This window comes from Ferrovibrio sp., assembly GCF_002796975.1.
GTDB lineage: Bacteria > Pseudomonadota > Alphaproteobacteria > Ferrovibrionales > Ferrovibrionaceae > Ferrovibrio.
This window is the reverse complement of record NZ_PEKV01000005.1, coordinates 306,250-359,679: the sequence shown is the minus strand read 5'-3', so window position 1 is coordinate 359,679 and position 53,430 is coordinate 306,250. Positions and strand designations below refer to the sequence as shown.

General features: G+C 64.4%; 63 protein-coding genes, 1 other RNA gene and 2 pseudogenes (1 of these 66 only partly in view). 24 read left to right on the top strand and 42 right to left on the bottom strand.

The genetic code is table 11. The annotated features are described in order from the left end of the window. From CTR53_RS06740 to CTR53_RS06710, 7 genes are all read right to left on the bottom strand, one after another. A protein-coding gene (locus tag CTR53_RS06740; RefSeq protein WP_290810289.1) for a thioesterase family protein crosses the window boundary here: on the bottom strand, window positions 1-618 show its beginning. It extends 747 nt beyond the left edge of the window; the window shows 618 of its 1,365 coding nt (coding positions 1-618); its start codon is at window positions 616-618; its stop codon lies off the left edge, out of view. Between the two features lie 63 nt (window positions 619-681). Then, window positions 682-1,335: a TetR/AcrR family transcriptional regulator gene (locus CTR53_RS06735; RefSeq protein WP_290810286.1), complete on the bottom strand. Its 654-nt coding sequence runs from the start codon at window positions 1,333-1,335 to the stop codon at window positions 682-684. Then, the gene (locus tag CTR53_RS06730) at window positions 1,325-2,179 is read right to left on the bottom strand and encodes a crotonase/enoyl-CoA hydratase family protein (RefSeq protein ID WP_290810283.1); all 855 of its coding nucleotides are present in this window, start codon (window positions 2,177-2,179) and stop codon (window positions 1,325-1,327) included. The genes CTR53_RS06735 and CTR53_RS06730 overlap by 11 nt, the downstream gene beginning before the upstream one ends. 53 nt (window positions 2,180-2,232) lie before the next feature. After that, window positions 2,233-2,718 carry a GNAT family N-acetyltransferase gene (locus CTR53_RS06725; RefSeq protein WP_290810282.1) on the bottom strand — a complete coding sequence of 162 codons (486 nt, stop codon included), beginning with the start codon at window positions 2,716-2,718 and terminating at the stop codon, window positions 2,233-2,235. 121 nt (window positions 2,719-2,839) lie between these two features. Continuing rightward, window positions 2,840-3,646 carry a PhzF family phenazine biosynthesis protein gene (locus CTR53_RS06720; protein ID WP_290810280.1) on the bottom strand — a complete coding sequence of 269 codons (807 nt, stop codon included), beginning with the start codon at window positions 3,644-3,646 and terminating at the stop codon, window positions 2,840-2,842. A gap of 7 nt (window positions 3,647-3,653) precedes the next feature. After that, complete coding sequence (locus CTR53_RS06715) at window positions 3,654-4,274, bottom strand: LysE family translocator (RefSeq protein WP_290810277.1); 621 nt, start codon at window positions 4,272-4,274, stop codon at window positions 3,654-3,656. 91 nt (window positions 4,275-4,365) lie between these two features. Next, window positions 4,366-4,635 carry a DUF1127 domain-containing protein gene (locus tag CTR53_RS06710; RefSeq protein ID WP_290810275.1) on the bottom strand — a complete coding sequence of 90 codons (270 nt, stop codon included), beginning with the start codon at window positions 4,633-4,635 and terminating at the stop codon, window positions 4,366-4,368. Between the two features lie 106 nt (window positions 4,636-4,741). On the opposite strand from CTR53_RS06710, the gene CTR53_RS06705 reads away from it, so the two are divergent. Next, window positions 4,742-6,166 carry a PLP-dependent aminotransferase family protein gene (locus tag CTR53_RS06705; RefSeq protein ID WP_290810273.1) on the top strand — a complete coding sequence of 475 codons (1,425 nt, stop codon included), beginning with the start codon at window positions 4,742-4,744 and terminating at the stop codon, window positions 6,164-6,166. Window positions 6,167-6,173: 7 nt separating this feature from the next. Next, window positions 6,174-7,616: an L-lactate permease gene (locus CTR53_RS06700; RefSeq protein ID WP_290810271.1), complete on the top strand. Its 1,443-nt coding sequence runs from the start codon at window positions 6,174-6,176 to the stop codon at window positions 7,614-7,616. Here the strand turns inward: CTR53_RS06700 and thiD are convergent. From thiD to folP, 3 genes are all read right to left on the bottom strand, one after another. Next, the gene (gene thiD / locus CTR53_RS06695; protein ID WP_290810269.1) at window positions 7,600-8,424 is read right to left on the bottom strand and encodes a bifunctional hydroxymethylpyrimidine kinase/phosphomethylpyrimidine kinase; all 825 of its coding nucleotides are present in this window, start codon (window positions 8,422-8,424) and stop codon (window positions 7,600-7,602) included. The genes CTR53_RS06700 and thiD overlap by 17 nt on opposite strands. Further along, window positions 8,421-9,770, bottom strand: a complete 1,350-nt coding sequence (glmM, locus tag CTR53_RS06690; RefSeq protein WP_290811647.1) for a phosphoglucosamine mutase — start codon at window positions 9,768-9,770, stop codon at window positions 8,421-8,423. The genes thiD and glmM overlap by 4 nt, the downstream gene beginning before the upstream one ends. Before the next feature lie 97 nt (window positions 9,771-9,867). Then, window positions 9,868-10,794, bottom strand: coding sequence for a dihydropteroate synthase (gene folP / locus CTR53_RS06685; protein WP_290810267.1), 927 nt, complete (start codon window positions 10,792-10,794; stop codon window positions 9,868-9,870). 193 nt (window positions 10,795-10,987) lie between these two features. Between folP and CTR53_RS06680 the strand changes: the two genes are divergently transcribed. The 6 genes from CTR53_RS06680 to CTR53_RS06655 all read left to right on the top strand — a co-directional run bounded on the left by CTR53_RS06680 (window position 10,988) and on the right by CTR53_RS06655 (window position 14,395). Next, window positions 10,988-11,332, top strand: a complete 345-nt coding sequence (locus CTR53_RS06680; RefSeq protein ID WP_290810265.1) for a type II toxin-antitoxin system RelE/ParE family toxin — start codon at window positions 10,988-10,990, stop codon at window positions 11,330-11,332. Beyond that, complete coding sequence (locus CTR53_RS06675; protein ID WP_290810263.1) at window positions 11,329-11,622, top strand: XRE family transcriptional regulator; 294 nt, start codon at window positions 11,329-11,331, stop codon at window positions 11,620-11,622. Before CTR53_RS06680 ends, CTR53_RS06675 begins: the two co-directional genes overlap by 4 nt. A 20-nt stretch (window positions 11,623-11,642) precedes the next feature. Further along, on the top strand, window positions 11,643-12,272 hold the full coding sequence (locus CTR53_RS06670; protein WP_290810261.1) for a LysE family translocator: 630 nt from the start codon (window positions 11,643-11,645) through the stop codon (window positions 12,270-12,272). A gap of 10 nt (window positions 12,273-12,282) precedes the next feature. Beyond that, window positions 12,283-12,654: a hypothetical protein gene (locus CTR53_RS06665; protein WP_290810259.1), complete on the top strand. Its 372-nt coding sequence runs from the start codon at window positions 12,283-12,285 to the stop codon at window positions 12,652-12,654. A 65-nt stretch (window positions 12,655-12,719) separates the two neighbouring features. Continuing rightward, entirely contained in the window at window positions 12,720-13,412 is a 693-nt protein-coding gene (locus CTR53_RS06660) for a type 1 glutamine amidotransferase (protein WP_290810257.1), read from the top strand. 89 nt (window positions 13,413-13,501) lie between these two features. Beyond that, window positions 13,502-14,395, top strand: coding sequence for an alpha/beta fold hydrolase (locus CTR53_RS06655; RefSeq protein ID WP_290810255.1), 894 nt, complete (start codon window positions 13,502-13,504; stop codon window positions 14,393-14,395). A 28-nt stretch (window positions 14,396-14,423) separates the two neighbouring features. On the opposite strand, the gene CTR53_RS06650 is transcribed toward CTR53_RS06655, so the two are convergent. Then, window positions 14,424-15,059 carry a glutathione S-transferase family protein gene (locus tag CTR53_RS06650; RefSeq protein WP_290810253.1) on the bottom strand — a complete coding sequence of 212 codons (636 nt, stop codon included), beginning with the start codon at window positions 15,057-15,059 and terminating at the stop codon, window positions 14,424-14,426. Between the two features lie 176 nt (window positions 15,060-15,235). Between CTR53_RS06650 and CTR53_RS06645 the strand changes: the two genes are divergently transcribed. Next, window positions 15,236-15,505 (top strand): hypothetical protein, encoded by a 270-nt coding sequence (locus tag CTR53_RS06645; RefSeq protein ID WP_290810251.1) that lies wholly within the window; start codon window positions 15,236-15,238, stop codon window positions 15,503-15,505. 263 nt (window positions 15,506-15,768) lie between these two features. Here CTR53_RS06645 and ftsH read toward each other — a convergent pair whose 3' ends face one another. From ftsH to CTR53_RS06575, 14 genes are all read right to left on the bottom strand, one after another. Then, on the bottom strand, window positions 15,769-17,703 hold the full coding sequence (ftsH, locus tag CTR53_RS06640; protein WP_290810249.1) for an ATP-dependent zinc metalloprotease FtsH: 1,935 nt from the start codon (window positions 17,701-17,703) through the stop codon (window positions 15,769-15,771). A gap of 155 nt (window positions 17,704-17,858) precedes the next feature. Then, the gene (gene tilS, locus CTR53_RS06635) at window positions 17,859-19,151 is read right to left on the bottom strand and encodes a tRNA lysidine(34) synthetase TilS (RefSeq protein ID WP_290810247.1); all 1,293 of its coding nucleotides are present in this window, start codon (window positions 19,149-19,151) and stop codon (window positions 17,859-17,861) included. 7 nt (window positions 19,152-19,158) lie between these two features. Continuing rightward, entirely contained in the window at window positions 19,159-20,238 is a 1,080-nt protein-coding gene (gene ybgF, locus CTR53_RS06630; RefSeq protein ID WP_290810245.1) for a tol-pal system protein YbgF, read from the bottom strand. A gap of 167 nt (window positions 20,239-20,405) precedes the next feature. After that, the gene (pal, locus tag CTR53_RS06625) at window positions 20,406-20,948 is read right to left on the bottom strand and encodes a peptidoglycan-associated lipoprotein Pal (RefSeq protein ID WP_290810243.1); all 543 of its coding nucleotides are present in this window, start codon (window positions 20,946-20,948) and stop codon (window positions 20,406-20,408) included. 321 nt (window positions 20,949-21,269) lie between these two features. After that, the gene (pal, locus tag CTR53_RS06620) at window positions 21,270-21,779 is read right to left on the bottom strand and encodes a peptidoglycan-associated lipoprotein Pal (protein ID WP_290810241.1); all 510 of its coding nucleotides are present in this window, start codon (window positions 21,777-21,779) and stop codon (window positions 21,270-21,272) included. A 321-nt stretch (window positions 21,780-22,100) separates the two neighbouring features. Next, window positions 22,101-23,456: a Tol-Pal system beta propeller repeat protein TolB gene (gene tolB, locus CTR53_RS06615; protein WP_290810239.1), complete on the bottom strand. Its 1,356-nt coding sequence runs from the start codon at window positions 23,454-23,456 to the stop codon at window positions 22,101-22,103. Between the two features lie 19 nt (window positions 23,457-23,475). Continuing rightward, entirely contained in the window at window positions 23,476-24,429 is a 954-nt protein-coding gene (locus tag CTR53_RS06610; protein ID WP_290810237.1) for a hypothetical protein, read from the bottom strand. Window positions 24,430-24,474: 45 nt separating this feature from the next. Further along, on the bottom strand, window positions 24,475-24,924 hold the full coding sequence (gene tolR, locus CTR53_RS06605) for a protein TolR (RefSeq protein ID WP_290810235.1): 450 nt from the start codon (window positions 24,922-24,924) through the stop codon (window positions 24,475-24,477). A gap of 2 nt (window positions 24,925-24,926) precedes the next feature. Beyond that, complete coding sequence (gene tolQ / locus CTR53_RS06600; protein WP_290810233.1) at window positions 24,927-25,661, bottom strand: protein TolQ; 735 nt, start codon at window positions 25,659-25,661, stop codon at window positions 24,927-24,929. A 32-nt stretch (window positions 25,662-25,693) separates the two neighbouring features. After that, window positions 25,694-26,134, bottom strand: a complete 441-nt coding sequence (ybgC, locus tag CTR53_RS06595) for a tol-pal system-associated acyl-CoA thioesterase (RefSeq protein WP_290810231.1) — start codon at window positions 26,132-26,134, stop codon at window positions 25,694-25,696. Next, a complete protein-coding gene (ruvB, locus tag CTR53_RS06590) occupies window positions 26,127-27,173 on the bottom strand; it encodes a Holliday junction branch migration DNA helicase RuvB (protein ID WP_290810229.1) in 1,047 nt (348 codons plus the stop codon). Before ruvB ends, ybgC begins: the two co-directional genes overlap by 8 nt. Next, complete coding sequence (gene ruvA, locus CTR53_RS06585; protein WP_290810227.1) at window positions 27,170-27,787, bottom strand: Holliday junction branch migration protein RuvA; 618 nt, start codon at window positions 27,785-27,787, stop codon at window positions 27,170-27,172. Before ruvA ends, ruvB begins: the two co-directional genes overlap by 4 nt. Beyond that, the gene (ruvC, locus tag CTR53_RS06580; RefSeq protein WP_290810216.1) at window positions 27,784-28,302 is read right to left on the bottom strand and encodes a crossover junction endodeoxyribonuclease RuvC; all 519 of its coding nucleotides are present in this window, start codon (window positions 28,300-28,302) and stop codon (window positions 27,784-27,786) included. The genes ruvA and ruvC overlap by 4 nt, the downstream gene beginning before the upstream one ends. 32 nt (window positions 28,303-28,334) lie before the next feature. Further along, window positions 28,335-29,084 (bottom strand): YebC/PmpR family DNA-binding transcriptional regulator, encoded by a 750-nt coding sequence (locus CTR53_RS06575; protein ID WP_290810214.1) that lies wholly within the window; start codon window positions 29,082-29,084, stop codon window positions 28,335-28,337. 315 nt (window positions 29,085-29,399) lie between these two features. Between CTR53_RS06575 and CTR53_RS06570 the strand changes: the two genes are divergently transcribed. The 3 genes from CTR53_RS06570 (at window position 29,400) to CTR53_RS06560 (ending at window position 31,144) form a co-directional block, all read left to right on the top strand. Beyond that, window positions 29,400-29,948, top strand: coding sequence for a hypothetical protein (locus CTR53_RS06570; RefSeq protein ID WP_290810212.1), 549 nt, complete (start codon window positions 29,400-29,402; stop codon window positions 29,946-29,948). 97 nt (window positions 29,949-30,045) lie between these two features. Further along, window positions 30,046-30,537 (top strand): PAS domain-containing protein, encoded by a 492-nt coding sequence (locus CTR53_RS06565; RefSeq protein WP_290811644.1) that lies wholly within the window; start codon window positions 30,046-30,048, stop codon window positions 30,535-30,537. Window positions 30,538-30,667: 130 nt separating this feature from the next. Beyond that, window positions 30,668-31,144, top strand: a complete 477-nt coding sequence (locus CTR53_RS06560; protein ID WP_290810210.1) for a PAS domain-containing protein — start codon at window positions 30,668-30,670, stop codon at window positions 31,142-31,144. 11 nt (window positions 31,145-31,155) lie between these two features. Here CTR53_RS06560 and CTR53_RS06555 read toward each other — a convergent pair whose 3' ends face one another. From CTR53_RS06555 to CTR53_RS06520, 8 genes are all read right to left on the bottom strand, one after another. Next, window positions 31,156-32,046: an SRPBCC family protein gene (locus tag CTR53_RS06555; RefSeq protein ID WP_290810208.1), complete on the bottom strand. Its 891-nt coding sequence runs from the start codon at window positions 32,044-32,046 to the stop codon at window positions 31,156-31,158. After that, entirely contained in the window at window positions 32,043-32,384 is a 342-nt protein-coding gene (locus tag CTR53_RS06550; protein WP_290810206.1) for a helix-turn-helix transcriptional regulator, read from the bottom strand. The genes CTR53_RS06555 and CTR53_RS06550 overlap by 4 nt, the downstream gene beginning before the upstream one ends. A 75-nt stretch (window positions 32,385-32,459) precedes the next feature. Further along, window positions 32,460-33,050 (bottom strand): uracil-DNA glycosylase family protein, encoded by a 591-nt coding sequence (locus CTR53_RS06545; protein ID WP_290810204.1) that lies wholly within the window; start codon window positions 33,048-33,050, stop codon window positions 32,460-32,462. 8 nt (window positions 33,051-33,058) lie between these two features. Then, window positions 33,059-33,868 (bottom strand): TIGR00282 family metallophosphoesterase, encoded by an 810-nt coding sequence (locus CTR53_RS06540; RefSeq protein WP_290810202.1) that lies wholly within the window; start codon window positions 33,866-33,868, stop codon window positions 33,059-33,061. Further along, window positions 33,865-34,503, bottom strand: a complete 639-nt coding sequence (locus CTR53_RS06535) for a 5-formyltetrahydrofolate cyclo-ligase (RefSeq protein WP_290810200.1) — start codon at window positions 34,501-34,503, stop codon at window positions 33,865-33,867. Before CTR53_RS06535 ends, CTR53_RS06540 begins: the two co-directional genes overlap by 4 nt. Window positions 34,504-34,544: 41 nt before the next feature. After that, a non-coding RNA gene (ssrS, locus tag CTR53_RS06530) (6S RNA) lies at window positions 34,545-34,702 on the bottom strand. 13 nt (window positions 34,703-34,715) lie between these two features. Then, window positions 34,716-35,051, bottom strand: a complete 336-nt coding sequence (locus CTR53_RS06525) for a cell division protein ZapA (protein WP_290810198.1) — start codon at window positions 35,049-35,051, stop codon at window positions 34,716-34,718. 12 nt (window positions 35,052-35,063) lie between these two features. Next, window positions 35,064-35,597, bottom strand: coding sequence for a hypothetical protein (locus tag CTR53_RS06520; RefSeq protein WP_290810196.1), 534 nt, complete (start codon window positions 35,595-35,597; stop codon window positions 35,064-35,066). 142 nt (window positions 35,598-35,739) lie between these two features. Here CTR53_RS06520 and CTR53_RS06515 point away from each other — a divergent pair, with 142 nt between their 5' ends. After that, a complete protein-coding gene (locus tag CTR53_RS06515) occupies window positions 35,740-36,513 on the top strand; it encodes a sulfite exporter TauE/SafE family protein (protein ID WP_290810194.1) in 774 nt (257 codons plus the stop codon). Window positions 36,514-36,612: 99 nt separating this feature from the next. After that, window positions 36,613-38,197: pseudogene (locus CTR53_RS06510) on the top strand (acyl-CoA synthetase). A gap of 38 nt (window positions 38,198-38,235) precedes the next feature. On the opposite strand, the gene CTR53_RS06505 reads toward CTR53_RS06510, so the two are convergent. Then, a complete protein-coding gene (locus CTR53_RS06505) occupies window positions 38,236-38,397 on the bottom strand; it encodes a YdcH family protein (protein ID WP_144067117.1) in 162 nt (53 codons plus the stop codon). Between the two features lie 294 nt (window positions 38,398-38,691). Between CTR53_RS06505 and CTR53_RS06500 the strand changes: the two genes are divergently transcribed. After that, entirely contained in the window at window positions 38,692-39,276 is a 585-nt protein-coding gene (locus CTR53_RS06500) for a UbiX family flavin prenyltransferase (RefSeq protein WP_290810189.1), read from the top strand. Here CTR53_RS06500 and CTR53_RS06495 read toward each other — a convergent pair. After that, window positions 39,273-39,803, bottom strand: coding sequence for a TIGR02444 family protein (locus CTR53_RS06495; RefSeq protein WP_290810187.1), 531 nt, complete (start codon window positions 39,801-39,803; stop codon window positions 39,273-39,275). The genes CTR53_RS06500 and CTR53_RS06495 overlap by 4 nt on opposite strands. 53 nt (window positions 39,804-39,856) lie before the next feature. Between CTR53_RS06495 and CTR53_RS06490 the strand changes: the two genes are divergently transcribed. Beyond that, window positions 39,857-40,072 (top strand): DUF465 domain-containing protein, encoded by a 216-nt coding sequence (locus tag CTR53_RS06490; RefSeq protein ID WP_290810185.1) that lies wholly within the window; start codon window positions 39,857-39,859, stop codon window positions 40,070-40,072. A gap of 4 nt (window positions 40,073-40,076) precedes the next feature. Further along, window positions 40,077-40,673 (top strand): bifunctional 2-polyprenyl-6-hydroxyphenol methylase/3-demethylubiquinol 3-O-methyltransferase UbiG, encoded by a 597-nt coding sequence (locus CTR53_RS06485; protein WP_290810183.1) that lies wholly within the window; start codon window positions 40,077-40,079, stop codon window positions 40,671-40,673. Between the two features lie 11 nt (window positions 40,674-40,684). On the opposite strand, the gene CTR53_RS06480 is transcribed toward CTR53_RS06485, so the two are convergent. Continuing rightward, window positions 40,685-41,590, bottom strand: a complete 906-nt coding sequence (locus CTR53_RS06480) for a LysR family transcriptional regulator (RefSeq protein WP_290810181.1) — start codon at window positions 41,588-41,590, stop codon at window positions 40,685-40,687. 89 nt (window positions 41,591-41,679) lie between these two features. Between CTR53_RS06480 and CTR53_RS06475 the strand changes: the two genes are divergently transcribed. The 5 genes from CTR53_RS06475 to CTR53_RS06455 all read left to right on the top strand — a co-directional run bounded on the left by CTR53_RS06475 (window position 41,680) and on the right by CTR53_RS06455 (window position 46,838). Then, a complete protein-coding gene (locus CTR53_RS06475) occupies window positions 41,680-43,053 on the top strand; it encodes an acyclic terpene utilization AtuA family protein (protein WP_290810180.1) in 1,374 nt (457 codons plus the stop codon). Beyond that, a complete protein-coding gene (locus CTR53_RS06470; RefSeq protein WP_290810178.1) occupies window positions 43,050-43,400 on the top strand; it encodes a hypothetical protein in 351 nt (116 codons plus the stop codon). The genes CTR53_RS06475 and CTR53_RS06470 overlap by 4 nt, the downstream gene beginning before the upstream one ends. A gap of 12 nt (window positions 43,401-43,412) precedes the next feature. Next, window positions 43,413-44,369, top strand: a complete 957-nt coding sequence (locus CTR53_RS06465; RefSeq protein ID WP_290810176.1) for a tripartite tricarboxylate transporter substrate binding protein — start codon at window positions 43,413-43,415, stop codon at window positions 44,367-44,369. Window positions 44,370-44,553: 184 nt separating this feature from the next. After that, window positions 44,554-45,540 (top strand): NAD-dependent epimerase/dehydratase family protein, encoded by a 987-nt coding sequence (locus tag CTR53_RS06460; RefSeq protein ID WP_290810174.1) that lies wholly within the window; start codon window positions 44,554-44,556, stop codon window positions 45,538-45,540. Further along, a complete protein-coding gene (locus CTR53_RS06455) occupies window positions 45,537-46,838 on the top strand; it encodes an NAD(P)-binding domain-containing protein (protein WP_290810172.1) in 1,302 nt (433 codons plus the stop codon). The genes CTR53_RS06460 and CTR53_RS06455 overlap by 4 nt, the downstream gene beginning before the upstream one ends. Here CTR53_RS06455 and CTR53_RS06450 read toward each other — a convergent pair. The 6 genes and pseudogenes from CTR53_RS06450 to CTR53_RS06430 form a co-directional block, all read right to left on the bottom strand. After that, window positions 46,835-47,788: an aldo/keto reductase gene (locus CTR53_RS06450; protein WP_290810170.1), complete on the bottom strand. Its 954-nt coding sequence runs from the start codon at window positions 47,786-47,788 to the stop codon at window positions 46,835-46,837. The two genes, CTR53_RS06455 and CTR53_RS06450, sit on opposite strands and share 4 nt — an antisense overlap. Before the next feature lie 96 nt (window positions 47,789-47,884). After that, on the bottom strand, window positions 47,885-48,076 hold the full coding sequence (locus CTR53_RS21210; RefSeq protein WP_367158953.1) for a hypothetical protein: 192 nt from the start codon (window positions 48,074-48,076) through the stop codon (window positions 47,885-47,887). Window positions 48,077-48,143: 67 nt separating this feature from the next. Further along, window positions 48,144-49,145, bottom strand: a pseudogene (locus tag CTR53_RS06445) (flavin monoamine oxidase family protein); the annotation flags it as partial. 131 nt (window positions 49,146-49,276) lie between these two features. Beyond that, entirely contained in the window at window positions 49,277-49,891 is a 615-nt protein-coding gene (locus CTR53_RS06440; protein WP_290810166.1) for a LysE family translocator, read from the bottom strand. Window positions 49,892-50,044: 153 nt separating this feature from the next. Then, window positions 50,045-50,920 carry a prephenate dehydratase gene (locus tag CTR53_RS06435; RefSeq protein WP_290810164.1) on the bottom strand — a complete coding sequence of 292 codons (876 nt, stop codon included), beginning with the start codon at window positions 50,918-50,920 and terminating at the stop codon, window positions 50,045-50,047. A gap of 21 nt (window positions 50,921-50,941) precedes the next feature. Next, window positions 50,942-51,694, bottom strand: a complete 753-nt coding sequence (locus CTR53_RS06430; RefSeq protein WP_290810162.1) for a 3-deoxy-manno-octulosonate cytidylyltransferase — start codon at window positions 51,692-51,694, stop codon at window positions 50,942-50,944. Window positions 51,695-51,914: 220 nt separating this feature from the next. Here CTR53_RS06430 and CTR53_RS06425 point away from each other — a divergent pair, with 220 nt between their 5' ends. Both CTR53_RS06425 and hisN read left to right on the top strand, forming a co-directional pair. Beyond that, a complete protein-coding gene (locus tag CTR53_RS06425; protein WP_290810160.1) occupies window positions 51,915-52,457 on the top strand; it encodes a cytochrome c family protein in 543 nt (180 codons plus the stop codon). 34 nt (window positions 52,458-52,491) lie between these two features. Continuing rightward, window positions 52,492-53,292 carry a histidinol-phosphatase gene (gene hisN, locus CTR53_RS06420; protein WP_290810158.1) on the top strand — a complete coding sequence of 267 codons (801 nt, stop codon included), beginning with the start codon at window positions 52,492-52,494 and terminating at the stop codon, window positions 53,290-53,292. The last annotated feature ends 138 nt before the right edge of the window (window positions 53,293-53,430 follow it).

Sequence of the window (53,430 nt, the reverse complement as noted above, 5' to 3'; positions counted from 1 at the left end):
CTTGTCGGCCTGCCGCCGTGCCGGACCGTAGCCCAGCGCCAGCAGCAGCTGTTTCTCGGCCTCGGCAAAGCGCGAGAGATAGAACTGCACGTTCAGATGCCCCATGCGATCGCATTCCCAGGGCTGCACCGGCGAACGTCCGGTCGGCACGAAACCGTCTTCCACCGGCGGGATCGCCACCTGCGCGGCCGGCGCGGCGGGATCGACTGTCACGGCCCTGAAACCCTCTTCCAGATCGGCCGGCAGCGCGACCGATTTGCGCTGCACCAGATCGAAGCACAGCGCCAGCACCTCGGCCTGCATGCAGAGCGCGCCGGTCTCGGCATTGTAGACGCGGTGATGGAATTTGATCTTCTTGCCCTCGGCAAAGACCACGCCGCTTTCCATACGGATCAGGTCGCCGGCATGCAGCTCGGACACGAAGCGCGTCTCGGCATTCACCGCAGCAATGCCGAGTTTCAGTTCCTTGAACGCCTTCTGCCCGAAGCCGGCCGCCAGCATCACGCTGGCCGCCGCATCGCTGATGCGGGCGGTGTAGAACTGCACATTCATATGACCGTACTGGTCGCATTCCCAGGCGGCGACCGAGCCGCGGTAGGTTTCGCGAAAATTGCTCAAGGGAAGACTCTCTGACTGGAAGTTATGGCTGGATGAAGCTGTAGATAAACCTATGTTCGCGCCTCAGGGCGCGGTGCGCAACCTTTGCACCAGTTGCTCGACATGGCGACGCACCACCGCTTCGCCGGTATCGCCGAGCGCCTTCAGTCGCCCGGTGGTTTCCAGCATCAGTGCGCCGCCGGTGACTGCCGCAAGGGAAACCGTTTCCGCCCGCAGCAGCTCTGCATCCAGCAACGGGGAGGGCCGCCGCATGGCATCGCTCAGCACGGTGTAGCACTGGATCAGCCGGCCGTTGAGCAGGCGGTCCAGTTCCGGTGTCAGGCCGGCGGGCCGGAAGCCCTGCCCCAGATACAGACCGAGATAGAGGTCATCGGGGCGTTGACGGTAGAAGTCATAAAAGGCCAGCGCGCCCGCCATCAGTTCGTCGCCGGGCGATGCCTTGGCGATAGCGTCGCGCAGATGCTTCTGCAGGTCAGCGAGAGACCCTGCCAGCATTTCGGCATAGAGCGACTCCTTCGCGGGGTAATGCAGATAGACCGTGCCAACCGCAATGCCGGCTTCGGCGGCGATGGCGCGCAAGGTCGCGCCCTCCAGGCCGTCGCGCGCGAAAATCTTGCGCGCCGCCTGCAGGATGGCCTCGCGCTTGAAGGCGCGGACGGCCTCGCGCCGCCCAGTCTTGTTGGCGGCTTTCTTCTTCTCCAGAATCTCAGCGGGCATTTTTCCACGCCAGCGGATCGCCGCCGTCGCGCTCCTTCACGGCGGCCTTGAAACCGACCTGCTCGCAGCGTGCCTTAAACGCGACGCCTTCCGGCGAATGCCGGGTGATACCGTCGAACAGCGTGGCCAGCGTCTGCGTCGAGTTCAGCCCCATATTGTCATAGGCCTGATTGACCATCAGCTTCTGCATCATCAGCTGATTCTTCGGCACGCTGGCAATGCGCGCCACCAGCGCCTCGACATGCGCATCCAGCTCGGCTTCCGGCACGCAATCGATCACCAGGCCATAGTCTTTCGCCGTCCTGCCGTCGATCAGGTCGCCGGTCAGCAGCATGCGCTTGGCCTTCTCGGCGCCCAGGCGATAGACCCACATCGCCGTGGTCGGGCAGCCCCAGATGCGCGCCGGCGGATAGCCGATCCTGGCATCCTCGGCCATCACGACCAGGTCGCAGCAGAGCGCAATGTCGCTGCCGCCCGCCACCGCATAGCCATGGATCTTGGCCACCACGGGTTTCAGCGAACGCCACAGGCTGAAGAAACAGTCGGTCGAATGCCGCATCCACTGGTAATCGACCAGCGGATCCCAGGGCATGTCCTGGCTGCCCTTCACCGGCCGCGGCGCCTCGGCATATTCCTTCAGGTCGTAGCCGGCGCAGAAGGCCCGCCCGGCCCCGCTCAGCAGGATCACATGCACATCGTCATCCTGGTTGGCGCGCTCGACGGCAGCGCGCAGCAGGTCCGGCGTGGTCTCGTGGATGGCGTTGAGATGTTCAGGCCGGTTCAGCGTGATGCGGGCGACGCGGCCGTCGCGTTCATAAAGAACGAAGGGTTCTGGCTGGGACATGGCTTCCTCCTGTTTGAGGAAATCGTATCATCGTTCATTAAAATGAACAATGTTCATAGTTCAAGTTCGCGATAGCGCGCCCCGGGCAGCGGATTGTCGTAATACGCCGGAATATCGCGGAATCCCAGCGCATCATAAATCCGGTTGGCCGCCACCATCGAGGGGAAGGTATCGAGCCGGATCGCGCGGTAGCCGAAGCGGCGTGCCTCGGCCAGTACGGCATCGGTGAGCGCGCGGCCGAAATTATGGCCGCGCCCGGCCGGATCGATATAGAGCCGCTTCATCTCGGCGATCCCGTCGCCCAGATTGCGCAGGCCGACCACGCCGACCGCCTCGCCGTTGCGCTTGGCCAACAGCAGAGCGCCGCGCGAGTCAGCGGCATATTTGCCCGGCAGGCCGGCGAGTTCCTCGTCGAAACCCTGGAAGCAGAGGCTGAAATCCAGCGACTGCGCATAAGCTAGGAACAGCCGGCGCGCGGCTTCGACGTCGTCGGCCGTGCGGGCGGCGGTGATCGAGAGGGCGGGTGCGGAGTCGGTCATACCCTCATCAGAAAAGAAAAGGGCGCGGCACACAACAGGGATTGATGCCGCGCCCAGCCGGCTTGCGCCGACCTTCCGGCGGTTATCGGGGCAACCGCCGAAACGAAATTTGTCTTCGCCCTTACAGTGTTACCGTGCCTTCCATGAAGGGCTTGCAGGTACCGGCCATGAAAACGCGTTCGCTCTCCAGCCGGCAGTACAGCGTGCCGCCGCGCTTCGACGCCTGATAGGCGACGATGTCGGTCTTGCCGAGCCGCCTGGCCCAATAGGGCACGATGCTGCAATGGGCCGAACCGGTGACCGGATCTTCCGGAATGCCCTTGGCCGGCGCAAAGAAACGCGACACGCAATCAATACCCGGCCGATCACCCGGCGCGGTCACCATCACGGCGAACTTGTCGATATCCATCAACCCGTTCATGTCGGGCTTCAGTGCGCGCACCGTGGCCGCATTGTCGTAGACCAGCATGTAGTCGCGCGCGCCCAGGATCTCCGCCGGCTCGGCACCCAGCGCTTCGATCAGGCCGGCACAGGGCTGCACCGGCGCCGCAGGGCGTACCGGGAAATCGAGCGTCAGTCGGCCGCTTGCACCGTCTTGCGTCACGTTCAGCGTTCCGCTCTTGGTGAAGAAAGCGACGCGGTCGCGGCCGCGCTCCAGCTTGTTGAACAAAACCCAGGCGGAAGCCAGCGTGGCATGGCCGCACAGATCGATCTCTACCTCGGGCGTGAACCAGCGCAGACCGAAACCGTCTTCACCCAACCCGCCCTTCTGCGGCACGAAGAAGGCCGTCTCGGCGAGATTATTCTCGGCCGCCAGCGCCTGCATCGTTGCCTCCGGCAGCCAGCTTTCCAGCGGTATCACCGCGGCGGGATTGCCCTTGAACACGGCATCGGCGAAGGCATCGACCTGATAGAGCGGCAGTTGCATGTCGGCCTCAGAGATAGAGCAGCACGGCCGACAGCAGCGTCAGGCCGGCCATGGTGAAATTGAAGATCGTGCGGGCGCGTGCATCGCTTAAGTACCGCCCGATGCCGACACCGAACAGCGCCCAGAGCGACACGCAGGGCAGGTTGATGATGGTGAAGATCGCTGCAATCAGCGCGACCTCAAGACCATAATGGCCGCCCGGCGTGGTGAAGGCCGCCACCGCGCCCACCGCCATCATCCAGGCCTTCGGATTGACATACTGGAACAGTGCGGCCTCGTGAAAGCGCATCGGCCGCAGTTCGGCTCTGCTTTCGATGCCGCCGGCGCGCGCCAGTTGCCAGGCGAGCCAGACCAGATACAGCGCGCCAACGGCCTTCAGGCCCTGGTGCAGCCAGTCGCTGGCAAGAATCACCGCGCCGAGGCCGACGCCGGTGACAAGGATGAGCGACAGGAAGCCGGCACTGATGCCCAGCATATGCGGCACAGTGCGGCGGAAACCGAAATTCGCACCCGAAGCGGTGAGCAGGATGTTGTTGGGGCCGGGCGTGATCGAGGTGACCACGGCAAAGAGCGCGAGCGGCAGCAGCAGGAAGGTTTCAGCTTGCCCAATATTAAACAGACTTGGCATGTCGCGCCTTTTGGGGAGGGTATCCGGCGTCGGTGCATCTGATGCGCACGCGACGCCGGCAGCCGGGGGGCTTAAACCCTCGATGATCTATCTATCGAAGCCACACCGGCTTGCGGCTCAGCTCGGCTTCCACATCGGCGCGGGTGAGGCCGACGTCTTTCAGAATTTCCTGCGGCAGCCCGGCCAGATCAGCCCGCTCACGGGCCTGGCGCTGCCAGTCGAGCAGCGTCAGCACCATGGTCGTCGCGCCCCTGGCGCTGACAGTCACAGTGCGGTCGATAACCCGGCCGATCGTGCTGCCCGCGCGTTCGACCGGGCCAATACCATAAGGCCGGTCGATTGTATCGATACAATTCGTCATAACACCCCTCCAATATCTGGGAAGATTTTGATGATTGGACCCGCTCAATGCAGGCAATCAGATAATTGATTGACTCTTTTATGGGGTCAATGGCAATATTGTCACCATGACAATGTGGATCCCCAATCTCGAAGCATTCCCGGGCCCGCGCTATCAGGCGCTCGCCACGGCGATTGAAACCGCCATCCAGACGGGCGAACTGCCGGTCGGCGCCAAGCTGCCGCCGCAACGCAATCTCGCCTGGAAGCTCGGCGTCACCGTCGGCACCGTCAGCCGCGGCTACATGCTGGCCGAACAGAAGGGTCTGCTGTCGGGCGAAGTCGGACGCGGCACTTTCGTGAAGCCTTACGATGGCCTGAGCGGAAACACCGGCTTCCGCAGCGAGATTGTCGCGCCGCTGGGCGAGATTCCACGGCTGGGTACGCCGGGGGTGATCGAGCTGTCGCGCAACGAACCGAGCCTGCCCGATTTCGAAGACATCATGCGCAGCTCGCTGCAGCGTCTCTCCATGCGCGGCGGGTTGCAGAATCTGCTCGGCTACAGCCGTACACTGGGCGATCCGGCGCATCGTGCGGCGGCTGCCGCCTGGATCGGCCGTGTCGGGCTGTCGGTGACGCCGGAACAGGTGATTGCCACCGCCGGCGCGCAGCAGGCGCTCGCTATCGTGATGACGGCGATGACCATGCCCAATGAAGTGATGCTGGTCGAATCGCTGACCTATGGCGGCGTGCATGAAAATGCGCAGCAGCGCCCGATCCGGCTAGAAGCCGTGGCGATGGACGACGAAGGCATGCGGCCCGATGCGCTGGCCGAGGCCGCGCGTCGCACCGGCAGCCGGCTGGTGCTGATCCAGCCGACGATTCACAATCCCACCACCGTAATGATGACGGCCGAACGCCGCGCCGCGATCATTGCTGTCGCCCGCAAGCACGACCTCACCATCATCGAAGACGATGTCTACGGCTTCCTGATGCAGGACCGGCCGCTGCCGATCGCGGCCTTGGCGCCGGAGCGCACCATCTACATCACCAGCGCCTCGAAATGCATGGCGCCGGGCCTGCGCGTGGGCTGGATCGCCGCGCCGCCGGTGCTGGTGGAACGCTTCGCCGATGCGCTGCATGCGGTCGCGGTCAACAATCCGCGGCTCAACCAGGAAATCGTGCGGCAGTGGATCGAGGACGGCACGGCAGACATGCTGGTGAATCGCCTGCGCGAGGAAGCCGCGATCCGCAATGCCATCGCCGCCGAGGTCTTCGACGGCCTGACCATGCGCAGTCATCCCGCCAGCCTGCACTGCTATCTCGAACTGCCCAATCCCTGGCGACCGAACGAATTCACCAACCAGGCACTCGGCCAGGGCGTGCGGATCGCCAGTTGTACGTCCTTCCTGCTGGACAGCCGCCCCAATCCGCCGCCCTGGGTGCGGGTGTCGCTGGCGCCCTCGCCCGACCGTTCGGAAGTGGCGGATGGGTTGCGGCGCCTGCGCAGTCTGATCGAACGCGGCCCGGAAGCGCGTCACGCCGTCGTTTAGCAATCCAGTGCAGATCCTGCTTTACCTCGCCCCGATCATCCTGGTGATCGGGCTTGTCGCCACTGGCCGCGTACCGCTGGTGCGCGCCAGCTTCGCCGGCCTGATTGCGACCGTGCCCGCCGTGGTCGTCGCATTGCACGGGCAGCGCGATCTGGCCGAGTTCTTCCTGATCGAGAGCCTGAAGGGTGCCTGGCTGGCCTGGCATGCCATCGCCGTGACGCTGGCCGGCCTCACCGTGCATCATGTGATCCAGGCTGCCGCGCCCGCGCGCCAGACCGAAGCGAGCGAGGCCGCGCCGGTCTCGCCGCATCGCCGCGCCTATTTCCTCAGCTTCGTCGCGGCCGGACTGATCGAATGCGCCATCGGTTTCGGCGTCGGCTTCGCGCTCGCCATCCATGGCCTGCGCCGGCTCGGTGTCGCGCCGCTGCCGGCGATTGCCGTCGGCCTGCTGAGCCAGATGCTGGTGCCCTGGGGCGGGCTGGGCATCGGCACCACCATCGGTGCAGCGCTCGGGCATCTGCCGCTGCACGACTTCGGCCTCTACAGCGCCAGCCTGATGCCGGCTTTCGTGGCGGTGCTGCTCGGCTGGTTCTGGTGGTGGTCGCATAAACTGAAACTGGGCTTAAGCCTCGCCAATATGCCGCTCGATGCGCTGTGGACCGCGGCGATGTTCGGCCTGCTGTGGCTCGGCAATCTTTATGCCTCGGTCGATAGCGCCGGACTCATTGCGACCGCGCCCCTGGTGGCGCTCGGCTGGCTGCTGGATCGCAACCGGCCGGCGGTCAAAACCACGTTGCGCGTCGCGCTGCCCTATCTGCTGCTGATCGGCGTGCTGCTCTCGACGCGGCTGATCGCGCCGCTGTCGCAGGCATTGCAGAGCATCGCCGTGATGCAGCCCTTCGACGACATGCCAGTCTTTCCCTGGGCCTATCAGGCCGGCGTGATGCTGCTGCTGACCGCGATTGCTTACGGAGCATTGACGCTGAAACCGCGCCAGATCGGCGGTATTCTCAAACAGACCTGGGCCGCCGGACGTATCGCGATTCTCACGACGCTGATCTTCCTGATCATGGCACGGCTGATGGCAGCAAGCGGCATTCCCGCCGAACTGGCGCTGGCCTGGCAGTCGGTGGCCGGCGAACAGGCGCTGCTGGCGACGCCGCTGTTTGCCGCTGTCGCCGGCGGACTGACCGGCAGCAATACGGCGTCGAACAGCCTGATGCTGCCGCTGCAGGCGGCGCTTGCGGGCTCGGCCGGCGCCAATGTGTTGTGGGTCAGCGCGCTGCAGAACGTAACCGGCAGCCTGTTCACGCCCTTCTTCCCCGGCAAGATCGCCATGGCCTGCGCCTTTGCCGGCATCGCCGGCGCCGAGCGGCAGGTCTATCGCTTCGTCATCCTGCTGGCGCCGCTGCTGCTGGCGGCGGCCGTACTGCTTACGCTTTTCTTGTGACGGTATGGGCGTGATTGAGCGGACCATGCCCGTGGCCGAAGCCCGGCGCGGTCTCGATCGCCTTGCGCACATAGCTACGCGCCTGCGCCACCGCCTCGCGTAACTCCAGCCCGAAGGCCAGCCCCGTCGCAATCGCCGAGGCCAGCGTGCAGCCGGTGCCATGCGTCGAGGTCGTGTCAATACGGGTGTCGGAATAGCGCTGGGCGCCGCGCGAGTCGCGCAGCAGGTCGATGAGATCGTCGCCCGGCAGATGGCCGCCCTTGAGCAGCACCGCCTGCGGTCCGAGCTGCAGCAGGCGTTCGCTCGCCGGCGCCATGTCGGACTCTTCCGCGACCTTCAGTCCCGACAGCACTTCCGCCTCGGGCAGGTTCGGCGTAATGACTGCGGCGCGCGGAATCAGTTTGGTGCGCAGCGCCTCGGCGGCCGAGGACTGCAGCAAGGACGCACCGCCTTTCGCTACCATGACCGGATCGACGACCAGCGGCACATCCGGCGCATATTTTTCCAGCGCCGCGACCACGGCCTCGATGATATCGGCACGATGCAGCATGCCGGTCTTGATCGCATCGGCACCGATGTCCTGCAGCACGACACGCAGCTGTAAGGCGATGAACTCGGCCGGCACGTCGTGGATCGCATGCACCGTGCGGGTATCCTGCGCGGTCAGCGCCGTGATCGCCGTCATGGCATAGCCGCCCAGTGCGGTGACGGCCTTGATGTCGGCCTGGATGCCGGCGCCGCCGCCGGAATCCGATCCGGCGATGATGAGAACGCGGCCCTGCTTCGCCGACGACGACGCAGCGCTCACGCCGCCTGCTCCAGTGCGGTGACGATATCGGCCACGACCATCTGCACCAGCATTTCGTCCTCGCCTTCCGCCATCACGCGGATCAGCGGTTCGGTACCGCTGGGACGGATCACGATCCGGCCGGCCTTGCCGAGTTTCTTTTCGGCGGCATCGATGGCCTGCTGCACGTTCGGCGCTTCGAGCGGCTTGCCGCCGGCATGGCGCACGTTGCGCAGCAGCTGCGGATAGGGCGCGAAGCGGCGGCAGAACTGGCTGGCTTTCTGGCCCGACTCACACAGCGCCGTCAGCACCTGAAGTGCTGCGACAATGCCGTCGCCGGTGGTGGCGAAATCCGACAGGATGATATGGCCCGACTGCTCGCCGCCGAGATTGTAGCCCTGGCCGCGCATCGCCTCGAGCACATAGCGGTCGCCGACCTTGGTGCGGATCAGATCGATGCCGAGACTCTGCACGAAACGCTCAAGCCCGAGATTCGACATCACGGTGGCAACCAGGCCGTTCTTTTCCAGCCGGCCCTGACGCAGCCAGCTTTCGGCGATCACCGCCATCAGCTGGTCGCCGTCGATCACCTGGCCGCGCTCGTCCACCATCACCAGGCGGTCGGCATCGCCATCGAGCGCCACGCCGACATGCGCGCCATGCGCCACCACGGCTTCCTGCAACGCCTGCGGATGCGTCGAGCCGCACTCCCTGTTGATGTTGAAACCATCAGGTTTGATGCCGACCGGGATCACCTCGGCTTCGAGTTCCCACAGCACGGCGGGCGCCACCTTGTAGGCCGCACCGTTGGCGCAGTCGGCCACCACTTTCAGGCCGCGCAAATTCCTGCCCTTGGGCAGGGTCGCCTTGGCGAATTCGACATAACGGCCGTCGGCATCGTCGAGCCGCTTGGCGCGGCCGAGTCTGGCGGCATCGGCGAGCGCGGGCTGGCTGTCGCCGAGAATCATCGCCTCGATTTCCTTCTCGACGGCATCCGAGAGTTTGTAGCCATCGGGGCCGAACAGCTTGATGCCGTTGTCGTGGAAGGGATTGTGCGAGGCCGAGATCATCACGCCGAGATCGCAGCGCAGCGCGCGCGTCAGCATCGCCACCGCCGGCGTCGGCATCGGACCGACGAGGAACACATCCATGCCCACGGCGGTGAAGCCGGCGACCAGCGCCGGTTCGAGCATGTAACCCGAGAGCCGCGTATCCTTGCCGATCAGCACGCGATGACGATGATCGCCGCGCGTGAAATAAGCGCCGGCGGCCATGCCGACGCGCAAGGCGGTGGCGGCCGTCATCGGCTCGGTATTGGCCAGACCGCGAATGCCGTCGGTGCCGAAGAATTTGCGGGTCATGTGAATCGTCCGATTAAACAAACTGTCGCGCGGGACTATGCCACAGAAAGCCGCAAAACGGCAGAGTCTGCGTGGCGATTGATGCCGTTACGACTTGTTACATTTACACCGAATCGTTGGGCTTTTTGACTGTCAGCGATCCTGCTGTCATGGCTTGCCAGACATCCAGCGCCTGCACGGTCTCGGCCACGTCATGCACGCGCAGGATCTTGGCGCCCTGCTGCGCCGCCCATAATGCTGCGGAAATCGAACCAGGAAGACGCCGCTGCGCATCGGGCTCGCGCGCAACAGTACCGATGAAACTCTTGCGCGACACGCCGACCAGCAAAGGATAGCCGAGCGCACGCAGGGCCTGCAGCCGCTGCAGCAGTGTGAGATTGTGATCAGCCGTCTTGCCGAAGCCGATGCCCGGATCGATCAGGATGCGGTCGCGCGCCATGCCGGCGGCACGGCAGGCGGCAATGCGCTGGCCGAGAAAGTCGCGCACCTCGCGCAGCACGTCGTCATACTGCGGCGCCTGCTGCATGCTGCCGGGCTCGCCCTGCATATGCATCAGCACCACTGGCAATCCAGTGCGCAGGGCTGCATCAAGACTGCCCTCGCCGCGCAAAGCGGAAATGTCGTTGATCAGATGCGCGCCGGACACGGCGGTGGCATGCATGGTGGCGGCGTTGCGCGTATCGACCGAGATCAGCGCCTGCGGCGCCTCGCGGCGCAGCGCCTGGATCACCGGCACCAGGCGCTGGATCTCCTGCTGGAACGGCACCGGCGCCGCACCCGGCCGGGTCGATTCCGCGCCGAGGTCGATGATATCGGCGCCGGCCCCGACCTGGGCCCTGGCCTGGGCGATGGCGGCGGCTGGATCGCCGTGCAGCCCGTCGCCTGAGAAACTGTCGTCGGTGACATTGACGATGCCCATCACCAGCGGGCGGCCGTTTTCGTCGGCGGCGCGTAACAGCGTATTCAGCCGCTCGACTGCTTCGCGGCTGCTCGCTGACGTTCGTTTCGCTTCTTGGGCGTTCGTTTGCATTCGTTGGCGTTCGTTGCGCTTCGTTTGGTGCTCGTGGGTGTTCGTTTCGCTTCGTTCGTGTTCGTTGGTGTTCGCGTTAACTCATTTTTCCACCTATGCGGGAAACGACTTTACGGACCGCCATATTGTTCTTATCATGTTCTCATTGGATTTTCAAGTTTTCCCCATCCTCATATAAAATTTTGTATAATCCATGAATGCAGCCCGCCGTCGCGCCATCCGCTTCCTCGGCACCAGCTTGGACGACCTCCGGGCTTTTCCGCCGGCAGCGCGGCAGCGGGCCGGTTATCAGCTCGACCTGGTCCAGGCCGGCCGCGACCCGGATGACTGGAAGCCGATGCAGGGCATCGGGCCGGGCGTGCGGGAAATCCGTATCCGCGACACTGACGGGGCCTTTCGGGTGGTATATGTGGCGAAACTGGCTGAGGCGATTGTGGTGCTGCACTGCTTCCGCAAGACCACCGGCAGGACAGCACAGCGCGATCTCGATCTGGCGGCGCAAAGGTATCGCGCCTTGCTGAAGGAGCACAGGACATGACGGCGGCGCGACGCGACAGCGGATATGCCTCGGTCTGGGATGCCATCGAAGCGGCCCCCGGCGAGGCCGAGAATATGAAAATCAGGTCGCGGCTGATGCTGGCGCTGCGCGACCATATCGAACAGCAGGGCCTGACGCAGGCCGGCGCGGCCAGGCTGCTGGGCGTGACCCAGCCGCGCATTTCCGATCTGATGCGCGGGCGGATCGATCTGTTTGCCATCGATACGCTGGTCAACATGCTGCATGCTGCCGGAATGCAGGTGGAGCTGCGGATCGCCAAAGCCGCCTGAGTGACATACGGGAAGAGAACATGACCCTCGATTTCCTGCTGATCGCGCTGATCGTCGTCGCCACGCCGGGCACCGGCATGATCTACACGGTGGCCGCCGGACTGACGCGCGGCGGACGGGCCAGCCTCGTCGCGGCCTTTGGCTGCACGCTCGGTATCGTGCCGCATATGATCGCGGCGATCACCGGCCTGGCCGCGCTGCTGCATGCGAGCGCCGTGCTGTTCGACGGCGTGAAATATGCCGGCGTCGCCTATCTGCTGTGGATGGCCTGGCAGACCTGGAACGACCGCGGCTCGCTCAGCCTCACCGGCAAGGGGCCAAGCCAAAAAGAGAATGGCGCGCAATCGTTCATGCAGGTCACCATCGAGGCTATCGTGATCAACCTGCTCAATCCGAAACTCTCGATCTTCTTCTTCGCCTTCCTGCCGCAGTTCGTGGCGACGGACGCGCCCGACGCCCTGCCCCGCATGCTGGAAATGAGCGGCGTGTTCATGGCGATGACGTTTGGTGTGTTTGCTTTGTATGGCCTGTTTGCAGCCGCCGTGCGCGACCATGTGCTAAGCAGGCCGAAAGTGATGCTCTGGCTGCGCCGGACCTTCGCTGCGGCCTTCGTCGCGCTGGGCGCCAAGCTGGCGCTGACGGAGCGGTGAGGATCGCACTTTGACAGAGAGCCACGATACATCTGTCGAAAAATCTGAAACGGCAAATGAGACCGTCGTCGGGATTAATCACGCGATTGGACTTGCGATCGTCGTGATCGGCTTTCTCAGCTGGCCAGTCATGCTGTTCTCAGCCGGCATGACACATAACGGAGGACCCGTATTGCTGGCGGCGATTATTCAGCCGTGGATAAACCTTTTTCTAATGAAGATGATCATACGCCTAGGAAAACGAGAACCATTCACGCAACAGCTCATACTCATCGGCTATGCCTGCTTGATCTGCGGATCACTCCTTGCAGCCTTTGTAGAGCCAATATATGCCGCAGCTCCGATAGGGTGGTTGGTTGCTTTGGCGTTTCTACTGATATGATGGCAACCGAATATCTCCGTGAAAGGGATAGAATTGATCGATTATACCTGTCGGATGGCATCGCTATGAAAATCGGCATCATTGAATGCGGGCCGGTGCCCGAGTCGCTTCGCGCGCAATACGTCAGCTATCCGGCGATGTTCGCGGCGCAGCTCGGCGCGCTGCTGCCGGGTGCGACATTCACCACCATCTCTGTCGTGAATGGCGCGGCGCTACCCACGCCCGATGCCTGCGATGCATGGCTGATCCCTGGTTCGCGCTACGGCGTCTATGACGACCTGCCCTGGATCGAACCGCTGAAAGATTTCATCCGCGACGTGGCCCGCGAGAAGCGTCAGCCGATGGCGGGCATCTGCTTCGGCCACCAGATCATCGCCGAGGCGCTGGGCGGCAGGGTCGAGAAAGCCGCCATCGGATTCCGCGCCGGCATGGAGCGGTATGAGACCACACTGGGCAGCGGTACGGCGCAGACTGTGACGATGCCGGCCTCGCATCAGGACCAGGTGGTGGTGCAGCCGCCGGACAGCGAAGTGGTGGCGAAGACCGGAGCCTGCGCCGTCGCCGGCCTGCGTTATACGACGGCGCCGATTTTATCCGTGCAGTTCCATCCGGAATTCAGCCGCGCCTATCTGTCCGATCTGATCGCGCTGCGGTCGCAGCAGGATGTGAAGCCGGGGCTGGCCGATGCGCCGGACGAGACGGATGGCATCGGCATGCGCTGGATCGCGGATTTCTTCGCCGAACAGAAGCCGACCTGACAGACGCCCACCCTCACCCCAGCCGCACTTCATGCCCGGATCGCTTTTCGTCAGGCTGACGAATCCGTTGCGGCGGCGTTGATACAGACATGATCGACGGTTTCGAAACGGCCGGGTTCGACACCGGCACGGCACAGATTTTCTATTGCCACGGCGGCACAGGGCCGCCGCTGCTGCTGCTGCACGGTTTCCCCGAGACGCATCTGATGTGGCATCGCCTGGCGCCTGCGCTGGCGCGCGATTTCACCGTGATCTGCCCGGACCTGCGCGGCTATGGCACGAGCAGTTGTCCGCCCTCGGCGCCCGACCACGCGCCTTACAGCAAACGTGCGCTGGCCGGCGACATGCTGGCGCTGATGCAGCAGCGCGGCTTCACCCGCTTCGCCGTGGTCGGCCATGATCGCGGCGGGCGCGTGGCCTATCGGCTGGCGCTCGATCACCCGGCCCGGGTCAGCCGCCTGGCGGTTCTCGACGTCCTGCCGACAGCCACGGTCTGGGAACTGGGCGATGGGCGGATGGCGCAGGGCTTCTGGCCGTGGAGCCTGCTGGCGCAGGATCCGCCCCTGCCCGAAGCCGTGCTGACGCGCTGTGCCGCCGAGATCGTCGATGCCGCGCTGACCGGCTGGGGCTCCGCGCCGAGCAGTTTCCCGCCGGCGCAGCGCGAAGCCTATATCGCGCAGTTGCGCGACGCCGCACATGCGCGGGCGATCTGCGAGGAATACCGCGCGGCTGCCACGCTGGATGTTTCACATGACCGCAGCGACCGGGCGGGCGGCCGCCGCATCGTCTGCCCGCTGCTGTGCCTCTGGGCGAAAGACGGCCCGCTCGACAGCTGGTATGCCGATCACGGCGGACCGCTGGCCTTGTGGCGCGACTGGGCAACCGATGTGCAGGGCGAGGCCATGCCGGGCGGCCATTTCTTTCCCGAGGCCGAACCCGACCGCACGCTGAACAGCCTGCGCGGTTTTCTGCGCGCGGCCTGACCCGCAAGGTTTGCGGGCAAATCCGGAGTCACCCCAGCAGCGGCTTCATGCCGGGATCGCCTTTCAGCATGGCGCGCTGATAGGCGGGCCGCGCGCCGATGCGCACCAGATACTGCAGGATGCAGGGATAGTGCGACAGATCGTAGGGCTGGAAATAACGCATGGTGGTGAGCGAGAACACCGTCATGATATCGGCCGCGGTCAACTGGCTGCCCGCCAGATACGGCACTTGCGCCAGCCGCGTCTCCATCATGCCGAGAATCCGCTGCATGCGGCTCTGGCCCAGTTTCAGCGCCGGATGATCGGCCGGCGGATCGAAGCGGCCGGAGACCATCAGCCGCATGAAGGCCGGCTGTAGCGTGCCATTGGCGAAATGGAACCAGTAGAGATAGTCGGCAAACCCCGGATCGTCCTTCGGCACGCTGAGGCGGCCGTTGCCATGCTTGGCGATGATGTAGTCGACCACCGCAGCGGATTCCGCCAGCGTCACATCTCCATCCTGGATCACCGGCGCCGAGCCGACCGGATGCAGCGCGCGATACTCCTCGGGCGCCAGCACCGGCGCGCGCGCATAGAGCTTCAGCTCGTAGTCGATGCCCAGCTCCTCGCAGAGCCAGACGATGCGTTCGGACTGCGACTTGCCTAAGTGATGGACGGTGAGCATGCGGAACTCCCTGTTGCGAGCAGGCAGGGTAGCATGACGGAAGGATGTCAACGAATCCCGACTCTGCCGGTTCCGCGCTTTGTGAAATCTTTGCGCCCCCCTTGAAGCGGGAGTCTGACGCTCCCAGATGCCGGCCACGGTCAGACGACCGGTTCAGTTCACACATGAGGGGGCTCATGTCCGACACCGAAACGATGCCGACCGCTTTGCGCAATTCCACCGACATCCTGCAGGAGGTGCGCCGCGCCGAGGCGCTGCTGCGCGCCAGCTTCGGCTCCGGCTGCCTCGACAGAAACGGCCTGCTGGCCAAACCCGATCACTGCAGCGACGCGCTGACCACAGCGATCCGCGCCCTGCTGGAGGCGCAGAAGCGGCTCGCCGAGACGCAATGGCCGCAGCCCGATTTCCAGCCGGTGCGGCTCGCGGAGCAGCAGGCGGCGGAGTGAGGGGCACGCACCCGCTCCTGTTTCCAAATATGTCATCCCCGGGCTTGTCCCGGGAATCAGGCCGAATTGGCAAAGACGTCGAGGGCAGTCTCCGACGCCATATCGCTGCCTCTGGACGGGATGGATCCTCGGCCATCGCGCTTTGCGCGAAAGCAATTGTATGGCGGCAAAGCCGCCGGGCCCGGGGATGACGATTATGAGGCGGAAAGAAAAACGCCCGCTGTTTCCAGCGAGCGTTTTCGTATTCCTGCAATACCGGCGTATCAGGCGCCCGGCTGCGGTTCCGGTTCGAAGCCGCCGGCCGGCTTGCCGCCGCCGCGCGAGGTCGGCACCGCCGAGCGCGGACCGGCATCGCTGCCCGGGGTCGGGGTGCGGTCGTCGGTGCGCACGATCTTCTCGCCGCGCAGCAATGCCCTCACCTCGTCGCCCGACAGCGTCTCGTATTCCAGCAGCGCCACCGCCACGGTGTCGAGATCGGTGCGGTGTTCGGTCAGGATGCGGCGGGCGTTGGTTTCGGCATTGTCGATGATGTGACGGATTTCCTCATCGATCAGCTTCGCGGTCGCATCCGAGACGTTCTTGCGCTGGGTGACGGAATGGCCGAGGAAGACCTCTTCCTCGTTGTCCGAGTAGCGCAGGCGGCCGAGCTTGTCGCTCATGCCCCATTCAGTGACCATGCGACGCGCCAGGCCGGTGGCCTGCTGGATGTCGTTCGAGGCGCCGGTGGTGATGTTTTCCTTGCCGAAGACCAGTTCTTCCGCCATGCGGCCGCCGAACATCATCGCCAGACGCGATTCCAGTTCGAGCGTCGACATCGACAGACGGTCCTTCTCGGGCAGCGACATGGTGACGCCCAGCGCGCGGCCGCGCGGGATGATGGTCACCTTGTGCAGCGGATCGTGCTTGGGCATGAACAGGCCGACCAGCGCATGGCCCGCCTCGTGATAGGCGGTGAGGCGCTTTTCCTCTTCGCCCATCACCATCGAGCGGCGCTCGGCGCCCATCATCACCTTGTCCTTGGCATGCTCGAAATCGGCCATGGTGACGACGCGCTTGTTGCGGCGTGCCGCGAGCAAGGCTGCCTCGTTCACCAGGTTGGCGAGATCGGCGCCGGAGAAACCGGGCGTGCCGCGAGCGATGATCTTGGGTTCCACATCGGGCGCCAGCGGGACTTTCCGCATATGGACGCGCAGGATGTGTTCGCGGCCGATGATATCGGGATTCGGCACCACGATCTGGCGGTCGAAGCGGCCCGGACGCAGCAGGGCGGGATCGAGCACGTCGGGACGGTTGGTGGCGGCGATCAGGATCACGCCTTCGGTCGCCTCGAAACCGTCCATCTCGACCAGCAGCTGGTTCAGCGTCTGCTCGCGTTCGTCGTTGCCGCCGCCCAGCCCGGCGCCGCGATGGCGGCCGACCGCGTCGATTTCGTCGATGAAGATGATGCAGGGCGCGTTCTTCTTGGCCTGCTCGAACATGTCGCGCACGCGGCTGGCGCCGACGCCGACGAACATCTCAACGAAGTCGGAACCCGAGATCGTGAAGAACGGCACGTTGGCTTCGCCGGCGATGGCGCGGGCGAGCAAAGTCTTGCCGGTGCCCGGCGGGCCGACCAGCAGACAGCCCTTCGGGATCTTGCCGCCGAGACGCTGGAATTTCTGCGGGTCGCGCAGGAAGTCGACGATTTCTTCCAGCTCGCCCTTGGCTTCCTCGATGCCGGCAACGTCCTCGAAGGTGACGCGGCCATGGCGCTCGGTGAGCAGGCGCGCCTTCGACTTGCCGAAGCCCATCGCCTTGCCGCCGCCGCCCTGCATCTGGCGCATGAAGAAGATCCAGACGCCGATCAGCAGCAGCATCGGGAACCAGGAGATGAAGATGGTGAACAGCGGATTGCCTTCTTCCGGCGGCGCCGCGCTGACGCGTACGCCACGCTCGGTCAGCTTGGAGATCAGGCTGGGGTCGTTCGGCATATAGGTGGTGAAGCTGCGGCCGTCGCGGAAATGGCCGGTCACGGTGTTCGAGCTGTTCTGCACGATCACATCGGTGATCTGGCCGTTCGACACGTCGTTCAGGAAATCGGAATAGGCAAGCGCCTGCGCACTGCCGCGCATGCTGGGGCCCTGAAACAGGTTGAACAACGCCACGACCAGAAGGCCGATGATCACCCACAGCGCCAGATTACGGCCGAACATATTCACGGAAGCCCGTTCCTTTCCACACAAAACCCTGCCCGGACAAAAACTCCGGAGGCGGAAAATTTTAGCCGATTTTATCCGGCACAGACCATAGATATGCGCTCAACCGGCCTAAACAAGCGGTTACCGCGTGAGATTCTGCGGTTTGAGACGCCGATTCAGGCGGCTGGCAGCGCCGGCTGGAAGGAAATCGTCACCCCGGCCGGCATCTCGCCCCAGTTCAGGCCCGGAACCGCCAGTAGACGGCCGGCAGCGGTCCGCAGCGCCGGCAGCGCCGGCCATGCGACTTTAGGCAAAAGCGCGGCTGTGAGCGCTACGTCTTTTGACAGCCGGTCTTTCCCCAGCGGCGCAATACTGACGCCACGGACCGGCTTCGTTGCTGCAATGCGGAATCGACCGTCCCACAGCATAGAGGTCAGCGGCGCAGGCTCCGGCAGATAGCGCGCCTCGCGGCAGATCAGCAGATGCGTCTCGCCCCTCACGCGGCTGAGCAGACAGCGATGCAGGGTGAGCGGCAGGGATTTTCCGCCGCGCAGCGCATCGAGCAGCCGCTGCAATCCATCCAGCCGCGGCGGCACGGGCAGGCCGCCGATCGCGCCCAGCAGTTTGACCAGCGCGCGCAGGGCCAGGTCGTCTTCCGCGGCGATCAGCGCGGCCGGATCGAGCCAGGCCGTGCCGGCCGGCGTCAGCTGCACCGAGGCATGCAGCAGGTCATAGGCGGCGGCATCGAGCAGCGCGCGGGTGCGGGCAAAATTCTTCGCCGTCTGCGCCAGATGCTGCACCAGCTCGGCCCGTACCGCGGCGTCGTTCTCGCTGAGCAGGTCGAGCGCGGCGCGCACACGCACGCGCTGGAACGAGAGACTGGCGTTGCTCGGGTCTTCGACCCAGGCCTGTTTGCGTTTTTTCAGCGTGGCAACCAGCCGCACCTTGGGAAGATCGAGCAGCGGACGCAGCAGGATCAGGCCGTCGCGTGTCGCACGCGGCTGCATGGCAGCAAGACCATCAACGCCAGAGCCGCGCAGCGCCCGCAGCAGCACCGTCTCGGCCTGGTCGTCGCGATGATGCGCCAGCAGCAGGTGGCGGATACCGGCCTTCGCGCAGGCATCGCTCAGCAGCGCATAGCGCGCCTCGCGCGCCGCCGCCTGTCGATTTGCCGACGGTTTCTGTTTCGCATCCCAGGTGAGAATTTTCGGCGTCAGCCCGGCCCTGCGCAGCAAGCCGGCGACATGACGCGCTTCTTTCGTCGACTCAGCCCGCAGCCGGTGATCGACAATCAGCGGCAGCACCGCGATGCGTTTCTTGCGAGCCCAGTCGGCTGTCAGCAGCACCAGCGCCATGCTGTCGGCGCCGCCGGAGACGGCCACGGCAATCGATTTGGGTTTGTCGTCCGCCAGCAGTGGTCGCAGGCAGCGATCAAACTCCGCTACCGTTACCGCCGCCCCCGTCGTCATCTCGCGCTTACTTGCAGCCGATCTTGCCGCGTTCGCGGGTGGCGGCATCCTTCACATGCGGCGGCGCGCTAGCGAATTCCTTGCCAAGCTGGCCCAGCGCCGCACAGGCTTCCGGATTCTTCTTCATCGCCGACAGCGACATGCCGAGTTTCAGCAGGCTGTCGGGCGCCTTGGCGCCTTTCGGATAGCCCTGATAGCCCTGCAGGAAGGCCTGCGCCGCCGGCTCATACTGGCCGCGGACGTAATAGGTCTCGCCGAGCCAGTATTGCGCATTGCCGGCCAGCGCATCCTGCGGATGCGCACTCAGGAATTCGCGGAAGGCAGATTCGGCATCGGCATAGTCGCTCTGCACCAGCAGCTTGTAGGCGTAGTTGTAGCGCTCCTGCGGCGAACCGTTCGGCAGTTTGCCCTTGCCGGACGCCGGTGGCGTTGCCCGCGCGGTCTGCTGGTTGTGTTGCTGGGGCTGGTTCGGCGTATTGAGCGGACGGCCCTGCGCGTCGGCCGGCATCGAACCGAGCACGCCCTCCTTGGATGGCGCCTGACCCGGCGTCGATGACGTCGAACCGCGCGCCACCGGTGCGCCGGGCGCGGGCACGCCCTGCTGCTGCGCGCTGGGCTTCACCTGTTCGACGCTGCCGGTCTGCGGCGCGCTCTGCTGGCCCCCTCCTGGCTGACCAGTGGGCGGCTGGCCGCCACGTTCGAGCTGGTTGAGACGGAAATCGACATCCTCCACCAGCTTGTCGATGCGGCGGTTGGCCTGGCTGGAAGCGAATTCGACCTCCTCGAAACGCCCGGTCATCTGGCGGATCTGGTTTTCCAGCTCGTCGATGCGCGCATTCAGGCGGTTGGCAGCGGAAGATCCATCGCTGCCGGCATCGGTGAGGCTGCCGCCACCCGACGAGGAAGACGCCGGCGGCGTGCCGCCGCGATAGACCTGACGCTGCAGGGTCTGCAGGTCGCGTTCCAGGCGGTTGATGCGGTCGAAGGTCTGGGCGTCCTGCGCCCAAGCAGACGTAACGGCGGCAGGCACGGCGGTGCCGGCGAGCAGCAGGACAACAGACAGACGGGCGGCGAGCGACGCAGACATGGCGGACCCCGTGATGGACGAATCGGGCAGATTGCCGAGTTTACCGGGGTTTACGTCAAAAGCATGGCACCAAGCAATGAGGGGGCGCAGTTTTGCGCCCCCTCCTCATAGGCTTGCTGTGATCAGCCGATGACTGCCGCTGGTAAACTGCCAGCGGCAGACGGCAATCAGTTCTGCAGGACGGTCACGCCGCGGCGGTTCTGCGACCACGACGACTCGCTGTTGCCGACCGCGACCGGGCGTTCCTTGCCATAGGAGATCACCGAGATGCGCTGGCTCGGGATGCCCTGGTTGACCAGGTAATTCCGCACGGCGGTGGCGCGGCGGTCGCCGAGCGCGAGATTGTATTCGCGGGTGCCACGTTCGTCACAGTGACCCTCGATCACCACGCGCCACTGGCCGTTACGCTTCAGCCAGGCGACCTGGCGTTCCAGGATGCCGACGGCCTGGCTGTTCAGCGAGTGCGAGTCGGTTTCGAACAGCACGCGGTCACCGGCTTCGGTGGCGAACTGCTGCTGGGCGCCTTCACGGCCGCCCAGGGCGTTGCTGCTGACGCCGCCCATCGGGCTGCTGCTGACGCCGCTGGTCGAGCCGCCGCGACCGCCCGCACCGCTCATGGAACTGTCCTGCTGCGGCGCGCTTTCGCACGCGGCCAGACCCAGCACAAGCACCGCGGCCAGCATCGACCGCACCATCGTATTACGTTGCATTTTGGGGACTCCCCTCTTTTGTTAGCACTGCCCACCGTTAAAGCTTCTCGGCATAGCTAAGCCTGGCTTTTACGGCGGAATGGCGAATCTTTTACGGCGGAACTGCGGCGGATCGAAAAACCCGCTGCCAAGAGACTCTCACTGACCGAACCCTTGGCCGCGGAAAAAGTGCCGCTGCCCGCCCCGAATCAAACACGCGATACCTGAATCAAACAGATGACTGATTCAGCGACCGGGAATCAAAACACCCGCCTGCTTGCGCAGACGGGTGTTTCAAAGAACTCCAGTGCAATCCGGGCAGAGCCCAGAACTGCGCCTGAATTAGTTCGACAGGACCGTCACACCGCGACGGTTCTGGGCCCAGGCGGCCTCGTTCGAACCCAGAGCCACCGGACGCTCCTTACCGTAGGAGATCGTGGTGACGCGGTTCGCCGGGATGCCCTGGTTGACCAGGTAGGTCTTGACGGCATTGGCGCGACGCTCGCCGAGCGCAAGGTTGTATTCGCGGGTGCCGCGTTCGTCGGCATGACCCTCGATTACGACCTTCCACTGGCCATAGCGCTTCAGCCAGGCAGCCTGCTTGTCGAGCGTGGCCTTGCCGGCCGGCTTCACGTCGAACTTGTCATAGTCGAAGAAGACGCGGTCGCCGACGTTGACCTGGAAATCCTGCACGGTGCCGGGCGAGATGCTGGCAGCCGGAGCAGCAGCAGTCTTGGCGCCGCCGGCGCCGCTGGTGGAAGCGGTCGGGGCCGGATCGGACGAGCAAGCGGCAACGAGCATGCCCACGGCAGCCACGGCCAGGAACTTGGAGCCGAAGGTGTTGAGGCGCATTTTTATTATCCCTCCAAGGGTTTCGAGAAGTGAGTCAGGTACCTGAACAGCGAAGCGCAACTTGCGTTCCATGAACGGCAGTGAGAAATTTCGATCCGGACACGGAGCGTGTGACAGATCCCCAAGCTTTACCGGTCGCTGCCTCCGGGCCGGAAACCATTTCCTTAGCCAAGTGCAAACGTTGCCGGAACCCCGAGGTTCGAGCCATTACGTCAAGTTCGACTATATCGGCCGGTTTTTGCTGAATCAATAGGCCTAAGGGCTTGTAAATACTAAACGGACCCCTGCGGCATTTCTGCAACAGGGGTCCGTTNNGCAGATTCAGCGCACCAGAGCCGAGAGCGGCGACCAGGCCGGATCGGAGGCGTCGGCCGGCGTCGGGATTTCCCGTTCGTTGAAACCGGTGAGGTCAATCGAGATCAGGCGCACGCGATGTCCGCGGCCCTGCGCATTCGGCGGCGTCTCGCGATAGAACATGAGCACGCGGCCGTTCGGCGCCCAGGTCGGCGCTTCCTGCACCACCGCGTTCGACGACAGGATGCGTTCGCCCGAACCATCGGGACGCATCACACCGATCGAGAACTGGCCCTGATATTCCTTGGTGAAAGCGATCAGATCGCCGCGCGGCGACCACACCGGCGTGGAATAGCGGCCCTGATTGAAGCTGACGCGCTTCTGATCGGATCCATCGGAATTCATCACGTAAATCTGCTTGGTGCCACCACGATCCGAATTGAAGGTGATGCGACGACCGTCGGGCGCGAAGCTGGGCGACGTGTCGATGGCCGGATCGGTGGTGAGCCGCTGCCGCTGCCGCGTGCGCAGATCCATCATGTAGACATCGGAATTGCCGTCCGAGGCCAGTGACATGATCACGCGGTTGCCATCGGGCGAGAAGCGCGGCGCAAAGGTCATGCCGGGGAAATCGCCAACCAGTTCCTGCTGTCCGGTATCGATGTTGAACAGATAGACGCGCGGCTTGTCGTTGAAGTAGCTCAGATAGGTGATTTCCTGCTGGCCCGGGCTGAAACGCGGCGTCAGCACCAGGAAGCGGCCGTCGGTGAGCATGCGGTGATTGGCGCCGTCCTGGTCCATGATCGCCAGTCGCTTCACGCGGCGATCCGCCGGGCCGCTTTCAGACACGTAGACGATGCGGGTATCGAAATAACCATCCTCACCGGTGACGCGCTTGTAGATCGCGTCTGCAATTAAATGGGCAAGACGACGCCAGTTGTCGGGCGTGGTGAACAGCGCCAGGCCGGTCATCTGGTTTTCGGCGGCCACGTCCCACAGGCGGAATTCGCCGCGCAGGCGGCCGTCGGGCTGCATCTCGATGCGACCGTTGACCAGCGCATCGACATTGATCACGCGCCAGTCCTGGAAGCGCGGCTGTACCCGCATCTGCGCCGCCGACTGGATATGCGCCTTGGGATCGGCCGGCTTGAACAGGCCCGAGCGTTCGAGGTCGGCGCGGATCACCTGGGCGACATCGACGCCGATCTTCAGCGCCTGCGGGTTGTCGGCATCGAAATCGGAAATCGCGATCGGCACCGGTTTGAAATTGCCCGAACCAATAATAATTTCGACCGCGGCCTCTGCCCGCGGAGCGACCAACGCCATCGCAATCAGCATTAGCAAGCCGGCCTTCATAGCGCCAGCACTCGGCATCCGAAGCATCACTGTCTCCCTATGGTCTTTATCCGCCCAGCATCATGCGCGGATCGAAATTCAGAATGATTTCCTGAGTCCACTTATCTTTGTCGCCAGGCGGCAACTTAAACGGCGCGGCTTTCAGCACGGCCCGCTTCGCTGATTCTGCTGCCGAACGATAGTTTTCCTGGCCCGGCAGATACATGCGTGCGGTGTCAATGATCTCAGGCTGAGTACGCAATGAACCATCCGGGTTCAGGGTCATGCGGATACGCACAATCAGGTCCTTGGCATCTTTAGCGCCAATATCAACATTCCATTTGTCTTCAACCTGCTTGCGCAAGAAGTCCTGTTCGCTCATCGAGAGCGGCTGATTGGGATCCGACCGCCCCTCGGCACGCGGCGCGGCGGCCGGCGGCGTGCGCGAGGCGGTCTGCGGTGCCTGCTGCGGCTGCTGGGCCGGCGGCGCCTTCATCTTGTTCACCAGGGCTGCAACATCCGAGAAGTTCGGCGTCTTGCTCTTCTCTTCCGTGCGCTGCTGCGTCGGCTTGGGCGGGGCAGGCTTCACTTCCGGCTTGGGCTTTTCGGCCACCTTCGGCGGTTCTGGCGTCTCCACCACTTCCTTGGGTTTCGGCAGCGGCTTGGCGGTCGGCTGCGGCTCGGGCATCGGTTGCGGCTTGGGCGCCTCGGCCTGCTTGGGCGGCTCGGGCACGGGCGGCGGAGGCGGTGGTGGCGGCGCGGCGGCGGCCTGCTGTTTGGGCGGCTCGGGTGCCGGCTTGGCTTCCGGCACCGGCTCTTCCTTCGGCTCTGCCTTGGTCTCGACCACCTTGGGCTGCGGCTTGGGCACGTTGGTCTTTTCGGCAATCGGCGCGAATTCGGCCAGCACGACCATCGGCTCGGGCTCGCGCGGCGTTTCCCAGAAATAGGGCAGGCCGAAGATGCCGATGGCCAGAATGCCGGCATGCAGACTCGCCGAGAATATGTAGGACTGTCGCTGCACCCTGCCTCTACCCTTGCACTCTACGCATTGCCGACGGCCGCCCAGTTAACGTCTCGGCGCGGCAGCCGGCGGATTGCCGACCAGCGCCACCTTGGTGAAGCCGCCGGTGTTGATCACGCCCATCACTTCCAGCACCTTGCCGTAATTGATCGCCTGGTCGCCGCGTACGAAGATGCGGCGCTCAGGCGCATTGCCGGCAATCGCCTGCAGGCGCGGCACCAACTGGTCTATCTCGATCGGGCTTTCCTGAAGGTAAACGACGCCCTTGCTATCGATGGTGACGCTCAGGGGTTCGTCCTGGCCCTGGATCGCGGCAGCCTGCGTCTTCGGCAGGTCGACCTGCACGCCGACGGTGAGCAGCGGCGCCGCGACCATGAAGACGATCAGCAGCACCAGCATCACGTCGACCAGCGGGGTGACGTTGATTTCGGACATCGGCGCCCGCCGCATGCGGCCGCCGCGGGTCGAACCGCCTCCTCCGGCAGAGATACCCATGATCAGGCCGCCTCTTCGTCGAGCTGGCGCGACATCAGCGCGGAGAACTCGCCGGCAAAGCCTTCGAGCCGCACATTGAGGCGGGCCAGGTCATTGGAGAACTTGTTGTAGGCCATCACCGCCGGAATGGCTGCGAGCAGGCCCAAAGCGGTGGCGAACAACGCTTCCGCGATGCCCGGCGCCACCACGGCCAGCGAGGTGTTCTTGCTGGAGGCAATGGCGTGGAAGGAGTTCATGATGCCCCAGACCGTGCCGAACAGGCCGACGAAGGGCGACACCGAACCGACCGAGGCGAGGAAGCCGAGATAGCGTTCCAGCCGCTCCATCTCACGGTCGATAGAGACGCGCATCACCTGGTTGATACGGACCTGCAGCGAGCCCAGCCCCTTCGTGCCGCGCACCAGGCCGCGCTCGGTGGAGCGGCGCCATTCGCGCATCGCGGCGACGAACAGCACGGCCATCGGATGCTGCGGACCGGCCATCGAGAGGCGGTCGTACAGCGCATCCAGCGAGCCGCCCGACCAGAAGTCGTTCTCGAACTTGTCGGTGTCGCTGACGGTGCGGCGGATCTTGATCAGCTTGTCGAAGATGATCGCCCACGACCAGAACGAGGCCAGGATGAGCAGCAGCATCACGGCCTTGACGATCCAGTCGGCCTGAAGGAAGAGCGCCCAGAGCGAAAGATCGGCGGCCGCAGAAGAGCCCCCGAGCTGCGCAGCGCTGACGGTCCTGTCCATAAGTTCGAATCCTTTGGCTGAGAGTTAACAGATCAATGCGATAAATTTGGTGAAAGTGTGGCGAAAAGCGCCGCAACCGGCGGCGGCACCCGCCGGGCACGGCCTTTTGCGTCGATACAGGCCAACTTGACCTCGGCCCGGACCAGCAGGTCCTCGCCGCGCCAGACCTCCTGCCTCAGGGTCAGGCTGGCGCCGCGCAGTTCGGTCAGGGCGGTTGTAACAACCAGTACCTCATGCAGCCGGGCCGGTTTCAGGTAGTCCATATTGCAGGCTCGGACCGCGAAGGCGACGCCGTTTTCCGCATCTATCAGGCCGCGCTGGTCGATGCCGTTCTGCAACAAAAGATCGGACCGGCCGCGTTCGATGAAGCGCAGATAGTTGGCGTAATACACGATGCCGGCGGCATCGGTATCCTCCCATTGCACCCGCAGGGCGTAACGATGCTGTTTGTCAGCCCCCCGGGACTCAGGCATCGTCATCACCCAGAAGGTCTAGCTGGTTCGTACCCAGTCCCGCAGGCGGCGTCAGGCCGATATGGGCGAAGGCGGCGGGCGTCAGCAGCCGGCCGCGCGGCGTGCGCTGCAGGAAACCCTGCTGAATGAGATATGGCTCGATGATGTCTTCCAGCGCGTCGCGCGGTTCGGACAGCGAAGCGGCGATGGTCTCGACGCCGACCGGCCCACCGGAAAAATCGCGCGCAATTGTCGTCAGATACCTGCGATCCATGGCATCCAGGCCGCGCGCATCCACTTCAAGCCGCAGCAGCGCGGCATCGGCAGTGGCGGCATCGACCACCTTGGCCTTGGCGTAGACGGCGAAATCGCGTACCCGGCGCAGCAGCCGGCCGGCGACGCGTGGCGTACCGCGCGCGCGGCGGGCGATCTCACGCGCACCGCTGGCGTCCAGCTCGAGATCGAGGATACGGGCGCCGCGCCGCACGATCAGTTCCAGTTCCTCGACCTCGTAGAAATTCAGCCGCAGCGGAATGCCGAAGCGTTCGCGCAACGGCGTGGTCAGCAGGCCGGACCGCGTGGTGGCGCCGACGAGCGTAAACGGCGGCAGGTCGATGCGCACGCTGCGTGCCGATGGCCCCTCGCCGATGATCAGGTCGAGCTGGAAATCTTCCATCGCCGGATAGAGGATTTCCTCCACGGCCGGATTGAGGCGATGGATCTCGTCGATGAACAGCACGTCGCGCGCTTCCAGATTGGTCAGCAGCGCGGCGAGATCGCCGGCCTTGGCGATGACAGGCCCCGAGGTGGCCTTGAAGTTGACACCGAGTTCGCGCGATACGATCTGCGCCAGCGTGGTCTTGCCCAGACCCGGCGGACCGTGGAACAGCACATGGTCGAGCGCCTCGCCGCGTGCTTTCGCGGCCTGGATGAAGATGTTGAGGTTTTCGCGGGCACGGGCCTGGCCGATGAAATCGCCCAGAACCTGCGGGCGCAGATGACGTTCGAGATCGTCGCCCTCGGCTTTTGCGCCCGACACCATGCGAGACGGCTCGCTCATCGCGCCAGTTCCTTGAGCGCGGCCGGGATCAGCTGCTGCACATTGGCTTTGTCGCCGAGGTTACGGGCAGCGGTGGTGACGGCCCCAAAGGCATCGGCACGCTTGTAGCCGAGATTGACCAAAGCCGAGAGCGCGTCTGCCACGGGGCCGTTCGCGCCGTTTTCTGCTGCGACATCTGCGGGCATGGCGCTGGCGACCGGGCCGAGCGCGATGCCGCCGACCTTGTCCTTCAGCTCGGTGATCAGGCGCACGGCCAGCTTGGGGCCGACGCCGTCGCAGCGGTTCAGCGAGGTCTTGTCGGCCGAAGCGATGGCCCGGAACAGCTCATCGGGCGCCAGCGTCGACAGGATGCCGAGCGCGACTTTCGCACCGACGCCCTGCACTGTTTGCAGAAGGTTGAAACATTCCCGCTCGGACGACGACATGAAGCCGAACAGATGGATATGCTCCTCGCGTACATGCGTCTCGATATGCAGGCGGATCGCTTCGCCCGGTCGGGGCAGGCTGCGCAGGGTGCGCGCCGAGCAGAAGACCTGGTAGCCGACGCCGTTCACATCGAGGATGCAGAAGGTCTCGGCCACGGAATCGAGCAGCCCGCTGAGTTTCGCGATCATCGTGCGGCTCTCAGCAAGGCAGCCTCGGCCGTACGGATCACGCGGGCGGTGGCGGCATTATGCGCATGACAGATCGCAACGGCGAGCGCATCGGCGGCATCCGCGCCAGTGACATTGCACCCTGGCAGCAGCCGCTTCACCATCGCGTGAACCTGGTCCTTGTCGGCGGCACCCGTTCCCACCACGGCCTTCTTGATCATGGTCGGGGCATATTCCGCCACCGGCAGGCCGGCCTGCGCCGGCGCCAGCAGCACCACGCCGCGTGCCTGGCCGAGTTTCAGCGTCGAGGCCGGATTCTTGTTCACGAAGGTCTCTTCCACCGCGGCCGCCTGCGGCTGCCATTCCTGCAGCAGTTCCATCAGCGCGTCATGCAGGCTGCGCAAACGATACGCCAACTCGTCGTCCGGGTTGCTGCGGATGGTGCCATGCGCGACATGGCTGAGCCGGTTGCCCTCGGCATGGATGATGCCCCAGCCGGTGGCCCGCAGGCCGGGATCGAGACCGATGATGCGCATGGGTGAACCCAAGCCGGAGTCCTTTCGGGGCCTTAACCCGCAAGCCGCTTCAGTTCGTCCTCCGAAATGTCGAAATTGGCGTAGACGGTCTGCACGTCGTCGCTGTCTTCCAGCACTTCGATCATCTTGAACAGCGTCTCGGCCTTCTCGCCCTCGACCGGCGTGGTGGTCTTGGCCTTCCACACCAGCTTGGCCGATTTCGGCTCGCCGAAGGTCTTTTCCAGCGCCTCGCGCACCGCGGCGAAATCATCCTGCGCGCAGGTGACACTGTGGCCTTCGTCGTCCGACTGCACGTCCTCTGCGCCGGCCTCCAGTGCGCCTTCGAACAGCGCCTCGGCCGAGGCCGCGGTCGCCGGGAAAACGATCTCGCCGACGCGGTCGAACATGAAGGATACCGAGTTGGTCTCGCCCAGCGCCCCGCCATTCTTGGAAAAGGCGGCGCGCACTTCGCCGGCCGTACGGTTGCGGTTGTCGGTCAGGGCCTCGACGATCACGGCAACGCCGCCCGGGCCGTAGCCTTCGTAGCGCACCTCTTCGTAATTGTCGGCCGCATCGCCGCCGGCGCCGCGCTTCACGGCTCGGTCGATGGTGTCTTTCGACATATTGGCGACGCGGGCGGCCTGGATGGCGGCGCGCAGGCGCGGATTGGCGGCCGGATCGGGCTGGCCGGAGCGGGCCGCCGTGGTCAGTTCGCGGATCAGTTTGGTGAAAACCTTGGCGCGCTTGGCATCCTGCGCGCCCTTGCGATGCATGATGTTTTTAAACTGGGAATGGCCGGCCATGGACGAACCTGCTTAAAGCGTGAAAAACCGAGCGAATCGGGCATGTTTATCATATTTCGGCGGCTTTATCTGCCGATGCCCGAGATGGCCCCTGGGAGGGTGCCCGGATACTGCCGCCGTCCGCCAAAAGCAAGTCGGCCAGAGGCAGATGGAGACCGCGCGTTCCACCTGCCGGACCGGCGTCGCGCCCCGATTGCACAGCCTCGATGCCGGCAGTAGACTTGGCAGGTTCCGCAGCGGCAAGCGCCGGGACCGGGGAAGGCCTGAATTTCTCGCAATATCAATGCATTAACGGATGGAGCCGGGCAGAATCGCATGATGGACCTCATGCAGTTGGCCACCGCCGCAGCGCTGGCCCCGCGGCCCGCCGCGGGCAGCGGCCTGCCGGGCTATCCGCAATCGGAAACCCTGACCCACGCCCATCTGCTCTGGCTCGCCGCGCGCGGCAGCGCCGAGATGCCGGCGCGCCGGCAGATCCCAGCCTTGGCGCTGGAGCCGCTCGGACCCCAGCTGATGGTCTTCGGCATCGAGCGCGAGCCGCTCGATTTCCGCTATCTGGAAATCGGCAGCCGCATGCGCGAACTGAGCAACGACGACTATACCGGCCGCTGCCTGAGCGAGATCCCGCACCAGCGCGCGCCCAGCACGGTCTGGGACCACCTGATGGCGGCGATGGATGCCCGCGCGCCGGTGCGCGGCGTACTTCCTTACGTGGGCCGGCGCCGCGACATCAGCAGCATTTTCCATATCGTGCTGCCGCTGGCGGATGACGGCGAAACGGTGGATCGCCTGCTGGTCTGCGTCGAATTGGCCCCGGTCATACACCTGCAGGACGGCACGCATCCCTTCACCCAGCTCGGTTAAGCGGGCCACCCTCACCTTTGGTTGAGCGGAATCCGCTTTTGCGTCTGCACAATCCCTGAGACACTGTGAGGCGTGACAGGAGCCTGATGTGTCGACGATGCGCGACCTGCTGCTGGGCCGGCAGGCAACGCCGGCTCTGCTGTGGGGCTACGATTACTGGGAGAGCAAGCGCCGGGGCCGCGCCATGCCGGCGCGCGCCGATCTCGACCCGATCGAGATGAAGGCTTTCCTGCCGCATATCGTGCTGACCGACGTGCTGCACCAGTCCGCCCCGGATCTGCCGCTCGATTTCCGCTACCGCCTGATGGGCACGGCCGTGGACGCCCATATGTCGCGGCGCTTCACCGGCCTGCGCCTGAGCGAACTGCCGGCGCAGCGGCCGGGCAGCCAGATGTGGCTGAATTTCAGCGAAGTGGTCGAGCAGCGCCAGCCCCGCTTCCATCGCGTGCCCTATGTGGGGCCGCACAAGGATTTCCTCTCCCTGATCGACCTGGTGCTGCCGCTGTCGGACGACGACCGTACCGTGGCCATGCTGATGTCGCTGGTGGATTTCATCCCGCGCGAGGTCAATCCGCCGCCAGGACGGTAACCACCCGAGCTAAACAAGCAGTAACCCCCGCGGGTAACAGTAAATTTGGGATGCGCTGCCCGGCATTTCATGCCACCTTTCTGCCCGTTACCCCTCCCCGACAGCATCATTTCAGGATGACCGCCCGCGCATGACCGCGTTGGATTTGGAGTCGGCCACGCCGCGCCTGCGGCAGGCCTTTGAGTACTGGACCGCCAAATGCGGTGGCCGGTCGATGCCGGCGCGCGCCGATATCGATCCGGCCGAGATCAAGCCGCTGCTACCCTATCTGATCCTGATGGAGGTGCGGCGCGACACCAAGCCGGGCTGGCCATTGGATTTCCGCTATCGCCTGATCGGCACCGTGACCGATGCGATGATGAATGCGCGCTACACCTGGAAATGCATGAGCGACCTGCCGCACCAGCAGCCCGACAGCCGGATCTGGCGGAACCTGGCCAGCGTGACGGAAACACGCCAGCCGCAGGTCAGCCGCGTGCCTTATGTGGGCCCGCACAAGGATTTCATGTCGGTGGTCGACCTCGTGATGCCGCTGTCGTCCGATGGCGAGACGGTAAATATGCTGTTCTGCATCGTCGACTTCGTGCCGCGCGAACGCAGCTACTAGGACGCGGCAGTTCAGCGGGACACGACGAAGGCTTCCAGTTTGCCCAGAGTCTGCAATCCCAGTTCCACGGCGCCGAAGCCCTTCGCTGCCTGGAATTCGGCGGCCGTATTGAACACCATGCCGAGCGTGACCTTTGTCGCTCCACCCTGATCCTCGAACAGGGCCCAGGCGTCGGCATGTTTCGGTCCGTTCTCGCCCGCATGCAGCGTGTAACCGAGTCTTTCCTCGGGCACCACCTCGCCGTAACGATGATGGTTCGGATAGACCGTGCCATCGGGTCCGATCATATCGAAGACCCATTCGCCGCCGCCACGCAGATCGATCCGCGCCGTACGGCAGGAATACCCGTCCGGTCCCCACCATTGCGGCAGCGTCTCGGAATTCATCCACGCGCCCCAGACCAGGCTTCGCGGTGCCTTGATCACGCGCTCCAGCACCATGGTCCGCTCGGCCACGCCGGCGAGATTGTCCAGCCCCGCGCCAAAGCCCTGCCGGTATCCCGCTTCCATATTCTCGGCCAGTGAAGACAGCTGCACCGTGACAACCAGCCGGCTGCGCTGGTCCGTGCCTGAAAGGTCCGCCGTCACCAGCGCGGCCGACTGCGCCATGCCTTCGCATGACACCACCTCGTAATTCACGCTACGCAATCCAGGCTGGAATTCCAGCCAGCCGACTTCACAGCGGATATCCGGCTGGCCTTTCACTTTGCAAAGCGAGACCTCGCGTCCGCCCACCCTGCTGTCGGCTTCCAGAAACGCCACGGTGACCGCGGGCGTGGGCGCCGCCCAGATCATCCGCGCGGCCGGGGCCGTCCAGGCCTGCCATAGCGCGGATACAGGTGCTGCGATGTCGCGCTCGAAGGTCAGCGTCGCGAAACGACTTGAAACCGAGTTCTGTGTCATTCTTTGCGCGCCTTCATCACGTTCATCACAAATGCGTCCAACCGGTCGAGTCTGCTTTCCCAGATCGCCCGCTGTTCCTCCATCCAGGTCCGTGCCGGGTCCAGGGCTTCGGGCACGAGGGCGCAGGTCCGTGTCCGGCCGTCCTTGGAGGTCGAGATCAGACCGGCTTCCTCCAGCACGGAGAGGTGCCGCATCACCGTGGGCAGACGCAGTCCGGTGGGACCGGCCAGGTCGGTGACCCGCGTGGGTTCCTCGGCGAGCCGGGTCAGGATCGACCGGCGGGTCGGGTCCGCCAGCGCGTGGAAGAGCCGCGAGAGATCGGGATCGCACTTAGCCATATGGCTTACTATCGACAGTTTTGCCGACGATGCAAGGGAAAACTTAGCTAAGCCGCTAAGTTTCTTCCTGACGGCCTAAGCCAGTGCACGACTGATGGCTTTCCGCAGCGCCGGCAGGGTTTCCGCCGCAAACCACGGCTGCTTCTTCTGCCAGCTGAGATTGCGCCAGCTGGGATGCGGCAGTGGAAAATAAGCATCCGGCAGATACTCGCGAAAGCGCTGCACCGTTTCGGTCATCGTCCTGCCCTGCCGGCCAGCCAGATAATACTTTTGCGCATATTGCCCAACCAGCAGGGTGAGCCGGATATCAGGCAGCTGCTTCAGCAGCCGGTCATGCCAGCGCGGCGCGCATTCCGGCCGCGGTGGGTTGTCGCCGCCTTTCGGATCGACGCCGGGATAGCAGAAGCCCATCGGCATGATGGCGATGCGTGTTTCATCGTAGAAGTCGTCGCGCCCTATATCCAGCCAGCCGCGCAACACATCGCCGCTGCGGTCGTTCCACGGAATGCCGCTCTCATGCACTTTCGTGCCGGGCGCCTGGCCGATGATAAGAAGCTGCGCGCTGCGCTGCATGCGTACCACGGGGCGCGGGCCAAGCGGCAGCTGGGCGGCGCAGAAGGTGCAGCCGCGGACCTCTTTGAGCAGCGCGTCAAAACGGCCGCGCATCGAGGTCTTTAGAGATCAGCTTGTGAAAGGCGCCCGCCGAGACGCAGCGGCGCGATCCTGGTCGCCAGCCCGGTGCGGTCGTCGGTTTCGACATAGACGGCGCAGAGCGTGCCTTCCCCGTTGGCCGGCTCGAAACGACCGCCGGGAATCTTGCGGGTGAAACGGTTCAGCGGCTCGGTCTTTTCCATGCCGATCACCGAATTGTAGTCCCCGCACATGCCGGCATCGGTCTGATAGGCCGTGCCGCCCGGCAGGATCTGTGCATCCGCCGTCGGGATATGGCTGTGCGTGCCACAGACCAGCGAAGCGCGTCCGTCGCAGAAATGGCCCATGGCCATTTTCTCCGAAGTCGCCTCGCCATGAATGTCGACGATGACAGCATCGACGCCAGCGCCGAGCCGGTATTTCGCCAGTTCACCCTCGACGGCGGCAAAGGGATCGTCCAGCGGATCCATGAAGATGCGGCCCATCACCTGCACCACCAGCACCTTCCTGCCGCTGTTCAGCGTATAGACCGCGGCACCCTTGCCGGGCGTGCCCTTCGGATAGTTCAGCGGCCGCAGCAGCTTCGGATCGGAATTGATATAGCCCAGCGTCTCGCGCTGATCCCAGGCATGGTTGCCGAGCACGATCACATCGACTCCGGCGGCATAGAATTCTTCGCAGATTTTACCGGTGATGCCGAAGCCGGCAGCGGCATTCTCGCCATTGACCAGCACGAAATCGAGACCGAGGCGACTGCGCAGGTCCGGCATGCGCTGGATCACTGCATCGCGGCCCGACCGGCCGACCACATCGCCGCAATAAAGAAGCTTCATACGTCCCGTCTTTCAAAACGCACCGCACCCCGTTCGGTGACGGCCCAGTCCAGTCGCTCATCATGCGCCGCATGCGGCAGTTCCGCCACCTGCTGTACCGCGAAGGCATAGCCCACGGCCAGTATCTTCTTCTCCACTACCGCTCTAAGCCCCTGCAAAGTGGCGTCGTAATAGCCGCCGCCCATGCCGAGGCGATAGCCGGCCGTGTCGAAACCCACCAGCGGTACCAGCAACATATCCGGCACCAGTGGCGTGGCGTTGGCGGCGGGCGCCGGAATGCCATAGGCGCCGGCCGGCGGCAGGCAAGTCAGATCGTCGCACAGCCGGAATTGCAGCAGCCGGCTGCCCTGCTGCACGGCAGGCAGCACCACGAGCGCGCCCTTGCGCTGCAGCTGCATCAGCAGCGGTCGCGGATCGAGTTCATCCTCCATCGGCCAGTAGCCCGACACCACCTGGCCGGCCTCGATCGGGATCGCCGCCATGAAGCGGTCGGCGGCCAGCGCTGCAATCGCAGGCCCGTTCGCGCCGTCATTCGCCCGCGCAGCTTCGGCGCGCCGCGCCTTCAGCTTGGCGCGCAGGCTGGCCTTGCGGCGGTCGAGATCTGGATCGCCAGTAAATGAGTCAGGAGTGATCAAGGCTGGATCGCTGTGGGGGAGAATGTGCCAGGGAAGAAGTGGACGGGACCACCCTGGCCGTGAGTGTTAGCAAACCTCTGTGGCCTGGCGTACCAGGTGGGCGCCGTATGATCGAGACCACGGCCTCGGCAGGGACAGCTCCCATAGAGATGAGCATTGGCCCCAGGGTTATGATACCCCACGCACCGGGCAGTACCCGTCCGCGGCTATATTTAGGTGCTCTCCAGCCGCGCGGCAATGTCTTCCAGCCGCTTTGCCAGCCCGACCAGCGCATCTCCGCCTTCCATGGCGGTTTTCTGCTCGGTCTGCATGGCCGATACGGCCTGCCGCATCTCGGCCACGTCGCGCTGGGCCTGCTCCAGGTCGTCGGCGAGCGTGAGCGCCGTCATCAGCATCAGCCGCGCCTCGCCCACCTGCCCGACCAGAGCAGCCAGTTCGCGCACCCGGCGGTCGAGCACGCCCGACAGGCGGCGGACCTGATCCTCCTCGCCGTCATCGCAGCCGACTTCGTAGAGCCTGTTGTTGACGGTGACATTCACCAAAGCCATGGCGACCTCCGTCTAGTGTTGTGCCCGTGAGCTGTCCTGGCTGTCCAGCGCCTGACGCAGCCGCGCCATGGTCGCCTCCAGCCGCGCTGCCACGCCGGACTGGAAAGCCTGCACCTCGTCGCGGCTGGCACAGGCCGCAGCCAGTTCGGCCTTCAGCGCCGCCAGGTCGCCGCCCAGTTCGACCACCGGCGCAACATTGCGCACGGCTGCCAGTTCGCTGCGCAGGCTGTCGATTTCCGCCTGCAGTACAGCAATCTCGTTATCGCGCGCGGCCAGTTCGACGGCCAGAGCAGCGGCCGGGGCAGAGTTGTCGTCGACCGGCACGGCCTCAACGGCATCGTTCTGGAACTGTGCCAGTTCGGCGCGCAGCGCATCGACCAGGGCGGCGCGTTCGCGCAGGGTATCGGCTTCATCGCGGGTCGCCTGCAATTCGTCGCGCAGTGCCTTCACATCGCCGGCCATCAGCCCATGCTGCTCGGACAGCCGGCGGAATGCCTCGGCACGCTGACCGAGCGCGGCATCCAGGCGACGGATCGCCTGTTCCATGGCGGCAATGGCTGCGGGTATCCCGGTCTGAGTCAGAATAGACCTGCCTGACGCTTGGGGTTGGTGAGTGAAGTTGATATGGAAGATAAGCTTCGCGCCCGCCGCACGCAACCGAACACCCCCATTCTTTCCGGCCGCATCCATGCCCGAATCGTTCCCGATGATTACCGACCCGTGGTTTTATGCCGCGGCTTTTCCTGCCGTGCTGATCACCGGCATGAGCAAGGGCGGATTCGGCCCCGGCACCAGCCTGATTGCCCTGCCGCTGCTGGCGCTGGTGCTGCCGCCGATCCAGGCCGCCGCCATCATGCTGCCGGTGCTCTGCGCCATGGACCTGGCCGGGCTGTGGGGGTTCCGCGGCAAATGGGACCGCCGCAACATGAAGATCATTCTGGCCGGTGCCATGGTCGGCATCGCCATCGGCACGGCCACGGCCGGCTATGTCAGCGACCGCGGCGTGCAGATCATCGTCGGCGCCGTGGCCGTGGCCTTCGCCCTGCAGAAATGGCTGAAGCGGGGGCCGGAACTGCCGGCTCAGCCCCATCTGCTGAAAGGCCTGTTCTGGAGCGCCTGCTCCGGCTTCACCAGCTTCATCGCCCATGCCGGTGGCCCGCCGCTGCAGGTCTATCTGCTGCCGCAGCGCATGGACAAGACCATCTTTGTCGGCACCACCGTTATCTTCTTCGCCGTGGTGAACTACGTGAAGCTGATCCCCTACTGGTGGCTCGGCCAGTTCGCGCCCGGCAACCTGGCGACCAGTGCGGTGCTGGTGCCGGTGGCAGTCGGCGGCGTCTATCTCGGCATGTGGCTGCATCACAAGATGAGCGACGTGCTGTTCTATCGTATCGTCTACATCTTCGTGTTCATCGTCGGGCTGAAGCTGCTCTACGACGGGTCCGGCCTGAAACTGTTCTAAAGACTGCATTTTCCAGCCGTTGTCTGTCCAACAAGCCAGACCGTTGCCGCAGGCGTGTCATTTGCTCTAGCTTGCCCCTGACTGCAGGGGAAGCGCCAGATGCCGACAATTTACGACCGCGATCTCGACCAGAACCGGGCCAATTACGAACCGCTGTCGCCGCTCAGTTTTCTGCGCCGCACCGCCGAGGTTTTCCCCGACCATTTGGCCGTCATTCACGGCAAGCTGCGCTACAGCTACAAAGAATTGTATGAGCGCTGCCGCCGGCTCGCCTCGGCGCTGGAACGCCGCGGCATCAAACGCGGCGACACGGTGGCGATCATGGCGCCGAATACGCCGGCGCATCTGGAAGCGCATTTCGGTATTCCCGTCACCGGCGCGGTGATCAACGCGATCAACACGCGNNACCGACCGCGAATACAGCGCCACCGTGAAGGCCGCGCTGGCACAGACGAAGGCAAAGCCGCTGGTGGTCGATATCGACGATCATCTGTGCAGCACCGGCGAGTTGTTCGGCGAGATCGAATACGAAGCCTTCCTGCAGGAGGGCGACCCGAACTGGGAATGGCGCGGTGTGGATGATGAATGGGATGCCATCTCGCTCGGTTATACCTCAGGCACCACCGGTAACCCGAAGGGCGTGGTGACACATCATCGCGGCGCCTATCTCAATACCGTCGGCAATGCCGTGACCTGGAACCTGCCCAAGCATCCGCGCTATCTGTGGACACTGCCGATGTTCCATTGCGACGGCTGGTGCTTCCCCTGGACCATCACCATGCTGGCCGGTGTGCATGTCTGCCTGCGCAAGGTCGATCCCGCGCTGGTCTTCGACAGCGTCCTGCAGCATGGCGTGACGCATTTCTGCGGCGCACCCACCGTGCTGACCATGCTGATCAACGCACCGGACGATGTGAAGGCGAAATTACAGCCTGGCGTGAAATGCATGACCGCCGGCGCCGCTCCACCGGCCGCGGTGCTGGCGGCGATGGAAAAAATGGGCTTCGACGTCACGCATGTCTATGGCCTGACCGAAGTCTACGGCCCGGCCGTGGTCTGCGACTGGCATGAGGCCTGGGACCAGCTGCCGCTGCCCGAGAAGGCTGCCGTGAAGGCGCGCCAGGGCGTGCGCTATCACGTGGAAGAAGATGTGACGGTACTGGATCCGGAAACCATGGAACGCGTGCCGGAAGATGGCGAGACCATGGGCGAGATCATGTTCCGCGGCAATATCGTGATGAAGGGCTATCTCAAGAACCCGAAGGCGACGACGGAGGCCTTTGCCGGCGGCTGGTTCCATTCCGGCGACCTGGCCGTGCTGCATCCCGGCGGCTATATGCAGATCAAGGACCGCTCGAAGGACATCATCATCTCGGGCGGCGAGAATATCTCCACCATCGAAGTCGAAGGCGTGCTGTATATGCATCCCGATATCGTCGAGGCCGCGGTGGTGGCACGCCCGGACGAGCACTGGGGCGAGACGCCCTGCGCTTTCGTCACCCTGCGCAACGGCGCGACAGTCATCCCCGATCAGAATGGGGCAGACGAGATTATCGCCTTCTGCAAGGCGCGGCTTGCGAAGTTCAAGGTGCCGCGCACCGTGGTATTCAGCGAACTGCCGAAAACCTCGACGGGCAAGATCCAGAAATTTGAGCTGCGCGAACGGGCCAGGGCTCTTAAGTGAGCTTGGGCCCTGAAATGATCAGGGCCCGGGCCCGACCGCTAGGCGCTGCGTGATATTTCTTCTTTGAGCTTGAGCTTTTCGCGCTTGAGCTGGGTCACACGGACCTGATCGGGCAGGGGGCGGTGGCTCTCATCATCGATAGCCGCTTGCAGGGCATGATGTTTTTCGACGAGAGTGTCCAGATGCGCCGGATTATTCATCGCAGGCTCCTCCTTCCGGTTTGGAGCGCGTCAACCAGTTCGACTGCGGTCGCCCTGACGAAGGCGCGACCGCATCGGTACGCGCCTGTGAATTATCTAAGCACCGCCTTTTCGCTTTGTCAGCCCCAAAGAAAATAAATTCTCCAGCAAACGAGTCGCCGTATGCGCCGCATACAGAAAACACCTTCAAAAACTGCCGCTAAACGTGCAGCCGGCAAAGCCACGCTTCCCGTCACGCGCGTCAGGAAACGCAGCCAAGCGGCCGCAAAGACGGGGCAATTCGCATCCGCAGCAATGCGCGCGCCCGCCCAACGTCGCCTCGTGGTCGGCATTACCGGCGCGTCGGGTGTGATTTACGGCATTCGTCTGCTGGAAGCGTTGAAAGGCAGCGGCATCGAGTCGCATCTGATCCTCAGCCGCGCGGCCGAAATGACCATCGCCTATGAAACGTCGTATGCGGTCAAGGATGTGAAGGCGATGGCGCATACCGTCTATGCCATTGGCGATATCGGTGCGGCGATTTCATCCGGCTCGTTCCAGACGCTCGGCATGGCGATCCTGCCCTGTTCGATGAAGACGCTGGCCGAGGTTGCCACCGGCGTCACCACCACGCTGCTGTCGCGTGCCGCCGATGTGACGCTGAAGGAGCGCCGACGCCTGGTGCTGGTGCCGCGCGAGACGCCGCTGCATCTGGGCCATCTGCGCAACATGACCGCCGCCACCGAGATCGGCGCGATCATCGCGCCGCCGATGCCGGGCTTCTACGCGCAGCCACAGAGCCTGGACGATATGATCAGCCACACAGTCGGCCGCGTGCTCGATCTTTTCGGGCTGGATGCCGGCCTGGTGAAACGCTGGACCGGGCGGCCAGCGAATTAACTGAAGGCGATCTTCAGCAGCTCGGCGCCCAGTTGCACGGCGGCCTGATCGCCCGGCGCGATACGCTCCAGATAGGCGACGAGATGCGAGGCGGCCGCCTCGATCTCGTCATCGCGATCCGGCGGGTGTTTTTCGCTGCGCTGCGCCGGACTGACCCGGCTTGCCGCCGCCAGCCAGACCTGCGCCACCTGTTCCAGCTTCAGTTCCAGCGCCTTGATGTCGGCATAGAGCGCCTCGGCGGCCGGCTCGATCTCGCGCAGGCTCTTCAGTGCGCGTCGCGCCTCACGCAGGGGCGTCAGTACGGTATTGACCGGTGCGACAGCTGCCTCGACCCGGCCCAGTTCGGCATCGGCCCAGCCGGCATAGCCGCGCCGCGCCCGCCAGAAGCCGAGCAGCAGCAGGTTCACATCGGCGCCGAAGCGATTCTGCAATTCCAGACAGGCCGTTGCCGCACCGGGCCGGTCGTAAAGCCCCAGCGAAAAGGCCCAGAATCCGGGCTGCATCGAGTCTGTGTCAGAGTCGGCCATCCATGCTATGCTAGCGGGGTTTCCGGGTTTTTGGGTAGGCCGCGAGCAGAAGAATGAATTTTCCGGGTCCGATCGACACCGAGGAATTGCAGGGCAAGCTGGCCGACCTGCGCGCCGAACACCGCGATCTCGACGATGCCATCACCGCGCTGGCCGAGCAGCCCAGCCTGAACCTGATCCAGATCCAGCGTATGAAAAAACGCAAGCTCGCGCTGAAAGATCAGATCACCCGCATCGAGAACCTGCTGATTCCCGACATCATCGCCTGACGCCGTGACCACCGATAGCACGGCGGGCTATGCCTCCATCGCCGACCAGTTGGCCGTGCAGTACGAGAGCATCGGCTTCGAGGAGGTGCATGGCCAGATCCTGCACCTGATTCCACCGGAAGGCCGTGCCCTGGATATCGGCGCCGGCACCGGCCGCGATGCGGCAGCGCTGGCGCGGCGCGGCTTCAGAGTCACGGCTGCCGAACCGACCACGGAAATGGCGGCGCATGGCCAGCGGCTCCATGCTGGCCTCGACATCACCTGGACCGACGATGCCCTTCCGCACCTGCCGCTGCTGTCCGCGCGCGGCGGAACCTACGACCTGATCATGCTGACCGCCGTGTGGATGCATCTCGACGCGGCGGAACGCGCCGCCGCCATGCCGGTGGTGGCCGCATTGCTGGTGGACGGCGGACGGCTGGCGATGACGCTCCGTCACGGCCCGGTACCGCCCGGCCGCCGCATGTTCGACGTCTCGGCCGACGAAGTGATCGCGGCGGCGCAGCCCTATGGTCTGGTGCTGCTGTACCGCGGCACACGCGGCGACATGCTGAGCCGCGGCGGCGTGCATTGGGATATACTGATGCTGGAGAAGCGCTGATCGGCGCTCTGCTAACTCTTTCGGGCATAGGCGCCGCGGATTTCATCGGCCAGCGCCACGGCTGGCGTCGAGAGCTGCCGGCCTTTCAGTTGCAGGAAACCGATCTGCCGGCTGATCGTCGGTCCGGTCAGTGGCCGCATGGTGAGCCGATCCGAGGCGAACATCGAAAAGGTCAGCGCCGGCAGGGCCGTGACGCCAAGACCGGCCGACACCAGCGCGATGCAGGAGGCGATCTGTTCGACCTCGAAACGCGGCTGCAGCGCGAAATCGGCCTGCAGGAGCACCGCATCCGCGAGCCGGCGCACCGAGGTCGAGCCTGCCATCGCCACGTAAGGATGCCCTTCCAGCTTGCTCCAGGCGACCGGGCCCTTTCCCTTCGCCAGAATATGATCGTCGCGGCAGACTAGGTGGATACGGTCGGCGCCGATCTCGTCATAAGCGAGCGCGGCGGTCTCGGCGATCCGGGTGGTGACGGCAAAATCGGCCAGGCCGTCGGCCACCATCGTCACCGCACGTTCATGCATCACGTCGCGGATCGCCACGTCGATACCGGGATATTTGCGCTGCAGTTGCATCAGCGCGCGCGGCAGGATCGAAGCGGCCACCGAGGGCAGCACGGCGATGGTCAACCGGCCATGCAGCCCGTCGGCGCGTTCGGCCACGCCCTGCATCGCCACCTTGAAATCACGCAAGAGGTCTTCCGCCACCGCAAACAGATGCCGGCCATCCGGTGTCGGTTGCACGCTGCGTGTCGTGCGATCGAACAAGGTCAGGCCCAGCTCGGCTTCGATCTTGCGGATCGCCGCACTCAGCGCCGGCTGCGAGATGCGCAGCTTTTCGGCCGCCAGCGTGAAACTGCCTTCGCGCATCGTAGCGGTAAAAAGCTCGAGCTGTCGCAGGGTGAGATTAATAGACATAATTTATAATTCCATATTTCTTATATATTGGACGTTATAGATCGGTCTTGGCAGTTTGTCCCGCGAGGAAACGAAACGCAGGCTACATCTTGCCACCTACTACAGTTCATATTGGCGCGGGCGCAGGCTTTGCCGGCGACCGGCCCGGCGCCGCCGTCGCGGTGGCCGAAGCGCTGGCTGTGGCTGCACAGCAGGGCATTCCCGCCTTCCTGATTTTCGAGATGCTGGCCGAACGCACGCTGGCATTGGCGCAACTCGACCGCCGCCGCGATCCCGACGCCGGCTACAGCGCCAACATGCCGGCACTGGTGGGGCCGGTGCTGAAACTCTGCCTGCAGCACAATATCCGCATCGTCGGCAATTTCGGTGCCGCCCATCCGATGGCTGCGGCGCGGCGCCTGCGTGCGATGGCGGAAGAACTGGGCTTCGCCAATGCAAAAATTGCCGTGGTGCAGGGCGACGATCTCAGCGCCCGCCTGACTTCCGCTGATCTTGCCGCACGCGAAACCGACGGCACGCTGCTCGCCGGGCGCACCGATATTGTCGCCGCCAATGCCTATCTCGGCGCGCAGCCGATTGCCGAAGCGCTGGGGGCCGGCGCGCAGATCGTGGTGACCGGCCGCGTCGCCGATCCGTCGCTGGCGCTGGGCCCGCTGGCGCATGTATTCGGCTGGCGCTGGAATGACTGGGACAGGCTCGCGGCGGGGACTCTCGTCGGCCATTTGCTGGAGTGCGGCCCGCAGGTGAGCGGCGGCTATTTCGCCGATCCGGGCCTGAAGGACGCACCCGATCTCGACCGGCTGGGTTATCCCATCGCTGAAGTAAAAGCCGATGGTTCGGCCGTGATCTCCAAACCGGACGGCAGCGGCGGTGCGGTGAACCTGCGCACCGTGAAGGAGCAGATCCTCTACGAAATCCACAACCCCGCCGCCTATCTGACACCGGATGTGATCCTCGACCTGACCGAGGTGGAACTGGCCGAGCAGGGACCGGATCGTCTGAGCGTGACCGGCGCGCGCGGCCATGCCCGGCCCGAGACGCTGAAAGCCACCGTCTGTTTTGAGAGCGGCTGGTTCGCCGAGGCCGAGATTTCCTATGCCGGGCCGAATGCGACGGCGCGCGCACGCCTTGCCATCGACATCATCCGCAAACGCATGGCGGCGCAGCAGCCCGGGCTTGCCGTGCGCGCCGATATCATCGGCGTGGTCAGCAGCTTCGGCGACAGCGCCGGCAGCGACCTTGCCGACGCCATAGTCGAAAGCGACGACATCCGCGTACGCTTCGCCACGCGCCATGCCGATGCCGAGGTGGCAAATCTGCTGCTGGCCGAGGTGGAAGCGCTCTACGTCGCCGGGCCGGCCGGCGGCGGCGGTGTGCGGCGCCATCTGGTGCCGCAGCTGGCCAGCGCCTCCTGCCTGATCGAACGCGATCTCGTCACGCCGCAAGTGGATCTGGCGCCATGAGTCGCGTTCTTCTTCACCGCATCGCCCATGCCCGCTCCGGTGACAAGGGTAACCGGCTGAATATCGCGCTGATCTGTTACCGGCCGGAGTTTTTCGACGCCATAGCTGAACAGGTGACGCCCGACCGCGTGGCAGATCTGTTCGCCAGTCGCAAGGTCGGCCGCGTGCAGCGTTTCGAGCTGCCGAAACTCTGGGCCTTCAACTTCGTACTCGACCATGCACTCGACGGCGGCGTGAATGCCAGCCTCGGCCTCGATGGCCATGGCAAGACGCTGTCCTTCAAACTGCTGACGCTCCATGTCGAACTGCCGCAACCGATTCAGTCCCTGCTCACAGATCAATCATAAACGGAGGAAACCATGCGCATCCTGTCATCCCTCGTCGTTGCCGCAGTGGCGATTGCATCGCCGGCTCTGGCTCAGAGCTATCCGACCAAATCGATCAAATTCATCGTGCCGTTCGCGGCCGGCAGCGCCACCGACACCGTGGCCCGCGTGGTTGGCGACTATGTCGGCAAGGAACTGAAACAGGCGGTGGTGGTGGAAAACATTGCCGGCGGCAGCGGCGTGATCGCCGCGCAGAAAGTGGCCCAGGCCGAGCCCGATGGCTACACGCTGCTGATTTCGACCAACACCACGCATGCCGCCAACCAGAGCATGCTGAAGAAACTGCCCTATGACGCGGTGAAGGATTTCGAAACCGTGACCTTGCTGGGCACCATCCCGATGGCGCTGGTGGTTAATCCCTCGGTGCCAGCGAAGAACGTCAAGGAACTGATTGCCTATGCCAAGGCCAATCCGGGCAAGCTGAGTTTCGGTGCGGGTTCGAGTTCGGCTCGTATCGGTGTCGAGATGTTCAAGGTCATGACCGGTACCGACATTGTGCATGTGCCCTACAAGAGCAATCCGCAAGCGGTGACCGACCTGCTGGGCGGCCAGGTGCAGCTGATGATCGCCGACGTTTCCACCACGCTGCCACAGGCTGCCGCCGGCAAGGTGAAAGCACTGGGCGTATCGACCAAGGGGCCGTCGCCGGTGGCGCCGGGCCTGCCCACCATCGCCAGCGAAGGCGTGCCGGGCTACGAAATCACCGCCTGGTTCGCCGCCTGGCTGCCGGCCAAAACCCCGGCCGCGATTGCCGACACGCTGCAGAAATCCATGGCGGCGGCAGTGGCCGACAAGGAGATCCAGGCCAGACTGATGGCGGCCGGGATCGAGCCGAAGTCGAGCAGCCGCAAGGAACTGGCGGATTTCGTCGGCACCGAAATCGAGAAATGGGCCAAGGTAGTGAAGGCCGCCGGCATCGAACCGGAATAAGGCGTTCAGCTTTTCTCACGTGGTGAAGGCTGGTCAGCGACGACCGGCCTTTTTCCTTTTGCGAGAAACACCCTCACCCAACCCTCTCCCGCCTGCGGGAGAGGGTTGGGTGAGGATCTTCCGCAACGGCATCGTTGCATGACATCTCCCGATCCAGATTAAATAGCTGCAGAGGGAGAAAAACATGCGTGTTGTCATCACCGGGGCAGCCGGATTCATTGGGCGCAAACTGACTGCAGCTCTGCTGCGCCAGGGCCAGTTGATGCAAGCTGCGACAGGCTCGGCCCAGCATCCCGCCCCGATCTCCGAACTGGTGCTGGCCGACCAGATGGATTTCGCCGCGCCCTCCACTCGCACCGGCAATATTCCTGTCCGCAAAGTCATCGGCGACCTATGCGAGGCCGGCTATCGCCAGCACCTGTTCGAGGGTGGCGTCGGCACCCTGTTCCATCTGGCGGCCTCGCTGACCACCGAAGCGGAACGCGATATCGCACGCGGCATCGAAACCAATGTGCTGAGCCTGCTCGGCCTGCTGGAACTCTGCCGCGCGCAGAAGACCGCGCCACGTTTCATTTTCGCCAGTTCCATTGCCACCTTCGGCGGCACGTTGCCCGATGTAGTCGACGATACGACCGCACAGACACCGCAAACCTCCTATGGCGCGCATAAGGTGATCGCCGAACAGCTGGTCAGCGACTACAGCCGCCATGGCGTACTGGACGGACGCTGCCTGCGCCTGCCCATCGTGGTGATCCGGCCGCGAGCAGGCCGCTCGGTATCGGACAGCGTGGCCGCCATCCTGCGCGAACCATTGAATGGCGATAATACCGATTGCCCGTTCAGGCCCGAGACAACGCTGCCCCTCGTCTCGATCCAGGCGGTGGTGCGCGGCCTGCTGAAACTGCATGACCTGTCGGCAGATACAATCGGCGCTTTCCGCGCTTTCAATCTGCCAGCCCTGCGCGTCACCGCCGCCGAAATGGCAGCTGCCGTACAGGCCTGGCCGCAGCGCAAGCCCGGCCAGGTGAACTGGCGGCCGGACGCACAGATGCAGGCCATCGTAGATGGCTGGCCGGCGCGCTTCGACTCTGTGCGGGCGCGCCAGCTCGGCATCCTGCCCGATGCCAGCCTGACCGAGATCATCGACGCTTACCTGAAAGACGCGCCATGAGCACGAAACGTTTTTGCATCATCGGCGCGGGTTCGTCGGGCATCGCTGTCGCCAAGGCCCTGAAACAGAAAGACCTTGAGTTTGACTGTTTTGAAAAGGGTTCGGATATCGGCGGCAACTGGCGTTACAACAACGACAACGGCGTGTCGGCGGCCTATCGCAGCCTGCATATCGATACCAGCCGCAAAAATCTGCAGTATCCCGATTTCCCCACGCCCGACGACCTGCCGGATTTTCCCTCGCACTGGCAGGTGATGCAGTATCTCGAATCTTACGCGGAGAAATTCGGCATCCGGCCGCAGATTCGTTTCCGCACCGGCGTGACGAAGGTCGAGCCGGCCGGAGAAGACTGGGTGGTCACGCTGGAGACCGGCGAGACACTGACCTACAGCGCGGTCATCGTCGCCAACGGCCATCTGTGGGATACCCGCCTGCCGGATTTCCCCGGGCAGTTCGATGGCATGCAGATCCATTCCCATGCCTACAAGACCGCCGAACCTTTCGACGACAAACGCGTGCTCGTCGTCGGCATCGGCAACTCGGCGGTCGATATTGCGGTCGATCTCTGTCGTCGCGCCAGAAGCGTGACGCTGTCGACGCGGCGCGGCGCCTGGATCATGCCGAAATACATCATGGGTATTCCGATCGACCGCTGGGGCGCGTTTTTCTCGCGTAAGCTGAAACTGCCCACCGTGCTGAGCCGCATGATCGTCAACAGGCTGATGTACCTGACCGTCGGCGACCAGCGCCGCTATGGCATGCCGACGCCGAAGCATCCGATGTGGCGCGAGCATGCCACCATCAGCCAGGAACTCCTGCCCTATATCGGCCACGGCCGGATCAAAGTTAAACCGAACGTGACAAAGCTGGACGGCAGCCGTGTCGACTTTGCCGATGGCAGCCACGAAGACTTCGACGCCATCATCTATGCCACCGGCTACAAAACCAGCTTCCCCTTCCTCGATCCTTCGATCTTCGCGGTGAAGGACAATGAGGCCCCGCAACTCTATCGCCGCATGCTGGCGCTGGAGCGGCCGGGGTTGTATTTCGCCGGGCTGGTACAGCCGATCGGCGCGACGATCCCGCTGGTGGAAATCCAGTCGCGCTGGCTTGCCGGCGTGCTGGCCGGCGAGATCGCGCTGCCCTCAACAGATGCGATGCGGGCCGAGCTGCGCGCACACTGGCGCGGCGTGAAGCGGCGCTATGTCGACAGCGCACGCTATACGCTGGAAGTGGACTACCGCGACTACGCCACGCAGATGCGCGAGGATATGGCGAGCGGCAAGGCAGGGTATTAAGCGGTATACGGCACCGGATCGAGCAGCTTGTTCACTTCGGCCAGTTCATCGCCCGAGAGTGCGCGCGCGCCGGCCTGAACATTCTGCTCCAGCTGCTCCGGCTTGGTGGCGCCGGCGATCACGCTGGACACCTGCGGCTTTGCCAGTAACCAGGCGAAGGCCAGTTCGGTCATGCTCCAGCCACTCTTGTCGCACCAGCCGCGCAGGCGCTCGACGGTCGCCATATTGCCTGCCGTCATGTAGCGGTTGGCGAGGCGTTCGGTATTGGCCAGCCGCGAACCTTCAGCCGCCGCGCCGGTCTTATGCTTGCCGGTCAGGAGTCCGCTGGCGAGGGGGAAGAACGGCAGGAAGCCGAGGCCGAAACGGCCACAGGCATTGAGCTGTTCGATCTCGGCCTTGCGGAACACCATGCTGAGTTCGTCCTGCGCCGAGACGAAGCGATGCGTGCCGAGCTGCTTTGCCGTCCAGTCGGCGTCCGCCAGTTGCCAGGCCGCGAAATTGGAATTGCCGATATAGCGCACCTTGCCCTGGGTGATTAGATCGTCGAGCGCTCGCAGCGTTTCATCGATAGGTGTGCGCGGATCGGGCTGGTGCTGCTGGTAGAGATCGATGTAGTCCGTCTGCAGCCGCGCCAGGCTGTCTTCCACCGCTTTCATGATATAAGCCCGCGAGGCGCCGACCTTCTTGCCCGCGTCGTCCATCGGCATGGCAAATTTGGTCGCCAGCACGATGTCCTTGCGGCGGGCGCCGAGGATCTTGCCCATCTGCGTCTCGGAACCGCCCTTGTTGCCGTAGATGTCGGCTGTATCAAACAGCGTGATACCGAGATCGAGCGCCTTGTGGATCACCTTGCGCGAGGCTTCGAGGTCGAGCCGCATTTCGAAATTGTTGCAGCCGAGGCCGACTTCGGAGACCAGAAGACCAGACGTGCCGAGATTGCGGAATTTCATGGCGGGACTCTCTGATGAGGTGGGCGATGGAGGCTGGCGGAGTATCCTGCCGTCAGCGCGCATGTAGCAAGCCGGGCCATATTGGTCCGGTGATTTTCACCCCAGCACCCGCAGCGCTTCCGTCGCCGCCACACGTCCCGACAGCCACGCCCCAGCGGCCGAGCCGATCCAGTCGACCGGCGCGAAGGCCTCGCCGGCGAACAGCACGCGGGCGCGGCCGGCCGCACTGGTGAGCGCGCGGCCGGCATTGCGCCGCGCCGTGGCGAAGCCGGGCTTTGCCGCTGCCACCGCACCGCGGCTCCACGGATCGCTGCCCCAGTGTGTNNATCATCGCCGCTTCGCCACGCCCTTCGAGATCGCGGGCATAATCGCCGCCGACCTGCGCAATCGCCAGCGGCATCGCCTGGGCGTTCAGGCGAATGCTCATCGCGCGACTGTTATGTGCGCGCAGCAGCGCCTGCGTATTGGCCGGCGCATCGAAGGCGCCACCCTCGTACTGCAGGGCAATGCGGTCGATCACCCCCATGGTCATGCGGGAAAGCGCCTCGCGCTGCGGTTCCGGCAGGCCGGGCTGGAACACGATGCCGTCTTTCGCATTGAGCAGACCGAGCGGCACAGTGACGATGCAGGTCTCGGCGCGCACTTGGCCTTCCGCCGTTGCCACCGTCACGCCGCTGCCACCGGCCCAGTCGATCCGCACCACCGGGCGGTCGCGGAAAACCGGCAGATCGGCAGCGAAGTGGCTGAGCCAGGCACCGAAGCCGCCAGGCAGCCAGGCGTCGTTGCCGGTGCCGATGAGCCTCGGCGCATCCAGCGCCGACAATGCAGCGAATTCGACGCCGACATGCAGCGGCGCGGCCAGTGCCCGGGCCAGATCGATCCAGCGGCCGGCCGGGCCGTTTGCCTCCAGCTTGATGCGGCTGGCCAGCGCCACGTCGCTGCGTAACGCACGCGCATCGAGCAGGGCATCGTCCATTTTGTCATAGGCGAAACCGAGCGCGTCGTAATCCTGGCTGCGGGCATCGCGGGCCGGTTCGCCGCTGCTGTTCTGGTCGAACAGCCAGAAATCGCCTTCATCGGGCTGCAGGCGCACTTCCCGATTGCGGATTTCGATGGCAAGCGGATTGATGTCGGCCGAGCGCAACAGCCAGCCGCCGAGATCGACGGGAAAATCGAGCGCCGTGCTATGGGTCCAGATGCGACCGCCGATGCGATCGCGCGCTTCCAGCACCACGACATTGCGGCCACGGTCCTGCAGCATGCGGGCGGCGGCCAGTCCGGCCATGCCGGCGCCGACAATCACCACTTCGGTTTCAGACGGCAGCGCGGCCGCACGGACACCGAGCGCAGGCAGCATCGCTGCCGCTGCGGTCATGGCTGTGAATCGTCGCCTCGTGATTCCCGTCATAGCCGGCATTATGCCGCGAAGCCTGACCCTCGGGATGAAATTTTATCGGCCCGTCCACACAAATTCGTTAGGTGGAGAGCCTAGCGCAGGATCATCGCAACCGAGGCCGCCAGTGCCAGTCCCATCGCGATGTTGAAACCGCGCTGGCGGGGTGGATCGCGCAAAAATCGCTGCGCCGCCGCACCGAACACGAGCCAGACGAAACCGCTGGGCAAAGCGGCACTGACAAAGACCAGCGTGAAGACCGCAGCACGCAGCAAGGCAGACTCTGCCTCACCCGGCAGATAGGTCGCCACCGCGCCAGCCGAAACCAGCCAGGCTTTTGGATTCACCCATTGCAGCAGGGCGGCGCCGAGGAAACCGGTCGGTTCCGGTATTGTCGCGCTGTTATCGCCGCCATCCTTCCTACTCACTGGTGCACTGGCGATCTTCCAGGCGAGCCAGAGCAGAAAGGCGGCGCCCAACCACCGCACGATCTGCATAACCTGCGGATGCTGCAGCACCAGGGCGCCGAAACCGCAAGCGGCCAGGAACATCATCGAGCCCATGCCGGCGGAAACGCCGAACAGGCAGGGCAGGCCTCGCCAAAGCCCAACCTGCATGCCGGTTGCGGTCAGCAGCACATTGCTCGGCCCCGGCGTGATGGCGGCGACCAGTGCGAAGACGAAGAAGGCGGCGATCTGGTCCAGAGTCATGCCGGTATTACGGCATGCGGGCAGCGATTAGTCTGGAAGGTTTGTGCAGGGGCATCGTCGCCCCTTTCGTCATGCCCGGGCTTGACCCGCGCATCCCATTAAATGGGACTCGCGGGTCAAGCCCGCGAGTGACACTTCATAAATGAAAAACCCTTAATCCGCCGAGCGGAACGGATGCGGGTTGAACACGCCGAGTACTTTCAGCGAGCGGCTGAAATATTCCAGTTCCTGCAGCGCCAGATCGACATTGCGATGCGCCGGGTGACCTTCGATCTCGGCATAGAATTCAGCGACCTTGAAACCGTCGGTCAGGTAGCTTTCCAGCTTCACGACGTTCACGCCGTTGGTGGCGAAGCCGCCGAGCGCCTTGTACAGCGCGGCCGGCACGCTGCGCACCTTGAACATGATCGCGGTCATGCAGGCGGCGCTGTTCGGATCGGGATCGCGGCGCTGGCGCTCCAGCCTGATGAAGCGCGTCGTGTTGGTGTGGTTGTCCTCGATATCGGCACGCAGGATCTGCAGGCCGTAGAGTTCGCCGGCGATGCTGGAGGCAATCGCCGCCTCTTCCGGATTGTTGCGCTCGGCGACGTCCTTGGCCGAACCGGCAGTATCGCTGGCGACAATCGGCTCGATGCCGAGATCCTTGGTGACGCGACGGCACTGCGACAGCGCCTGCACATGGCTGTAGACGCGCTTCACCGTCTTGAGCGAGGCACTCTTTGGTGCCAGCAGCTGGTGCCGCACGCGCAGGAAATGCTCGGCCGTGATGAACAGGCCGCCCTCGGGCAGCAGATGGTGGATATCGGCAACGCGGCCGGCGGTGGAATTCTCGATCGGGATCAGGCCGCAGGCCGCCTTCCCGTCGCGCACCGCGGCGAAGGCATCCTCGAAGGTCGCGCAGGGCAGCGGCACCAAGTCGGGCAGTGCCTCGCGGCAGGCCAGATGCGAATAAGCGCCCGGCGCACCCTGAAAGGCCACGACCGTTGCGGGGTCGGTGACATCCGTGGCGATGGTGGCGACAGGCGACATGGCGTGACTCGTTTTTCGGAATTATCTGGGCTGCATGGCGGCGCGGATGCGCGCGAGATCGGCCGGAGTATCGACACCGAGCGGAAGCGTGTCAACGACGGCTGCCGCAATGCTCATGCCGTTTTCCAGCGCGCGCAGCTGCTCCAGGCTCTCGCGCTTTTCCAGCGGCGAGGGCTTGAGCGCGACGAAGCGCTCCAGCGCCGCGCGGCGATAGGCGTAGATGCCGATATGGTGCCACAGCGGCCCCTCGCCGCCCGGCACCGGCCGGCGGCTGAAATAGAGTGCGCGGCCGACGCTCTGGCCGGCGCCGAGACTGAGTACGGCCTTCACCACGTTGCGGTCGTCCACCTCATGCTGATCCACGATAGGCGTGGCCAGCGTGGCGATGTCGATGGCGGGATCGGCCAGCGGAGTGAGCGCGGCGGCGATCACCTTCGGGTCGATGGCCGGCAGGTCGCCCTGCAGGTTGATCACAGCGTCATGCCGGCCGTCCGCGTCCAGCTTCTGCAACGCCTCGAAGATGCGGTCGGACCCCGAGGGATGGTTCGGATCGGTCAGCACCGCCTCGCCGCCGGCTGCCGTCACCGCCTCGGCAATCTGGGCATCGCCGCAGGCCACGGCGACGCGAGCGAATCCGGCCTCCTGGGCACGGCGCAGGCAGTGCACGATCATCGGCTGGCCGTGGATATCGGCCAGCGGTTTGTCAGGCAGCCGGGTCGAAGCGAGCCGCGACGGGATCAGGACGATGGGATTTTTCGGCAGCGCGGCAGTCATGATGTTTTAGGCCTTGAAATAGCAGCGAGATCGGGACGGCAGGCGGAATGGGGCCAGGCGCCATCCCGGTGCGGCACTTCGCCGCAGCCGGAGCCGCCGCAGCCCCATCTGGTGCGGATATATACGGGTTGCGAACGGGTCGGGGAAGCCGGTAATCTCCCGGCGATTTTCCAGCCGTTTCGCGGCCCTACCAGCATTGCCGTCCCGGGAGTCCGACCCAATGAATAGTTTCGAGCTCAACAAGATCGCCGGCGCAGTCCTGTTCTGCCTGCTGATCATCATGGGCGTCAGCCAGGTCGGCAACATGCTGATCCACCCCAAGAAGCTCGCCGAAGCCGCCTACAAGATCGACGTTCCCGAGGAAGCCCCGGCTGGCGGCGCTCCGGCTGCTGTCCAGGAAGAAGATCCGCCGATTGCTACCCTGCTGGCCTCGGCCAATGTCGATGCCGGCAAGAAGGCCTTCGGCAAGTGCGCCTCCTGCCATGGCGTGGAAAAGGGCGGCCCTGCAAAAGTCGGCCCCAACCTCTATAACGTGGTCGGCGGTCCGAAGGCTCATATGGCCGGCTTTGCCTATTCCGACGCCATCAAGAAGACCGAAGGCGAGTGGACTTACGAGAATCTCTACCATTTCCTGAAGAACCCGAAGGCCTATGCCCCGGGCACCAAGATGTCGTTCGCCGGTTCCAAGAGTGCCAAGGAGCGCGCCGACCTGATTGCCTATCTGCGTTCGCTGTCGGACAGCCCGAAGCCGCTGCCGAATTGATCTCGCAACTCGCTTTCAAGGGCCGGGAGCTGTCATGACCGACATCCCGGCCCTTTTTGCATCCAAAGCCGACGAGCTGGTGGGTTTTGCCCACCGGCTGGCTGAACTGGCCCGCGTCGAGATCCGTCCGCATTTCCGCACCAATTTCGACGTCATCAGCAAGGCCGATGCGTCGCCCGTCACCATTGCCGACCGCAATGCCGAAGCCGCCATGCGCAAGGCCATCGAAGCGCGGTATCCCGATCACGGCATCTTCGGCGAGGAATTCGGCCAGGTGCGCGATGCGTCGCCCTGGCGCTGGATTCTCGACCCCATAGACGGCACCAAGAGCTTCGTCTCCGGCCTGCCGATCTTCGGCACGCTGATCGCGCTGACCTTCGAGAACCGCCCGGTGCTGGGCGTGATCGACCAGCCGATCATGGGGGATCGCTGGATCGGGGCCGCCGGTCGCCCGACCGAGTTCAATGGCAGTCCCGCCCGCACCAACGCGCAGCGCAGCCTGGGTGATGCCGTGCTGATGACGACTTACGTGGACAGCTTCACCGAGGCCGAGTTGGCCGCGTTCACGAAATTGCGAAAGGCCTGCCACATCAATCGTATGTCCGGCGACTGCATTGCCTATGGTATGCTGGCTTCGGGTTTCGCCGACATCGCCATGGATGGCCGGATGCAGCCTTACGATTATGCCGCGCTGACGCCTATCGTGGCCGGTGCGGGCGGCATAATCACCGACTGGGAAGGCCAGCCGCTGGATATGCGGGGCCGCTCCCGCGTTCTGGCCGCAGCGAATCCGGCGCTGCACCAGGCCGCCATGGAATACCTGTCCGGAGTGTGACGCTGACTGGAGCCAACTGATGCGATCCGTACTGCTGCCCGCCGCCCTTCTCGCGCTCGCACTGTCCGCACCGTTTCACGCCCCATTCCATGATGCCCGTGCCCAATCAGGAAAAGTCAGCCATGCGCTCACGCTGGG

What these genes read in the sequence shown, in the direction of transcription:
- CTR53_RS06735 (WP_290810286.1), bottom strand. Translation starts at nt 1,335, where the DNA reads ATGCCCGCTGAGATTCTGGAGAAGAAGAAAGCCGCCAACAAGACTGGG.
- CTR53_RS06730 (WP_290810283.1), bottom strand. Translation starts at nt 2,179, where the DNA reads ATGTCCCAGCCAGAACCCTTCGTTCTTTATGAACGCGACGGCCGCGTC.
- CTR53_RS06725 (WP_290810282.1), bottom strand. Translation starts at nt 2,718, where the DNA reads ATGACCGACTCCGCACCCGCCCTCTCGATCACCGCCGCCCGCACGGCC.
- CTR53_RS06720 (WP_290810280.1), bottom strand. Translation starts at nt 3,646, where the DNA reads ATGCAACTGCCGCTCTATCAGGTCGATGCCTTCGCCGATGCCGTGTTC.
- CTR53_RS06715 (WP_290810277.1), bottom strand. Translation starts at nt 4,274, where the DNA reads ATGCCAAGTCTGTTTAATATTGGGCAAGCTGAAACCTTCCTGCTGCTG.
- CTR53_RS06710 (WP_290810275.1), bottom strand. Translation starts at nt 4,635, where the DNA reads ATGACGAATTGTATCGATACAATCGACCGGCCTTATGGTATTGGCCCG.
- CTR53_RS06705 (WP_290810273.1), top strand. Translation starts at nt 4,742, where the DNA reads ATGACAATGTGGATCCCCAATCTCGAAGCATTCCCGGGCCCGCGCTAT.
- folP (WP_290810267.1), bottom strand. Translation starts at nt 10,794, where the DNA reads ATGCAAACGAACGCCCAAGAAGCGAAACGAACGTCAGCGAGCAGCCGC.
- CTR53_RS06680 (WP_290810265.1), top strand. Translation starts at nt 10,988, where the DNA reads ATGAATGCAGCCCGCCGTCGCGCCATCCGCTTCCTCGGCACCAGCTTG.
- CTR53_RS06675 (WP_290810263.1), top strand. Translation starts at nt 11,329, where the DNA reads ATGACGGCGGCGCGACGCGACAGCGGATATGCCTCGGTCTGGGATGCC.
- CTR53_RS06670 (WP_290810261.1), top strand. Translation starts at nt 11,643, where the DNA reads ATGACCCTCGATTTCCTGCTGATCGCGCTGATCGTCGTCGCCACGCCG.
- CTR53_RS06660 (WP_290810257.1), top strand. Translation starts at nt 12,720, where the DNA reads ATGAAAATCGGCATCATTGAATGCGGGCCGGTGCCCGAGTCGCTTCGC.
- CTR53_RS06655 (WP_290810255.1), top strand. Translation starts at nt 13,502, where the DNA reads ATGATCGACGGTTTCGAAACGGCCGGGTTCGACACCGGCACGGCACAG.
- CTR53_RS06650 (WP_290810253.1), bottom strand. Translation starts at nt 15,059, where the DNA reads ATGCTCACCGTCCATCACTTAGGCAAGTCGCAGTCCGAACGCATCGTC.
- CTR53_RS06645 (WP_290810251.1), top strand. Translation starts at nt 15,236, where the DNA reads ATGTCCGACACCGAAACGATGCCGACCGCTTTGCGCAATTCCACCGAC.
- tilS (WP_290810247.1), bottom strand. Translation starts at nt 19,151, where the DNA reads ATGACGACGGGGGCGGCGGTAACGGTAGCGGAGTTTGATCGCTGCCTG.
- ybgF (WP_290810245.1), bottom strand. Translation starts at nt 20,238, where the DNA reads ATGTCTGCGTCGCTCGCCGCCCGTCTGTCTGTTGTCCTGCTGCTCGCC.
- pal (WP_290810243.1), bottom strand. Translation starts at nt 20,948, where the DNA reads ATGCAACGTAATACGATGGTGCGGTCGATGCTGGCCGCGGTGCTTGTG.
- pal (WP_290810241.1), bottom strand. Translation starts at nt 21,779, where the DNA reads ATGCGCCTCAACACCTTCGGCTCCAAGTTCCTGGCCGTGGCTGCCGTG.
- tolB (WP_290810239.1), bottom strand. Translation starts at nt 23,456, where the DNA reads ATGCTTCGGATGCCGAGTGCTGGCGCTATGAAGGCCGGCTTGCTAATG.
- tolR (WP_290810235.1), bottom strand. Translation starts at nt 24,924, where the DNA reads ATGGGTATCTCTGCCGGAGGAGGCGGTTCGACCCGCGGCGGCCGCATG.
- tolQ (WP_290810233.1), bottom strand. Translation starts at nt 25,661, where the DNA reads ATGGACAGGACCGTCAGCGCTGCGCAGCTCGGGGGCTCTTCTGCGGCC.
- ybgC (WP_290810231.1), bottom strand. Translation starts at nt 26,134, where the DNA reads ATGCCTGAGTCCCGGGGGGCTGACAAACAGCATCGTTACGCCCTGCGG.
- ruvB (WP_290810229.1), bottom strand. Translation starts at nt 27,173, where the DNA reads ATGAGCGAGCCGTCTCGCATGGTGTCGGGCGCAAAAGCCGAGGGCGAC.
- ruvA (WP_290810227.1), bottom strand. Translation starts at nt 27,787, where the DNA reads ATGATCGCGAAACTCAGCGGGCTGCTCGATTCCGTGGCCGAGACCTTC.
- ruvC (WP_290810216.1), bottom strand. Translation starts at nt 28,302, where the DNA reads ATGCGCATCATCGGTCTCGATCCCGGCCTGCGGGCCACCGGCTGGGGC.
- CTR53_RS06575 (WP_290810214.1), bottom strand. Translation starts at nt 29,084, where the DNA reads ATGGCCGGCCATTCCCAGTTTAAAAACATCATGCATCGCAAGGGCGCG.
- CTR53_RS06570 (WP_290810212.1), top strand. Translation starts at nt 29,400, where the DNA reads ATGATGGACCTCATGCAGTTGGCCACCGCCGCAGCGCTGGCCCCGCGG.
- CTR53_RS06565 (WP_290811644.1), top strand. Translation starts at nt 30,046, where the DNA reads ATGCGCGACCTGCTGCTGGGCCGGCAGGCAACGCCGGCTCTGCTGTGG.
- CTR53_RS06560 (WP_290810210.1), top strand. Translation starts at nt 30,668, where the DNA reads ATGACCGCGTTGGATTTGGAGTCGGCCACGCCGCGCCTGCGGCAGGCC.
- CTR53_RS06555 (WP_290810208.1), bottom strand. Translation starts at nt 32,046, where the DNA reads ATGACACAGAACTCGGTTTCAAGTCGTTTCGCGACGCTGACCTTCGAG.
- CTR53_RS06550 (WP_290810206.1), bottom strand. Translation starts at nt 32,384, where the DNA reads ATGGCTAAGTGCGATCCCGATCTCTCGCGGCTCTTCCACGCGCTGGCG.
- CTR53_RS06545 (WP_290810204.1), bottom strand. Translation starts at nt 33,050, where the DNA reads ATGCGCGGCCGTTTTGACGCGCTGCTCAAAGAGGTCCGCGGCTGCACC.
- CTR53_RS06540 (WP_290810202.1), bottom strand. Translation starts at nt 33,868, where the DNA reads ATGAAGCTTCTTTATTGCGGCGATGTGGTCGGCCGGTCGGGCCGCGAT.
- CTR53_RS06525 (WP_290810198.1), bottom strand. Translation starts at nt 35,051, where the DNA reads ATGGCTTTGGTGAATGTCACCGTCAACAACAGGCTCTACGAAGTCGGC.
- CTR53_RS06520 (WP_290810196.1), bottom strand. Translation starts at nt 35,597, where the DNA reads ATGGAACAGGCGATCCGTCGCCTGGATGCCGCGCTCGGTCAGCGTGCC.
- CTR53_RS06515 (WP_290810194.1), top strand. Translation starts at nt 35,740, where the DNA reads ATGCCCGAATCGTTCCCGATGATTACCGACCCGTGGTTTTATGCCGCG.
- CTR53_RS06505 (WP_144067117.1), bottom strand. Translation starts at nt 38,397, where the DNA reads ATGAATAATCCGGCGCATCTGGACACTCTCGTCGAAAAACATCATGCC.
- CTR53_RS06500 (WP_290810189.1), top strand. Translation starts at nt 38,692, where the DNA reads ATGCGCGCGCCCGCCCAACGTCGCCTCGTGGTCGGCATTACCGGCGCG.
- CTR53_RS06495 (WP_290810187.1), bottom strand. Translation starts at nt 39,803, where the DNA reads ATGGCCGACTCTGACACAGACTCGATGCAGCCCGGATTCTGGGCCTTT.
- CTR53_RS06490 (WP_290810185.1), top strand. Translation starts at nt 39,857, where the DNA reads ATGAATTTTCCGGGTCCGATCGACACCGAGGAATTGCAGGGCAAGCTG.
- CTR53_RS06480 (WP_290810181.1), bottom strand. Translation starts at nt 41,590, where the DNA reads ATGTCTATTAATCTCACCCTGCGACAGCTCGAGCTTTTTACCGCTACG.
- CTR53_RS06470 (WP_290810178.1), top strand. Translation starts at nt 43,050, where the DNA reads ATGAGTCGCGTTCTTCTTCACCGCATCGCCCATGCCCGCTCCGGTGAC.
- CTR53_RS06465 (WP_290810176.1), top strand. Translation starts at nt 43,413, where the DNA reads ATGCGCATCCTGTCATCCCTCGTCGTTGCCGCAGTGGCGATTGCATCG.
- CTR53_RS06460 (WP_290810174.1), top strand. Translation starts at nt 44,554, where the DNA reads ATGCGTGTTGTCATCACCGGGGCAGCCGGATTCATTGGGCGCAAACTG.
- CTR53_RS06455 (WP_290810172.1), top strand. Translation starts at nt 45,537, where the DNA reads ATGAGCACGAAACGTTTTTGCATCATCGGCGCGGGTTCGTCGGGCATC.
- CTR53_RS06450 (WP_290810170.1), bottom strand. Translation starts at nt 47,788, where the DNA reads ATGAAATTCCGCAATCTCGGCACGTCTGGTCTTCTGGTCTCCGAAGTC.
- CTR53_RS06440 (WP_290810166.1), bottom strand. Translation starts at nt 49,891, where the DNA reads ATGACTCTGGACCAGATCGCCGCCTTCTTCGTCTTCGCACTGGTCGCC.
- CTR53_RS06435 (WP_290810164.1), bottom strand. Translation starts at nt 50,920, where the DNA reads ATGTCGCCTGTCGCCACCATCGCCACGGATGTCACCGACCCCGCAACG.
- CTR53_RS06430 (WP_290810162.1), bottom strand. Translation starts at nt 51,694, where the DNA reads ATGACTGCCGCGCTGCCGAAAAATCCCATCGTCCTGATCCCGTCGCGG.
- CTR53_RS06425 (WP_290810160.1), top strand. Translation starts at nt 51,915, where the DNA reads ATGAATAGTTTCGAGCTCAACAAGATCGCCGGCGCAGTCCTGTTCTGC.
- hisN (WP_290810158.1), top strand. Translation starts at nt 52,492, where the DNA reads ATGACCGACATCCCGGCCCTTTTTGCATCCAAAGCCGACGAGCTGGTG.